The organism is Zhongshania borealis (genome assembly GCF_039539625.1).
GTDB lineage: Bacteria > Pseudomonadota > Gammaproteobacteria > Pseudomonadales > Spongiibacteraceae > Spongiibacter > Spongiibacter borealis.
On record NZ_BAABDM010000002.1, the window covers coordinates 634092 to 685775 of the forward strand.

Here is a 51684-nt window from a genome sequence, read left to right on the forward strand (position 1 = left end):
TATTTTTCTGAGTTACGCGCTTTCTACTCGATAGCAGTTCTAAAATCCCATTTCTTCTGGCGTTGGTATCCTGCGTAGTGTCTGTCCGCCAGAGATATCGATTAGCTGCCCGGTGATGAAAGCCTCGTCTGACAGCAACCACAGTGCGGCGTTGGCGATGTCATTGGAGGTCGGAAGCCGCCCTAATGGAATCTCTTTCAAAAAGGCATTTTCTATCGTCGCGTCTTGGAAATAGCCCGCAGTCATTGCCGTAGCAGTAAAACCCGGCGCAAGTGAGTTAACTCGAATATTCCGTGGGCCATATTCCACTGCCGCAATACGCACCAGCTGGTCCGCCCCGGCTTTGCTGCCGCCGTAGGCGCCGAGACCCGGCGGTGGAATTACGCTAGCTTGACTCGAGGTAGTCACAATGGAACCGCCATTGCTCATGGCTGTGGCCATTTGCTTGATAAACAGTGCCGCGCCGACAAAATGTACGTCGCTGGCTTGTTTCAGCATGGCTTCGGTAGTATCTGCTATTGGTGCAGAAACATCGATACCGGCAAAGTTTATGGCTGCATCGAGTTGCCCGTAGTGGCTGATTGCCGCTCCGGCTAAGGCGCTTAGTTGAGTCTCGTTGGTGATATCGCATTCGACAGCGATGGCACCTAGGGATTTTGCTATAGCGTCTACTCGGCTTATTTGGCGGCCAGCGAGTATGAGGCTGGCGCCCTCTTCTTTGAGACGGCGCGCAGTGGTCGCTGCCATGCTGCGCTCGTCGGAAACGCCTAAGACGACGACAACTTTATTGGCTAATCGAGGGCTCATTATTCTGCTCCTTTATTGTTCGGCGGCTTGTTTGGCTTGTTCTTTGGCGCGCCGGGCAATGTCGTCAAAGGGTTCCATTGTCCATTTAATTCCTCTGCGAAGCAGCGTGTAAAAAACCGGGAGGTCCCAGGCGCAGCGATCGACCGTCGGCCAGTAATCGAGTAGTGGTTGCATATCGTGGTGGTGGCGACAGTGACCGAGGGTTAAGTAGAGTACTTCGCCTTTGCCGACCTCGTGGGTGTAGAGCACGGGATGACGCGCGTGCTCCCATTCGTCTTCTACAAACCCCTCTGCCTTGCCACCGTACTCGGCGTCCAATAGGACATTGAGCTTTCCGTAGGTTTTCATTAGGTAAAGCTCGTCGGTGCTTTCAAAGGGGCTAATGCCTTCAACGAGCGGGTGATCTGGGTTGGCAACCGACACAGTATACGGCGCAATAGGTGGATGCGAGCGGAACATGCTGCCGAGGGTCTCTACAAATAGCGGCGCCCAGTCTGGTGTGCCGTACAACCCGTTGTTCATAAGTCGAATGATGGAATTGGTACCGTGTAAAGCATACCATCGACCGCCATCGGCCACCCATTTATAAAGTGCTTCCTGTGCTGTCAGGGAGGGCACCACATTGCAGGTATAGGTGACAATGATATCGGCATTATTGATGGCGTCGATGTTTTCATAATCTTCAAACACCCGAACACGAATACGATCATCTTCGGCAAGGAGTTTTAACAGTTCGAGCCGTGCAAAATCGATGTCGTGCCAGACACCGCCCGCAATCAGAACACAGTTAATTCTGCCTGCTGTATATTTTTTATCCGTCATGAAGTGCTCCGGTATTTTACAGGGTCGGCTTTGGCAGCGTCGGGTCGTTGGCTAGGCAGTAGTCCACCCATTTGTGGAAGAACTGGTTGCCTTTTTCGTTGCGACCAAACATCACGTGGGAGTGCGCGCCGGATTCAATGCCTTTTTGTATTCGTAAGCCCATGTAATAGTCTTCGGTATCTACTACGTTGCGAAGCCATTCCATCATTTCCTCTAAGGCTTGTGTCTCGTCGTCGGTCTTTGGCGCTGTGTGGTGAATAAAATATAAATGAGTGGTATTTTCCGCCGGTGTTGGACCGGGAATAATTTGGGCTATTTGGGTGATCTCCGGGGCAACGAATATGGATACATTGGGGAAAATAGTGCGAATGAAGTCAAATCCGTCATTCTCGTGTTGCCAGTATTCGTCGGGATCAACGTCTTTAAGGGTGTGAATGCTGCGTTGAGGGAAGCCCAGTAGTATATGCGGGCCGTAGTTTTCAAAATGCATAACGTTTGAATATGTACGCGGCGCCACTGTTTCTGGATGGGCAATGGCAAAGTGGTAGCCTTCGAGGTAGCCGTCGTAGGCAATTTTCCAATTTGCGCCATAAATAGTGCGTTTCCCGCAGTAGTGCCATTTGTCGAAACCCAGCTGCTCGATGTCTTCGATCATGCCCCCGAGGTGTTCTTCAAAATCTACTGAGGTGTCGCCGTTCAATACCGCGAAGATCATACCACCACGCTCATATGTTGGCAGCTGCGTTAAGCCGTGGCAGCTTTTGTCGACTTCGCCAAATTTGTCGCGGTCAGCGACCGCAATCAGATCGCCGTTATTGCGAAATGACCAGCCGTGATACTGACAGGTAAAGCGTGAGCGACTGCCGTACTCATCAATGGCAACTTGCATGGCACGGTGCGGACAGACATTGAGCATTACTCGCGCACTGCCGTCTGCGGTGCGGGTGATCAGCAGCGGCTTGTCGAGGAACTGCATGGTTTTGTAGTCCCCCGGCTTAGGTAGCTCCTGGCTTAAAGCGATAAAAATGGGCCTATTTTTAAAAATTAAGTCCATTTCTTGGTGCCAGCCTCCCTGGTCGGTATAGGCCGTGGTTGGCACGGACATGGTGTCTTCTGCCATGTCTGTCTTTTTTTCGTCAACGTAGTCAATCATCTTTTGGACGACGTGATTATATAGCGCTTTTTTGCTCATACTGACCTCTGGAAATAAGCAGCGTTAGATGTCGAGTTGCAGTGGGCCGTATCCGCTCACTTCATACTTTGTGACTTGCATGTCTTCAATGTCGAGGGTTGCCGCTAGGGCTAAAAACTCGCCTATGTGGGGAAGTGAAAGGTGGAACATTAACGCCTCTTCAGAGGCCCAGTGCTCGAAAATACACACGATATTAGGATTCGCGATATCGACAGCAATGGAATAGGCAATACAGCCTTCCTCGGCATGTGTTGGTGCCAGTATTTTCTGCGCACCGGCAATATAGCTAGCAGTGTCTTTTGGGTTTACAGTGATTCGCGCTGAAATAGTGATCATGGTGTTTTACCTTTGTCTTTATATGCAAATGTTCACGAAGTCGCTTTGGCTAGGCCGGTAAACATCATGGCGTAGGCCGCGTTAAAAAAATCTCGTGCCTCTTGCTCTCGGCCCGGTTCAGTTTCAAATTCTCCACGGTAGCTTAGGCGACATTTACCACCATCTACGATGCTGAGTTTACCGCTAGCTATATACTTTACTACGCCTGCTGGGCGGTCGTTTACGATGGCGAGTGAGAAGCTGTAACTACTCGGGTCAATGCTAAGTAACTGCTCACTAACTGCTGATGGGAAGCCGACATTGTAAATGTGACGGATCATTCCCACGCCGTTGCCTTCGATTTCGACGTGATCGATGTCGACCGCAAGGCTAGGCGGCCACCAGCGTTGAATATTGCCGAAATCCGCAAGCAGCGACCATATAGCATCGCGCGAAGCGGAGAAGTCGTGGAAAGTATCGATTGTTTGCATAATTAGTGACTTATTGTTGACACATTATTAAGTAGTGTTCCCTAGTCTCCACCATTTGTTATTTGCCGGTGGTTTACCTTGCTTGGGTGTATTCCAAGTTAATCAATCACAATAAAAAAGTCAAACATGATTGATTTTATTTTGGTCTACCACTACTCTTTTCGAATGCACCCTCAACACCATAATAAATTTAGGAAGGTTTTATGAGTCCAGTCACTAATCGCCAACTCTATCTGCACCAGCGTCCTGTGGGTATTCCGACGGCAGATGACATCCGCCTGCGGACGGTTGACATGACCACTGTCGGTGATGGTGAAGTGTTGATAGAGAATCACTACTTGTCCCTAGATCCAGCTATTCGGGATTGGATGAGTGGTAACGACACCTATATGGAACCTATTGGGATTGGTGAATGTATTCGCAGTACCACGTTAGGCAAGGTGCTTGAGAGTCGTCATCCTGATTTTGTGGCCGGCGACTACGTTCAAGGGCTAGCCGTCAATGGTTGGGAAGAATACACCATTAATCCCGGTGAGTTACTAAGTAAAGTGCCTAACGATGGGAAGTACCCGCCGCGCTATTACTTAAGTATTTTTAGTGGTGCCATGGGCCTAACACCGTATTTTGGCATGTTGGAATTGGGTTGCCCGGTCGCCGGTGACACCGTATTGATTAGCGCGGCGGCGGGGGCAGTTGGCTCTATTGCTGGACAAATTGCCAAGTTAAAGGGGTGCCGTGTTGTCGGCCTAACTGGCACCAATGAGAAAGCGGAATGGCTCGTTAATGAACTTGGCTTTGACGCGGCTATTAATTATAAAGAATGCGAAAACTTGTCAGAAGAAATTTCCAAGGTGTGCCCTGAGCGCTTAGACATATTTTTTGACAATGTTGGTGGCAAAATTTTAGATGCGGCGCTGCTTAATCTTTCCGATCATGCCAGGATCGTATTCTGCGGTGCTATTTCAAGCTATAACGCGAGTGAGCCAGTACCCGGTCCCTACAACTATTGGCAGATACTAGCGCACAGCGCCACGGTAAAAGGTTTACTAACCACTAATTATGTTGATCAGTTCGATCGCGCAAATACTGAAATTCGTGAATGGCTTGAATCAGGAAAACTGCGTTTTAGTGAGGATATTGTCGACGGCATTGAGAATACTGTTGAAGCCTATACACGGTTGTTTTCCGGTATGAATAAAGGGAAATTATTGGTGAGATTGGCAGCGGCAGATCAGTAATTAAGAATATTCAAATAATAATTCTGGAATTCGTGAGTTCTTTCTTTTTGATAGGTATCGGCTCGCGAATATCTCGCTTCTAATGTCCTTTAATATCTCCGGCTTCAATTGCCATCATTGCCTGCTAAAATTTAAAACAATCACTATTGTTTGTATATTGATACGCTGCTAGGATTCAAAAAAAATCAGTTCATATGATCGCTGCTCGATAAAAATAATTTAGGGGATAAGTATGTCTTTTATAACTAGTGATAAAAAAATTATCAGAAAATCGCTTTCGCTAATCCTAATGACTGGCGGTGCATCTGTGGTGGCGCCGGTCTATGGTGAAACCGGAAGAACGCTAGAAGAAGTGGTGGTTACCGCTCGGAAGCGAGCTGAAAGTATTCAAGATGTACCGGTGGCAGTAAGTGCGATCGCGGGCGACGACGTTAAAAATGCGTTCACACTCGACACTACCTCGCTTTCTCAGTTCGCACCCAATGTTGTAATGGACACTATTGAAGCCGGTACTCCAGCCGGCGGCGGGTTTTCTATTCGCGGTATTAGTTATCAGGATGTTGAAAAGGCGTTCGATCCCACCGTATTAGTGGCCGTCGACGGTGTACCGCTCGCCACCGGCACAGGTCAAGTTTTTGATTTGCTCGATATTGAACGCATTGAAGTACTGCGCGGTCCCCAGGGCACCTTGTTTGGTAAAAATGTGGTTGGCGGTCTTATTAATATCCATCGCGAGAAACCAAGAACCGATGAAGTAAGCGGGAAGGCGCGTGCTCGTGTTGGTACGTATGGCAAACAGGATCTTGAGCTGCTTTATAACTACGGAGAAGAGGATTGGGCGGTGAAGCTAACAGGCGCCAGTCTCAATCAAAGCAAAGGTTACACTAAGAACGACATCGCCGGGGATATGGGTAAGAAAGATACCACTCGCGCCGGTGTGCATTGGTTGTTTGATGCGTCTGAGCGCGTCACTCTGCAGGCTCAGTATAACTACACAAATATGGAAGGAATTGCTGCGGCTACTCTCGCAACGTCTACTGATAACGCCGACGTCTTTTGTGGCATGTATCAGGCGAATGGCTATGAATGTGGTGGCGAGTTTGGTGATACTGTTCGCCCAGTAGGTGAAGGCTCAGATCGCCGACGTAGCTATGCAAATTATCGTGGCGGGGTTGGGCTTGAAACACACCAGGCAATTTGGCAGCTTGACTCGGAACTTAGCGATACCCTGATGCTGACCTATCTAGGTGGTTGGTTGACATCTAACGACGAGTACAAGGCGGATTTCGACGGTTCTGCCGCGACGCTCTACCATGTGAATCGCTACGGTGATTACAGTCAAGTGACGCATGAAATTCGTATTAGCAGTGACGCTGGTGGAAACTTGCTTTGGCAGGCAGGGGTCTTTAGTGCAAATTCAGACGCGACATCTAATCAGCTCTCGCAGGTTTTTAGTACAACGTGGACGCCCTTAGAAGAAACTGAAACTTCTTCCGAATCGCACTCTGTTTTCTTCGAGGGTGATTATTCAATGCTCGGCAGCAAATTAACGCTCACAGCTGGTACGCGTTTTATCACCGAAACGAAGCGAATGGATCGTGACGTGTCTGATCCTGCGACAAATGTCTACTCAGTTGGGCCAAATGCCGGTGGCGAACGTACTGATAACGATTGGATATATCGTTTTGGCGGGCGCTACCAATTCACCGAAGATCTGATGGCCTATGTGACCACCTCTACTGGCTTTCGCAGCGGTGGCTTTTCGCCGCGGGCCTCAACTCAGGCGTCGCTTTCTGAAGGCTTTGGTCCAGAGACCCTGACCAACTACGAGGCGGGCATTAAGTCGACCGTCTTTGAGGGCCGCTTGAAGTTAAATGCAACGATATTCCATATGGTCTATGAAGATATGCAGACAGAGGTGTCGTTACCCGCGCCGAATGTGGCTACCGGGAATGAGTTGGCGATTCGGAATATTGGGGAGGCCGAGTTTGATGGCGCTGAATTGGAGTTCGATTTGCTGTTAAACGATTGGTGGCGTTTCTCAGGTAATGTCGGTTATTTAGACGCGAATTACACTGAATTTGTCGCCGATATCTACGGCGACGGTATTGTGGCCGATGAGTCTGATTTAAATATACGTCGCGCGCCAGAGCTTACTTATTCGGTCCAGAATGTTTTGGATTGGTCTGTTGGTGGCGGTCTTGTCAGTTGGCGGTTGAGCTATTCTTGGCGTGATGATTACGAGTCGACATTGACTAACCATCCGGGTACTCAAATTGAAGCCTTTGGCTTGCTAGACTCTTCGCTTACGTTTGAGCGTGATCAGTGGCGGATATCCTTGTTTGGGCGGAATTTGACTGATGACGATAGCTACAGTCATGACTACGTTGTGACTCCGAATCGCCCGCAGCCAGGGGTTGATAACCCGGGATCATTGTGGAAATTTGCAACAACAAGATCACCGCGCGAGTTTGGCTTGGAAGTGGCGTACAGTTTTTAATCGTAATGTGTTTTCAAATAGTTAAATAAGGTAATCTTTCTGAGCAAAGATGCAGTGGATATACTCTCCTGCATCTTTTTTTATGCAAGTTAATATTTTACTGAACAGAAATTTAACCGGGTTTTGGAGGAGTATGTTATGGGTGTGCAGTCGCATTCATGGGTGATTGATCATTATTTGAAAGATCGACTCGATGGCTCGGAGCTGTGTTGGCTTCCCCGCACTTTGCCCGAAATTCAGCCGGGTCAAGTCTTGTTGAAAACCTGTCTACTCTCGCTAGACGCATCGAATCTGCTGTGGTTAAGTGAAAAACGTGACTACCTACCACAGCTGCAAATTGGCGATGTAATGCGTGGCAATATTATTGCGCGCGTTGAGACCTCGACACATCCCAGTTATACCGAAGGTGAGTACCTACTTAGCATGCAGGGCTGGTCTGAATACACCTTGGTAGACGGCGAAGAATTGTTGCGTGACCAGCTAACGGTCAAAATTAAGCCGCATCCCGATGTGCCCTTAGACGCATACGTAGGTACATTGGGTATTACGGGCTGGTCGGCCTACATCGGTATGATGGAGATCGGCAGGCTCAAAGCTGGCGAGCGCGTATTGATTAGTGGCGCCGCTGGCGCGACCGGGATAATGGCTGCGCAAATAGCGAAGGCGGCGGGTGCTATTGTCTACGGATTGGCCGGCGGTGCCGACAAATGTCAGTTTTTAGAAGAGACGATTAAACTCGACGGCACCATCGATTACAAAGCCGAGCCAAATTTAAAGCAAGCAATAGACGATTTAATACCTGATGGCGTGCAGGTATTTTTTGATAACGTGGGCGGTGAAATACTCGATGCTGTGCTTCCCAATATGTGTATCAATGGTCGAGTGGTGGCTTCTGGCAGCGTGTCCCAGTATGGGCGCGACGAACAGTATGGGGTGAAGAATTTTCCGTTAATTACAACGAAACGGCTGCGCATGGAGGGCTTTCTGATCCTGGACTATTTACAGCAAATCGATGAGGTTTTGGCGACCATGGAGGGATGGTTGTTAGCAGGTAAATTAATTAATAAGAATCATATTGTTCAGGGCCTCGAGAATGCGCAGGCTTCTCTCAGTCATTTAGTGACTGGCGGAAATATCGGTAAATTGGCAGTGTATGTGAGTTAGGAATGCGTTTAATAAGTCGCAGTCCAGTACTGCTGCCATAAAGGCCGTCGCGACATAGTCAGGCTTGTTACAGTTGATTAATAATTGTACAAAATAATGTCACGATCGAGCGGAGTGGCTGTCTCTGAACGCGTGATTTAGGGTATGGTACAGGTGTGTCGTATGACTCTTTCTTCACCTTAAGCCCACTAGGCTTTCGAGAGGCTGCCGCGCAGGAAATGCTAACAATAATGAAATCCAAGCGATGTTCGAGGAGATTTTTCACATGCGTAGTTACCAAAAATTTTACATTAATGGCGAGTGGATGCAGCCAGAAGGCGTGCGTTTGCTCGACGTGATTGACCCCAGCACAGAAGAGGTGGCTGGTGTAATTTCACTGGGTAGTCACGCTCACGTTGATCAGGCGGTTGCGGCGGCAAAGGCGGCCTTTGACGCATGGTCAAGCACCACACCCGCGTACCGGGTCAGTATTTTAGAGCGTGTTTGCGAAGTGTACGGCGCGCGTATGCAAGATATTGCTGAGGCGATTAATGAGGAAATGGGTGCGCCACTGACCAGCCTCGCCATAGATGCACAGGCGCCGTTGGGGCTTGGCCACTTTATAACGGCCACCGAAATATTAAAGAATTATGCCTTCGAAGAAAAAAGAGGGACTACGACCATCGTGCGTGAGGCAGCGGGTGTGGTGGCGATGATTACCCCTTGGAATTGGCCGATCAACCAGATCGCCTGCAAAGTAGCGCCGGCCTTGGCGGCCGGTTGTACCATGGTCTTAAAGCCCAGTGAAATCGCTCCGTTTTCGGCTTATTTACTGGCTGAAGTACTCCACGAGGCAGGCGTACCGCCCGGCGTGTTTAACCTAGTGAATGGCGATGGTGCGGGCGTTGGCGCGTATTTAACGGCTCACCCAGACGTTGATTTGGTCTCGTTTACGGGCTCAACCCGTGCGGGAAAAATGATTGTTAAAGCGGCAGCTGACACTCTTAAAGGCGTGGCGCTGGAGCTTGGCGGCAAGTCGGCAAACATCATCCTTGACGATGCAGATCTCGAAGAGGCAATGAGTAAAAGTATTGCCACAATGATGATGAATACCGGCCAGAGCTGTAATGCGCCGTCGCGGATGTTGGTGCCTGAATCAAAAATGGCGCAGGTCGAAGAGCTTGCGCGAGATGCCTGTGCGGGTGTTGTGGTTGGTGATTCGCGAGCGGCGACCACCACTATGGGGCCGCTTTCCAGTAATGTGCAATTTGAAAAGGTGCAGGGACTGATCCAGACCGGCATCGATGAAGGCGCCAAGTTGGTGTGTGGTGGTCCCGGTCGGCCAGAAGGCATATCAAAGGGCTATTTTGCCAAGCCAACGGTATTCAGTGCGGTGAATAATCAAATGGCCATCGCACGCGAAGAGATCTTTGGTCCGGTATTGTGCATTATTCCCTACAGCACCGAGGAGGAGGCAATCGCGATTGCTAACGACACACCATACGGCCTTTCTGGCTATGTGTTCTCCGGCGATAACGCTCGCGCCAGTCGTGTGGCGCGCCGTTTGCGCACGGGTAATGTTCACTTAAATGGCGCCCCAGTTGACTTAGAGGCACCTTTTGGTGGCTATAAGCAATCTGGTGTGGGTCGTGAGTGGGGTGTTCATGGCTTTGAAGAGTTCCTTGAAGTGAAAGCGGTGATGGGCGATAACGCAGCTTAAGCACAGGGTGGCTTGTTTGCTTGTCGACAGTAGCATTTAAATTATCGCTTTTGTCTACCTCAAAAAGGCGGCGCTGATTTCTTGGCGTCGTCTGTTTCCTCTTCCTCGCTCTCGATTCAAAAGATTGCCTATCAATTGGTATTTACGCCTTTGGTAAAAGGCTTGAATTACTTCCTGAATAAATTACTCCATCGCTATTCTGATTTTATTGTCTGCTAACCCCCTAGTTAAGGGGGTGTTGGCGTGGATGCCCTCGTTGTTATGCTTTTGTTATTGTCTTTTAATACGAGTTTGCACCAATGAAAAAAATTATTCCCTTGGTATTACTTTCTACATTTCTGTTTGGCTGTGCTGGTGTTGGGGCCAAAAAGCAGGCCGATCCGGTGTTGCTAAGCAATGCGGAAGTTATTGCAGGTAAACGTCAGCTTTTATTGGGTGATTTTAGGGTGAGTTTTATCACCTTCGATAAAAGCTCTGCCAAAGCAGAGAGTCCGATGTTTAGCTCAGACAGCGGTTATGCACGTAGTACGCTGCGCGCGAAATTGGCGGGTGTGCCCGATAGCGTTATGCAGGAGTTGACTGACGCGGCCTACCAAGACTTTGTTAGTAAGCTTAAGGCAAATGGTTATAGCTTAGCCGATGGCAGTGTATTAGCGGCTAACGGCGAGTGGCAGAAACTGGATATGGAAGCCAGTCCGAAGAAAATCACTTCGTCATTTAAGGCTATAACCGGTGGAAGCCAAGAGAGCGCTACGTTTGCACCGAGCGGTAACTCTTTGATTAAGATGAGCATCGGTAAGATGATGCCCTATCAAGTTTACTCAGCGGCAAATGAACTGGGAATGCCAATTGTGAATGTGAACTACACAGTCCATTTTGTGTATTTCGGCAGCGAAACGGATTATAAGGCGAATGCCTATACCGATATCAAAGGTGCTGAATACTCTGCCGAAGTCTCTGCAGGGCAGGGGATTCAGGTAGTGCCGGGTTCTGGTTTAGATTTCATCATGGGCGTAACCAGCACGTTTAGTCACCCCAACGCTGAGATTAGAATTGGTGCTCCCGTCGTCGTTCCTGGTCCTTTCGGTCGTAGCAATGACGCCACAAGTGGTTTCCAGAAAGCCGCGAATACTTTCTCGGCAGTAATGGGCATGGTGAGCGGTGGCGCGTCGTCGGCGAAAGATATTGATATCACTGCCGACCCAGATGTTTTTGCCGCCAACGCTAAGAAGGCTCTGTTTGAGGCGAACCAGCGTTTAACGAGCGCATTGGCTGCGGCAAAGTAAGCGGCTAACAGTTTGGCAGTTTCAGGTCTGGGGCTGCCCCTCGTTATTCTAGCCAGCTCGGGAAGTAGCCGAGTTGATCAAGCACTTCGGTATCGTGAGCGGGTACAATAACAACGTCAGGATACCGCCGCGAAAATTCAGCCAGTTGATTTACGCGCTCTTGGGTGGCGGCCGTATCGTCATCTACTAGCCATCGCGCGACCCATGATTTAGGCGCCGCGCTTTCTAGAGCCCGCGCTCGCCATAAAGTGTCGCCACAAAGTAAGTATTCACTGCCGCTGCGGGTGCGTAAATACAAGCCAACTGAGCCGGGGGTGTGGCCGCCTTGGTCGACCAGCACAACCGAGCCATCGCCGTAGAGGTCTAGGCTTTTTTTGTAATTTCGCCACGGAGTGTCTGTTAGGGTGTACTCGTGCCAGCGTAAATCCGGGTTGGCGAATTGGCTTTGCATAACATTTCCCTCAGCAATATAGGCATGCTCTTCTGGCAGTGCCCACACCTCTGCATTAGGGAAGTCAGTCACCCCACTGGCGTGATCCCAATGGGTATGACTGAGAATTATCTGATTTGGTAGTGTTTGGTGATTGGCTTCAAGTTGGTCACGAACTGGCTTCACCGGGTCATATTTAAAGGTGGGCCGCATCCACAAAGGCATATCTGCTTGGTACTGCTGTTTAATGTTGCGGCCTAGACCGGTATCAAATAGAAAGCGGCCTTTAGGATGATCCACCCAAAAACGCGACATAGGACATCCGCACCTTGCTAAACCAGCTCCCGCCAGAATACGACAGCGCATCAAGGGTGTTTGTCCCTGAGGTGTTGATAACCGCGAAGCGCACGGTTTGCTCGGACTCCTCAGAATGGGCAAGGGCGGAGGAGAGCAGTGCAACGGTGAGCGTAGCTGCTGTGATCAAAGTCTGCATACAGTGCATTAATAGGGCTCCCGAAAAGGCGGGGCTAATGATCGAAGCCTGATGACTGGGCCCAGATAATTGTTATTGTGTGTTAGCGATCAACGCGCGTGCCTCGTTCTCGTAAGTCCGTTTTACCGCGACCTGTAAATACTGCTTTGCTTTCACTGCGGCGAGTTTAAGTTTCCCAGCGCTTTGAGCGCTCAGTGCATAGCGATACCAAAAGGATTCTGGTTTCTCGAAATCCATATCTTCCAGTTTTTTAAACGCAGCGAGGGCGGCTGAATGATTCCCCACTTTTAAAGCTCTGGTCAATTGGTAGAAATATTTGTGTCTATTCTCTTTTGGGCTATTCCAGTTATCGGACTCCAGAGTGAGGGAGGCTATTTCTGAATCCGTAAAATCATACCTAGTGTCATAGCTTTCCCCTTTATATGCAGCATTGAATTGCACGCTTAATGTTGTCGGTTTTGCAGGCCATTCTTGCACTTTTTGTTTGACATAAATTGAATCGGCACTTGACCATAACTTCTCTGAGGGGGTCGTATAAATATCGCCTGACGGCAGTTGTCCTGATAATGCCACATTGACAGTAGTGCCGTAAGGCAGCCTTGAGTATGTTTTTTCCTGAATATTACCATTTGGCTGCTCATTTTCTCTTTTACTGTTTGAGTAGTTGCTCCAATCTGTGGTCCAACCAAAGCACTTCGTAATATCAAAAATACAGGCCATCCAGCCTATGACGGGGAATAGAATAAAGTCCCATTTTGGGCCGAAGTGCGTACGATCGTATTCCTTATAATGCTCAAAGTCGTATTCTTGCAGAATATAATCTGTCTGTGGAGAAAAGCGTAAAGATCCATTGACCACACTGAAATCGACGAACTCGATATTGCGAACATTATCCTCCTTCGCTTTAGAGTCGCTGTCCCAGCGCTGCTCTATCCCGACATACTCAGTTTTGAATTCAAGGCGGCTGGATGGACGCGTGGCACATGCTTGTAAGGTCATTAACACGGCGATGGCGATTAGAATCTTAGCGGCTTGTGTTGTAGGCTTATTCATAATTTTTTCGCGTTTCCATTGAAAGTCTGACTACTCGTTGTCACTGACCGCGTTTCGATCTGCTGTGTAAATTTACCAAGGGCTGTATTTAGCTGTGTCGTTATCAATACGGACCGTAGTATTAATTTGATCTGAGTAGACATAAATGCCTCTTACGATAGCTGTAGTGTTTTTCTTCACCGATCGGCTCACCATTGGGAGTGTAAGCTTGTGTAGATCCGCTTATTACATCGTCTTCCGAACAATTCCCTCTTTCGATATCGTATGTTTCACTGCTTATGTAATGACCATCTTCAAATTTAAAACTGATTGGGCTTCGCGCTAAAACGGTACCGCTTTCGTCAATCAGTTGGGCTCCTCGATTGCTCTTTACAATTGCACGATCTAATTCATCAAAAGACGTTGCGGCACTGTATTGGAAATCAATCACTGTCTCGCCTTTGGAATTGATATAGCCATATAGATCATCTTCGCTCGCCAGTATTAGACCTTGCGGTGAGAAATAAGATGACTCAAGCTTGATGCCATAGAGTCGATCATGCTCGTCGCCGGTGGGGGTAATTGACAGAAGGCGATCATTTTTTTCAACCAGCGCATAGCCATCTTTAAATCTAGTCGCTTCCGAGTATTGGGCCTCGATAACGACATCACCGTCTAGTTTATAGCCGTAGCGGCCATGTTGTTCAAAGCGCTCCAGCCCCTGCCATTTTGCATGACATTCTTGAGTCCGCACTAAAAGGATTTTCAGCTTTACAGGCATCTTTTCAATGCAGGCTTCGCTATTGCGTGTGGCGAGTAGGTATTGCCTGACTAAACTGCCATTTTTATTTTTAGATTGCTCGTCGCCGTTTTCTATGTCGCGACGGATTTCCGTAAGAGCCGACCGGTCATCGATCGACTTGTTAACTTGTTTTAACTGGGCATCAAATGCAGCATCGCTAAATAAGGAATCTATGTCATTAACCGCCACGACTTTTGCCGCCGCGCTGCGTTTCTCGGCAATTTTTTCGCGATCAGCTAAGCGCCGCTCTAATATAAAACGTTTCAATGGCCACAGGTTAACTTCGCCTTTTTCAACGGCGGCCCATCTCAGCCAAGATCGGTCCAATGCTGAAGCTTGTATAACGGCTTGGTGATAGGTTTTTTTTGCGGAATCGGCGTCTAAGTAACTGGGGCTGCGAACATCGCGAAGATTGAACTGTGATTGCAGGCTGTTTGTAAATGTATTCTTAATATCGTTTCGGATTAACTTCTGCCAAGCTGGGCTTCCGGTGACCGTGAAGCTCCATTCATTACTGCCCGGCGGGTCGAGATAGCCGGGATCACAGGAGATGGCCGTCCGGCCGCCTTGGCCTATCTGGAAAATAAGCTGGAGTGAAAACAGGCGGGTCTTTTTGAGTGCGTCTTTGGGGAAGTAGCTGGGAGGGTATCCTTCACCGTCAATGCGAGCGGATTGAATCGACCACTTGGCGCGACAGGCGATAAGCGGCTCCCCCATTAGCATATCAGCCGCAAACTCAGGCTCAATTTTAACGCGTAAGTAATCGTCGCTGTTGTAAGAGTAAACATCGATGACAATCGGCTCAATAGCAGCGAAGCTTGGCGCAGAAGACAAAACCAACAGAAATACAGCAAAAATCCGTAAACGCATAATCGATGTTCGTTCCTTTGAGTTACGGAGGCGTGTGTTTGCCGTCCTGAAAGCCTATTAATCTTAGAGGATACTGAGGGGGTGATCAAACGTTGTGCGGCATAAGTAAGTCGGTTTGGTGGCATATACACCGCTTGTCTATAGAGAATACCGAGTCCAGGCTAAATTGTTCTGCGGATAGAGGTCTTTGCTGAGTTCAGAATCAAGGTGCAAAGCGTGTGAATGGCGACGCAATATTCGACGGCACTTGGCAATATGCGGGCGACGGCGCGAATTGCGGTTTAGCGTAGAGATGTCTTTAGCTGAATGTTTATGTCCGCACATGACAAAAAAATTAGTCCAATATGACGATAAATGAAAATCCATTACCGCTTGGGTAGTAGCGGCGTTTCTGCGGTGAGTTACAGTCGTTATAATTGTGAATATAGCGCTCAAAGATTGTCGAATAGCAAATTTTAAGGGAAATTGTTCATGGAAATAAAAAGTAATACGCTAATGCGTTCCCCTCCAGCGGATTACTTTCCCGCAAACAGTGATAGCTGGTTTGTGTTGAAAGACGGCTATGACGCCGGAAAAACACTGTTCTACTACGACTACGTTTCAGGTCCCGGCGAACCAGTCGCGACTGTTCTGATGGTGCACGGCAACCCTGAGTGCTCCTATACCTATCGTCATATACGTGACCACTTAATTAAATCAACTAGCACATTTCGCATTATTGCGATGGACCATATCGGTTTTGGTTTGTCTGACGCGGCTGATTTTGAAATGGTTGATATGCACCACGCTGCGAATGTTCTGCAGCTGGTGCGCCATCTTGAGCTTGAAGATATCACCTTGCTTGTTCACGACTGGGGCGGGCCTATTGGTATTGGCGCTTTATTATCTGATCATTGGCGCGTTAAAAATCTGGTGGTGATGAATACTACAGTATTTCCAATGTCTTCCTCGGGATTTACCTATCAAAACTACCCGATTTCCTGGTTCCCGTGGAGCAGCGTGCCGCGTTTTATACCCGATTCCTTGTGGGGTGGTGTGGCTGGCTACGTGGTGTCCCATGCCGAGCCCCAGAGTAACGCCACGTTTTTTTGTGGCGTCATTGGGTCTATATTGAAATTCCGATTCCGACGTTTTGCTAAAGGGAGTCCAGAGTATGTCTGGTCAGAAGTCTTACGCAGCCCGAGTAACGTAAAAAGCTCTAAACGAAATGTACTGCAAACGCCGGTATGGGGGCATGGCTATACCTACAATGATCCACGGCACGGCACCCAAGATAATCATAGCTTTTATGAATTTATTCAACGTGAAATTCTGGCTCAATGGGGCGCCGCCGGACGCAATATCCCTATTTGTGGGTTTTTCGGGAAGTGGGACCCCTGTGGCAAAGACGAAGTGGTTGCGCAGTGGCAGCAAGCGCTTCCGCAAATGAAGCAGCGCACGCATGAATTCCCTGAGGTTGGTCATTTTATTGAAGAGACCAAAGGCAAAGAAATTGCCGAGGGCATTATTGCTATGGCGAAGGAAAAATAGTCATTGGCGTGAGATCGGGGCAGCGATACTTGATTGCGGCAATACGCCGCAAAGTGCTACTTTTCCTGTTCCTCACGCAGTTTCTTTCTAATGCCCATTAGCATCTTGCCGAAGGCATTGTCGCCGCGCATGTCGCGGCCGCTTCCCCAAAAGTAGTCGTACTGACTCAAGTCCTTGATCTCCCTGTCGCCGGAAGCCAATAGTAGTTGAGCAACATCGGCATGTGTGCGCGCTTTGATGTACGTGGCGCGGGTCATGTACGTCACGCTGGTTTTCTTCCAATCCTTGCGTCGTTTGTGCTTCCTGCTTTTGCCCAACTTAGCGGCATCTGCAGGGTGCGGGGCCAGTCGGATCTGTTCGCGGTACTCGGCGTCATCAAATTTCATCGCCTGATAATAATGCTCTACCGACGGCCACTCGAAGCCATCTAGCTCGAAGCCGCGTTTAGCATAAGAGGCTAATAGGTTATTGCTGTCACTCCGGGTGAGGGTCAGCAGCTTCGTTTCTTTTTCATTAAACAGCATAGGGTATGTCCAGATCGAGGGGCGGTAGTCAGGATATTATATAGGCTTCTATGCGGATGTGATTATTGTGGCCGCGCCGAGGTTATCAATACGTATTAATGGTGTTCGGTGTAATAGTCGTAGTGCTCTTTAACATATTGATTTATATCATGTAAATGTTGTAATAACTTTCTGTGGCTCGCTGTTGACTCCGCTCGCGCGTACAGGCTCTTTTGTTCTTTAAGTCAAAGCCCGGCTTAGTTTGACTGGCATGCTAGTGGCTTTTAATGCTGCCAAAGGTGGTGTCGCTGGGTAGTATTTGGCCGTTCGCTGACGCATAATTCTGGGCTGCGACCACGGTAAGTACGACGATAGGCTCAGTAGATGGGCGTTATTGCGAGGTGAGTTACTGGGCCGCTGCTGTATGAATGAGCTGTATGATTTTACTTCGCGAGTACAAGTAGGCAGATCATAGGCTAATCTTCGCGCACTAATAGGAGAACGTCCTATCGGCTTCGTGGCCTTATTTTTGGTGACAAGTAAGGAATTACATTGGATGTATGTATTTTCGTTTAAGGAAATAATAACTGCATGACGCAGAACGCTTCTCCCCTGCCAATAGTAACAGTCGACGCGATCAATCATCGTTATACCGGTGCTGCTGAAGCCGCATTGAAAAACATTAGCCTGACGATTGCGGAGGGCTCGTGTTTTGGATTGCTTGGCCCAAACGGTGCGGGTAAAACAACATTAATTTCTTTGTTAACCGGTATTATCTCGCCGCAGCAGAACACTCAGCCCGGACAGCAAGGTCGTATTCACATTTCCGGGTTTGATTATTCTCGCGATGCAAAGAAGATAAAGGCCATTTCTGGTTTGGTGCCGCAGGATTACGCGTTTTACCCGGCGCTTACTGGGCGTGAAAATTTGCAGTTCTTTGCCGGGTTGTATCAAATAGCTCCTGCCGATATAGCTGCACGAATCGATTACTGTGTGGCGGTGTGTGGTTTAGAAAAAGTCTTGAATCAGCGTGCTGCAACGTATTCCGGTGGCATTAAACGCCGGTTAAATATTGGGCTGGGCTTGCTGCATAATCCCAGAATTCTCTATTTGGATGAACCCACCGTCGGCATTGATGCGCAGTCACGTTACTTTATTTTGCAGGCGATTCAGCAATTAAAAGCCAGCGGCATGACCATTGTGTATACCTCACACTATATGGAAGAGGTTGAGCAAATATGCGATGAGGTGGCAATAATCGATCATGGCGAAGTTCTGTTGCAGGCGCCCATGGCAACTCTGTTGCTGAATGAACGTCAGTTGGTGGTTACGTCAGCGCAACTGGTGTCGGCGGCAGCGCTATCGGCATTGCAGCAAAATCTAGCTGTTGACTGGGATGGAACGGAGTTAACGTTCGAACTTGGCGATGAGCAGCGGTTGTCCGATGTGTTAGCGCTACTTGAGCGCACTGGGGTTGTGGTTAGTAAAATGCATTTTGGTAGCTGTAGTCTTGAGCAAATATACCTGCACGCCACCCATCGAAATCTGAGGCAGTAACAGTGCAGTTATTGGCGATTATCCGTAAGGAATTATTACTGTTGTGCCGCGACTTACACGGTTTGCTGCTGCTGTTTGTTATGCCCTTGGTTTTTATTTTAATTATGTCGCTGGCGATGAAAAGCGATTTTGATCGTCGCTCCGGTGTTCAGCTAGATGTACTTGTCGCTGATTTAGAACATTCAAGTATTACCCAGAAAATGTTGGATAAGTTGGCGCAGAATGAACAGTTTAAGTTAATAAAAACAGAAGATCTCGACGACGGCGTTGATGTAGAGCAGGCGATTAAGAAAGATAAATTTAGTTTTTTGATTACGGTTGCCGAGCATGCGTTTACCGAAAGGGCAGAGGGTGTCGCCGTTGCCGATGTTTTGGTCGCGCCCGCCACCAGCCCGGCAATGACGCAATTATTGCTTGCGGCATTAATGTATGCGGCGGCGGAGCAAAATATGCAGCTGTCATTGAAGGCGCTGCAGGAATACTCACCTGAGTTGGAAGGTTTGAGTATAGTGCCAGATAACGCTAAACAAAACGAAAGCCTTATTTCAACGCGTTATGCATTTAGTGCCAAGGAAGTTACCGAGGCGCCAACGTCAGTGCAGCAGAACGTGCCGGCCTGGTTGGTTTTTTCGATGTTTTTTGTAGTGATACCGCTGGCCAATACCCTAATTAATGAACGCCAATTAGGTACCTTTCGACGCATACAAACTATTCCTGTCGCGAGCTGGAAATTAATTGCGGGAAAAATTATTCCCTACTTCTTTATTAATCAAATCCAAGTGGTATTGATGCTTATCGTCGGTGTGACCTTAGTGCCCCTGTTGGGCGGTGATCGTTTAACCTTAGGAAATTCAATTCCCGGTTTGGTGCTTATTTCTACTGCGCTAAGCGTGGCGGCATTAGGTTACGCCATGTTGATTGCCGTGGTGAGCCGCACAACTGAGCAGGCGACGACCATGGGTGGCGCCGGTAATATTATTCTGGCCGCGATTGGTGGGATTATGGTCCCCGCTTTTGTTATGCCAGAGTTTATGCAGGCATTTGCCGTTGTGTCGCCGATGTCGTGGGGCTTGCAGGGCTTTTTGGATATACTGTTGCGCGGTGGCGGGATTGCCGAAGTGTACCCGGAAGCTGGATCACTGTTTTTACTCGGTGCTGCTATGTTGGGTTTGGCGTTGCTATTACTGCATCGGCACAGTGAAATTTGAAGGAACGAATATTATGACTAATGCTTTGTCGCTGGTGCAATTAAAGCAGGCACTGAAAGTAATGATCATTGAAGAGTGTGATAAGGATGTCGAGGTCGACGACATTGCCGATGACGATATACTGTTTGATGGCTCGCTCGATTTAGACTCCCTCGATGCCCTGCAGATATGCATGGCAGTTAAATCTAACTACGGTGTGCGTATTGAAGGCGGCCCAGAAGCGAGGAAGGCCTTGCAATCAATTACGACGCTAGCACAAACCATTATGGCGCACCGCGTTTGAGTACTGCGCGACCACATAAGCAAGCTGTATTTTTAGGCGCGGGTATTCACAGCAGCCTTGGTAGGGGAGTCGATGCTAATCTCGCTGCGCTTAAGTCCCTGCCGCAAGCGCCGACCTTGCTGAACAATACCGTCACGGACGACACACTGCAGATCCCCTATAAACTATTATCTGCTGTACCCCTGCAAGATCAGAAACAGCGGCTGTATCGAGTTATCGACGATGTCGTCGAGCAAGCGCTAGCAGAAGCCGGTTTATCTCAACAGCAGCGTCATCACATGAATCTGTACTTGGGTTCATCGTCTTTTGATATAGGGGTGAGCGAAGCCGACTATCAGCGTCAGCTGGCTGGGGAGAGCGAATCTTGTCGGGCGCTGGCATTGCCTGATCCGAGCATGGCAAATTTGGCAGATTATCTGGTGCGGTCACTGGGCATACGCGGCGAAGACGTCAGTTTTAATACTGCGTGTACTGCCAGTGCCAACGCCTTAATGACCGCTGTGGCGCACGTTGAGGCAGGTTTGGTTGAGCACGCTCTGGTGTTGGGTGTCGAACTTTACAATGACGTCACCGCGCTGGGTTTTTACAGCTTAGATCTACTCACTCGCTCTGTTATGCGGCCATTTGATAGCGCGCGTGACGGGCTTGTGCTCGGCGAAGGCGTGTCTGCCTTAGTGATTGGCCGGGATCCTGGTGACGGACGGCGACGGTTTTATCTGCAGGGTGGCGCCAATCTTTGCGATACCTACAGCATTACCATGTCTAACGTCGACGGCAGTGCGATTGCCGAGGTAATGACGCGGGCACTGAACAATGCGGGTGTGAGTGCGGACGTGGTTGATGTGATTAAAGTGCACGGCACGGCGAGCCTTGCTAACGATGAAGCGGAATCCGCGGGCATGCACGCAGTGTTCCCACGGTTGCCCAGCGTTTGTGCTTTAAAACCTTTTATTGGCCATACGCTGGGTGCCTGTGGTTTGAATGAACTGATTTTGTTTTATCGCGCTATCGACGCCGGCTTTTTGGTTGCTACGCCGGGTATCAGTGCCGATGCCGGTGATCTGAACGTAGCGTTAAATCAGCGTTTACGACCAGTGGAGCCAGGCTGTTTTATGCTTAATTATTTTGGCTTTGGTGGCAATAATACGTCTCTGATTATTAGCAATCAGAATGAGCCGCGCAGGGACGATAAACTATGACGGTATACATCGTTGCTGTTGGTAATTATTACGAGCAGTACAGTGGCGAACTCCCGCCCTTGAAAAACTTGGTTCAAGAGACGGTGGGTTCCAATATACGCCGAGTTGGACGGTTTATTCAGTTGGCTTTAATTGGCGCAGGTCGGGCGTCTTCGCAGTTAGCTGATGACGCCGCGGTCTATCTCACCTCCGGCTGTGGCGATGTCGATGTTACGGTGAATGTACTCAATACAATTTATCGACAGGGCGAGGCGCCTCGACCGCTCAGTTTTATTAATACGGTGAGTAATGCCGCTTGTTTTTATATTGCCCAATCACTAGGGTTAAAAGGCGCAAGTAGTTTTGTCAGCAGTCGTTATTTTGCGGTGGAGACGAGTTTGCGGGTGGCGCTATTGGCGCTGGAGCAAGGGCAGCAGCAGGCCGCGTTGATTGGCGCGGTAGATATCGTGGTCTTGCCTATTGAGGAGCATAGGCGACGCCTAGGGCTTGGCGCGCAGACCGACGTCGCCGAGGGCAGTCACTGGTTTCAGTTGGTGTCCGATGCAAGTGATCGATCTGTGTTGGCTACGCTGGACGCGGTGCAACATTTTCCTGATCGCCAGGTCTTGGCGGCATGGTTGAGTGCGTTGACGTTTAGCGCAGAAGATTGCTTGGCCTTGGGGCAGATGATTGAATCGGCAGAGGCAGATCAGTGGTTGGCTGAAACTGGATTGTCGCAGTTTAATTTTTGCGAGAGCATTGCCCACTTTAATAGCCAAGCTGGCATTGTGTTTTGCGAATTTGTCCGCCGTGGGTGCGGCCGGTTAATTTATTTGAACCGCGATCCAGTGGGCCGTTATATGGCGGTGGTGATTCGCTGCTGATTAGCGGTATTGTTTTAATAGTTGCCACGCTTTGGCTTCTTGGTCGGCGCAGTTATTCAGTAGCGCAGCGAGTTCATTGCCGTTCATGTCTTTGCGGCCCTTGCACATCTTGCTGCTGGCTAAGGCAAACTGCCGCCATTCGTCACCGGCCTCGGCCATCATCTCCGCAGCTTCAGCCAGTAATTCATTGTTGAGCGCTTTCGCGGTTTCTTTAAGAAACGAGGCATAAATAAACCGAAAGCCTGCCCCGCCTGTGCCAATTTCTTCCTGCATCCGTACGATGTGACTGAGGTAGTGTGGCAAGTAACTTTCGCGTTTGTTGGCATCGCGGTCGAGTTTGATGATGCATTTACCCATGTGCCTAATTCCCCGCAGGCCGATGACAGGCAGCGGTGCGCCGGTCATCGTGCGATGGTTTTTCTTGATCGCCTTAACTGAGGCACTGGCCAAGTCAAAGCTTTGTGGCACGTGAGTGGGGTAGTACATCATGCCTTTGGCCGCGAGAGCGCCCTTGGCGAATCGGGCTTTTTTGAGCGAGGCGGCATCGCAGCGCACTACATCTTCAAATACTGGGTCACTGACTAAGTAGTCATCGCCGTCGCGGCCGTATACCAGTAAGTTGTGCGCGTTAAAATGAAAGCGCATGGCGTCAGGAAAGTACGGTAGCCAGAAAACCGAGGTTTGCAGACCGACAATGCGCCCCTGGTCGAGTTGTCGATCAAGCTCAGCCATGCCCTGTTCGGGATTCCTGAAGGTTTGATAGCGCATCGTTAAACCCAGTTGCTTATGGACTCCCTTAATAATACTGCGTGGTGGCATGCGATAGGCGATTAGCGGCATGCCAGATATTTTAACCAGTGGAATATAAGCAAAGGCTAGGGCGCTCGCCAAGCCAAACACCATTGGCTCCGACAGGCTAAGTCCGTTGTGGCTAAGTAGGCTGGATGTCGCACCACTTTCGCAGTGGGCAGATTGCTGGTGTTTAAACATGCGCTTGGCGGCCGTGAAGTGGGTGGTCAGGAAGTTGTTTTAACGTGTCGATATCAAGCCCCAAAGCTTCACTGTAGCGAAGCAGAAGTTTCGTGCTTAGTTTTTCAAATACTGGCGGTTGAAAGTGGCGACGAATTCGCCATTGATACAAACCGCTGATTTGTGAAAGCAGTGCTAAATCCATGCGTCGGTAACACATATAATATTCAAGTGCGGCTGTTTCGCCCCTACAAGCCCGCTGCCAAGCATCATCGCATTGCTGTTCGATCAGGCTCAGCGCCGATTGAGTTGCCTCGGCTTCGACCACCCAGCCGCTGGATTTCACCCCCACAAAATTGCCGTCATCGTCGGCAGCATAAATTAATTTGCGGGCATCGCCATAAGTGCTGTTTTCGTGGTCTTGTGGAACCTCGTTAATTTTCATGTCGCGACTAGACCACAGTTAAGTGTAAAAAAGCAGTGGAAAAGCGGCCGCTTTCAGGAATGTAGCACAGCAGCTTTTGGCCGGGTTTTAGCTCGCCGGAGCGAAATAAGGCTTCCAGCATAATGTAAATAGAGGCTGCACCGGTGTTGCCTTTAGTGGCTAAGTTGGTAAACCAACGTGCCATTGGGATTTCGAAATTTACTGCTTTTAAACCGTCCAACAATTTTTCGCGAAAAAAGGCAGAGGAATAATGGGGAATAAACCAATCGATTTCGTCGGCGTGCAGTGAATGTTTTTCCTGTAATTCGGCCAGTGGCTTTTCAACGGTGTAGTGAATGATATTGTCGTTGAGCAATTTCACGTCCTGCTTTATGGCCATCACCGAGTTCTCTGCGCAATCTCGCTGGCTAAAGCTTTGCCAGCCGGTCAGCGTATTGTCGTCGTTCTTTACCGCACCGGCGTACATACACGGCGCAATTTCACCGGCGTAAGAGATAATGTCTAACCAGTCGATACGAAGGGATAAACCATCTTTGGCCGGTGTGTTGCGCAGCAGCATGGCACCGGCGCCGTCGGACAGCATCCAACGTAAAAAGTCTTTTTCAAAAGCGAGCTCGGGCTGTTTCCCAAGATTGTTAACTTTGGCTTCTATTTCGTGGCTAAAGTTATCGGCTTTCATGCTGCCCGACGCTAAGTCCGAACCGGTCGCTATGGCATTCTGATGGACACCTGACAGCACGCCCATATAAGCATACTTGAGCGCGGTTACCCCGCTAATGCAAACGCCCGATGTGGCGACGGCCTCGCAGTGGTGTAGCTCGAGTTGGCCCTGCACCATCACTGCGTGATTGGGCATTATTTGATCGGGTATTGACGTACCGCAACTCAAACAATCGAGATCAGTAAGTGACCATTGGCTGGTATTAAGACCGCGAATAGCCTCTGCGGTCATTTCGGCATTACTGAAATTGGGCCTCAGCGTGTCGGGGTCGATTGCGTAGTGTCGGCTGGTAATCCCATTTGCGCGTAACACCAAGCGCCGGGCGCGTGAGGTTCGTTCGCCAACCTGCCCAAGGATGCGCTCCATTCCATCGTTGGTGACCGGGGGGTTGGGAAGAAAGGCGGAAATATCGGTGATATAAACTGCGTTATCACTCATAGCTATTGGTCCATTAAAAGATTTATTCGCCGGAAGGTGCCGCAAAATACTGCCGCTGGGCCGCAATGCGCTTCTTCATCAGTGGCGCGAATAGCCTTTTGAGAACAGCTGACACGGGCACAACGGTGAGAATGAGAGTAAGTAAAAAAATAATATAAAGAACAAGTACTGCGCGGCGCAGCAGTGTGCCGGGCTTGCCTAGTGCGCGCAGTAAGGTACCCCATAGGCGAAAGCTACGTATGGCAATGCGTTCAGATGCAATTAGGCGCTCACTAATGTTGACTGCGCCGAGGTTGCGCAATATTGGTCTGTTGTCTTCGACTGCTCTGGTGGGGAGTTGTTGAGCGATGGCGTCGCCAAAGCGTGATGCATTTTTAATTGCAGTAGGGCTGACACCGGCCGCAGGAATCAGGCCATTTAAAAAAGGGCCCTTCTTGCCGGTTAGCATCCATAGCGGTGTCGAGATAAATGTGGCAGCGCTGTGTGTGGGATCGGTGAGCACAATGTTATCAATTAACCTAGCGCCGATTCGTTTTAGGTGTTGCTTCATTTTTTCTTGGGCCATCAGCCACATATTACGACATGCAATGACGGTGATCACGGGAGTGTTGTGCAGTAATTGTTTGGCTTCGTTCGACTGCAGAAAGGCGGTAACAGGTTGTGCAGGTGATAAAAACCACACTGTGTAGGCCAATATTACTAGGTCATAGGGCTGGTCAAGCGGGCTGGCGAGTGGCGCGATGGGCTGTGGCTGGTCGTGGACGGTTTCAGGAAAGTGATCAAAAAAAGATAAAAATGGCCAAGGGAAGGGGTAGGGTTTAAGTGGGCGTAAACACTCAAACACCAGCTCAATATCTGCAGATTGTTGCAGGGGTGCGGTGATGGATCGCACCACATCAGAAAGCTGACCCGTTTGGGAGTAATAAATAACAAGTATCCGTTTGTTCACCTTAAGTAAGATCCTTCCTGACCCTAAGTGTTAGCGCGATATTATCGCACAGGCCCTATGTCAAACTCTAGTGGGTTTGAGTTTTAGGTTGCCCTCGGCCATCAGGGTTTTAACCTTCGTGCTATCCGTAGACGCGTCACCATTGGTAATCCAGCATTTAAAGCGCAAGCCGTTGTCCTTGATATCGGCAAAACCAATAGTGAAATCTTGCTCTGGCCGCAATGGGTGCAGAAATTTCAGCTTTTTGATGCCGCAGAGCTGCTGGCTTGGGTACCTATCTGCCAGCGCATTGAGTAGCTCGTTCAGTATTACCACGCCGGGCACTATCGGATAATTGGGGAAATGCCCCGGCAGAGCTGGGTGTTCTCGACGGATGCGGTGATTCGCGGGGTCTTTATTCGCAGTCATGGCCTTGGTCCGTAAGTCAGTGTTGGCATTATAGATCGCTGCAAGAGAGTGTTTCCATTACAATTCAAGGCGAATTATTTAGGGAGTAGTGTCGCGCGGTGGTAGTACAAGACGTGATAGAAGCGCAAGAACTTGCAACACTGTTGCCGCACAGCGGCGCAATGTGCTTATTGGACAGCGTGCGCAGCTGGGATGAGCGGACGATAAGCTGCCGAGCTGTGTCTCACCAAGATCCCAATAACCCCTTGCGAGATCGTGGAATACTGCCCGCACATGCTGGAATTGAATATGCTGGGCAAGCGATGGCCGTGCATGGTGGCTTATGTGAGCGCCGCGACACGAAGCCAAAGCTAGGCTATTTGGCCGTGTTAACCAATGTCGATTGGTATTGTTCCCGGTTAGACGACCTGCCTGAGGCATTAACCGTGATGGCAGAGAGATTGGTAGCGGCCGGTAATGGCTATAGCTACCATTTTGGCCTTTATCACCTAGACACCTTATTACTGGAAGGGCAGGCCGTGGTCGCACTGCAAGATGCTTAAAATAAAGTTTGGGATCGCTACGAGCATGAGTCGGCCACTTTGGTGTCCGGGGCAAATAACGAAGTCGTTAGCATAGCGACTCCACGGAAACAATAAACGCTAGGGAGACAGACCTTGCTTAAATGTGAAGTAATAGAGCCGCAAGGCGTAGCAGACGCAACTGTAATTTGGCTGCACGGATTGGGTGCCAGCGGCCACGACTTTGTTCCGATAGTGCCTCACCTGGTATTGCCAGATAAGCACCGTGTTCGTTTTGTGTTCCCTCATGCCCCAGAAATACCCGTTACAATAAACGGCGGTATGATAATGCCCGCGTGGTACGACATACTTGCTATGTCAATCGAGCGCGAGATTGACATAGTGCAGATAGAAGCGTCTTCTGCAGCGGTGAGCGAGCTAATTCAGCGTGAATTGGATTGCGGTATTGCGTCGGAGCGTATCGTATTGGCAGGCTTTAGTCAGGGGGGGGCTGTGGTTTACCACACAGCGCTTTCTTACCCCAAGCCCTTGGCGGGTTTAATGACTATGTCCACCTACTTCGCCACCGCCAAGGAAGTGAAACTCTCGGAAGCGAATAAAGCGCTGCCAATACATATATTTCATGGCAGCCAAGATCCCATGGTGCCAGAAAGCATGGGGCATACCGCCAATCAAATATTGCAAAGCATGGGCTATAAGCCTAAATATCGCAGTTATCCCATGCAGCACGAAGTTTGTGGGGAGGAAATAGTTGATATCGGAAACAGCCTAAAAGCGTGGTTGCAGTTGGTTTAGGCGGCTCGAGAAGTGAATTGCTCACGATAGAGGTGTGATGCCGCTAAATAGCTAGGGAATTGGTCTCTGAGGGCAGCACTCATTTCGTCTGTTTAAAAATACACCAGTAAAACCTGTTGGTCTCAAAATGGTCTCAAAATGGTCTCAATTTGGTCTCAAAGCGGATTTTGGCCAATATTGATAAGTAAATAGGCGAGGCTGATTGAGGCGGGAAACCCTCTCTGTTATAGTGTCGCGCTTCGTGAAGTACCCATTTCGCGCCCGTAGCTCAGCTGGATAGAGCGCTGCCCTCCGGAGGCAAAAATAAACGCCTCCTTTATTCCCTCTAGATCTACCTCAATAGCTATATTTTCCACTCGATATAGTAACTTATTGTTTTTAAAGAAAAAGAATAACCTACATTAGTTAACCCTATCTCGGCCACGAATCCCGAAAAATCAAATGGTTAAATAAACTCCCTTCATCTTGGTCGCAAATGCTACTCTAATTATGAGCGCTGCTCCAAAGTAGCGTTACAACCAAGAGTTGTTTCTTTCGATACAAATAGGGTGTGAGGATGACTGGTGGTCTATCTGAGTCTCATTTAAAAACTCTTCAGTCACTTCAAGTGGCACTTTCTTTTGAATACTCAATATTAATCGATGGTCGCTATCTTATAGCGAACCTCTGCAAGCTCGCCGCCATTTACGGGACTATGGATGATGAGGCTATTTTAGGCGTATCTATGCCAGTTGGATGGCTGGCAGTGTCAGGCGATTTGGTCGAGCTTGGTTTAGTAGTAGATCTAATACCGCAGGAAAAATCTCTTCATCTGGAGGGGGATAAGCTTCATCAGCTCTTTATTAAATACGAGAAACGGCAGCTCTCGGAAACTCCGGCGAGCTACTTGTTTGGGTACTTGGTGTGGAGACTGTTCATTGAGGCGCTTGATGCGGATGGCCGAGCGAAATCCACATTGAAGAGGCATGCTACAGATCTTTGGCTAGCATTAGAAAGGTTTAATAATATGAAGGACGATGCTAGAAGCGCAGTGATCCGCGCTTTGTCGAAAGAGGTAGGCAATAAAGGGCCAGGTTACGTAGACAGTATTATTACTGCCCTAAACTCATATGTGGTGAAAAAGTCACCTTATTATGAGAAGGAGCTCGAATTCGCTAATTCGATTAAAAGGACGATATTCTTTAAATCCCCTTCAGCTAAGGGCGGGGTAGGTCCGCTCAAAAAACGTGGGCATGGCGGCCAACTCCCATCTCCAGAAATAGTTAAGAAAAAATCAAAGAATAAGTCGCGACACAAAGAGGGACGGTCATCAAGCCGGAGGCTAACTAATCGATCTTTGAGGGTCACTGTTAATTCATATGGCATGTGGAATGTCATTGAAAAAGATCGGTTTATTAAAGCCCTCGGAAATGCCGTAGATGAAGCCGGTTGCTTCAGTGAGCTTGACCTCCATTGCTGGGCATTAATAGCGGCAAGTTTTTACTATGGAAAGCCGATCAGTCATTGGTTTGATAGACCCTTTGGCGTAGTTGACTCAATGGATTTACAAGGTAACTACATGTGTGCAGTTTATTTGCCGCCTGATAGACAGGAAATCACCGATAATGAAAATTGGAAGGAACCAATTAAACACTTCAAGCTTGAGCCAGATGAGAAGCTACGCAGCATTATTTCACGTGTAAATGTTGGCGATGGTAGCTCAATTGGTGAGGTCCTGAATTTATCGATTGAAATGGTTAGATCAAGGGCGCGAACTTTACTTAGCTCTTGCAGGGATGAAGGGCGTTACGACATAAACCTTGGGGCTATTGCTAGGCAGCGTGAATTACACATAAATATAATCACAGAAAGCGCACTGCTGACATATTTGCTCATAAGCGACAAAGATGTAGTACCTCCTGTTGGTATTTACTATCAGTCTATTTCGGTAGGGTATTTGAAAGAAGTTTGGGGTTTGTCGACAAAGTATCTACTTGACGCAAGTTGTGCAGGTGACCCTCTGGTATATCGCGAAGAATTTCGTGATCTCGACCAGCGCGGTGGCTCGGTCTGTCAAGGATATACAGGTTACCATCTTGATGAATTAACTCTGAATAAATTGGTCGGATCGTTAACAAAAAAAACGATTTCAGTGTTGCAAAGTTCTGCTACATATATTGAAAAACATAATGCCTACGCAGATTATATAGTAGTTATTTTGCATTTTGGTCTGGGCGCAAGACCAGTTTTAGATCCATTTCCTTTGCGGCGCTGGTTTAATTGTAGAGACAAAATTGCGTTACTTCAGGATAAGTATAATGGTGGTGACCCCAGTTACAGGGCCTCGTCGTTGGCAGATATTCTGTGTGAGCAGCTTGGATACTATGACCGGCACTTGGAGGCGTTCGCTGCAAAGTTATTTAATTCAGGTAGGGGGCTCCGCAATTTAGCCAAATGTATCTTTGGATTGGCGAACAGCGACACCCCGCCGCAAAACATACCATACCTGTTTCGACTGGATAGTGATGGATTAAATGTTATCAAGTATGGTAAGGGGGATTTTTCAAGGATTATCGGGGCGGTGGTTGATATGCCTGATAACTATCCAAGGAAATTCTTCTATATGGAATGTTTTCGAGCGGGTGTACCCGATACGGTAATTCGATCATTAGTTGGCCATGCAACCTCTAAGGCCAATTTACTTGGTTCTGATAGCATCCACTCATTGAGCAGTGAAATTTCAAAAGTAGGACATGTCATTGATTGCGCCTTAAAGCGAGTTGGTTTTGAGGCAATCAAGGGGCTGCGATCCTACGCGATGCCAGATTTTCAAAAAGTATGTCCTAGCGAGATCACCGATTTTATTCCTAAAAGAGAACTACTGGGATATGAAATTCGGAATCGGGAGAGCTACAAGATAAAATTAAAAGCTAAAGAGTACCTTAATGTTGTAGAAAGAATAATTGAGGTTCGTTATGGCCTTAGTGTTGAGGCGCTTGATAGCTATAAAAATTATGATAAGAAAACATTTAGACTAGTAAAATTTATATTAAAAACCGAAATTAAATCATCTGTTGGAAGCCGAAATAAGCGTATAGCATCGCGTGCATACAAAATATTCCAGCAGAAAATAAAGTCTGCGTCTAAAGTAAATCCTGTTCTACGAAAGTATGCTGATAAGGTAAACAACTACAATGAACGAATACCTCTCTCGGAGAAGAAGTTCATAGGTTACTGTGAGGCGTCGTCATTAAGATGCGGCCTCATAAATTATTTTAACACTGAAGACTTGCATAAAAGTACAGAGATGCATAGGGCAGAACTCGTTTTAGCAGCTGCACTCTTCTCTTACATTGCTGATGCAGAAGTGCTTCAGGCAATATCTACAGTAGATTTGTCAGATTCATATTACTTAGATGGGGCTCTTTTTGTCGATTTAGCGTCTTTGGACCCAAATAGACCGCGATTTAGATGGGGATGCGATAAGCTGTCAAGTTTAATTATTGCAAGAAATATTAAAACTGATGTGAGTGACGGCAGCGCGACTTACCATGAAGGTGATCTTCGAGTTTTGATGGATCACTTGGGCGTGAGTTATGGAAAGAGCTCCGGTATATATAAGAAGTTGAGTGAATTAGCTTCATCGCTTGCGTTGTTCGATTTAGGAGGGGCGTGGTATCGCGGGCAAGTAAACAGTGCTGCAGTACAGTCATTAAGTAAAAAGTCATTCTTTTCATACATGCAAAATGCTATACCTCATAATTTAGAGAGTATTCGCGAAACATCAGATGTTGCAGAATTTATTGTTGAGAGTGATAAAGATCGGAATAGAATGTTTGACGGCCTTAAGGTTATTGAAGGTTGTTTTTCCACTATCGAATACACCGGCCCCACAAATAACAGACGTGAGAAGGCGGTGGCACGTGATAATTTAGGGTACGCATTAAGTGCTGCTTTTGATGCTAGGAACGGGTGGGATTCGGCAACTGAGCTACTATGTCTATGGCTCCAAAATATAACGAAGTTCGGGACTGTTGATCAAACTAACCCAGCAATATCCACCTTGAAGACTTATTTTTCATTAATATCAAAGTCAATCGTTCAGGCTGCGGACGGAGCTGATTTCCGAAATATTTCATCAGCTGAATGTAGTAGAATTTATCATGCAGCGTATGGCAAAAGACGTGTTAAGCGAATGAATGATTTTTGGTCTCAAGTAGAACAATTTCATATTTTTATTAATAAAAATTTTGGTGCTGAGCCAGTCGTCTTTGAATCATACAAAAATTACAATTCAGAGTTGAGCTGTCGCGCTAACTATGTATCGATACCGTCCTACCGTTATGCGATATCTTATATTTTAAAAATCGATCAGTCTTCAGTCGATAAGAAGTTTTGCATAGCTGGCCTCCTATTCTTTGGGCGTCGATTTGGGATGCGTATTTCTGAGATTTTAAAACTACGTTTTAAGGATATACTGTTTGATCCATTGAGAAGGGTGCTTTTTGTTCGACTTAGGGATGGCGTAAAAAGTAAGAGTAGTCGGCGTCATATTCCGTTGGCTGGAGATTTGATGGAGGATGAGGTCGAGATAATAATGGCGTTGCTAGATCGTTGTGAACTGAGAGTTAGACCAAATGAGCCTAATCCGATTTTACTTGCTGATCTTGATAGGAATTTAGTCAATGATTGTACGGATGACTGCCAAGAACTCATTAAAAAAACCACGGATGATGAAAGTTCTAGTCATCATGATCTTAGACATTCGTGGGCAACCGATGTTGTTAATATGGCGGTATCGGATGTATTACAGGCAGGTGTCGCCCAAGAAAATAGCAAGTTTAAATCAGGATTTTCAGGTTCAAGTTATCGATCTCTTATCAATATTTCAAACCTAATTGGCCATTCTGATTGCAGTACTATTGTTGGGACTTATTATAATACAAGAGAGCTGTTTCTTAAGAGATGGTATTGTTTTGATGATTATCCACTCCTGAGCTTAAAAGGTGTTGGTAATTTATCTGGCTTGAAATATCACGCGCTAGCAAAGCGTATGCGTAGGGCAAATTCAGGATCCAAAAATGCTTTATCTATAGTTGGCCCTGAGGATTGGAGTTTTATTCCCCCTGTTACTGTTATTCCGCTCAATATAGTGTTGGAAGAGGCTATTGATCAGGCGCCCATTAAGCCAGATATGTTGACGATGGTAGAGTGGGTGATCGAGACTGATTTTAGTGGTATGAAAGCAGTTGCTAATCGGTTGTCGGCTAACGAATGTTCGGAGTACGAAAAAGTCATCTCTCGTTGTAATTTCATTCAAAATTGTGTTGGTCATGAATTTTTCACATTAATAGATAGCCGTCCCGACAGGCCGACGCAAAACTCCAAGAGCCGGTTATGGTTACGTAAAGCAATGGACAGTTTGGTCAGGGACAATGATGTGACTTCTGAAATGAATCAATGTCTGATAAGGAGGGGGGCCGAGATTTGGTTTGCAGGGTTCCACGCTAACAAACCGAAAGTCATTCTTTTTAATGATATTAATGAATGCCGTGAATTTTCTGAAGCATGGAAACTCCTTCGGCCCGCAAGTATATTTCTAAAAGTTTGCTATTCGGAGCACTACACAGATCGTGCTGAGGATTTTCGGGGTTATGAATTCCAAAGAATTTCTGAATCTAGTGAAATAGCGCAGAAAAAGGGTGTTATGAAGAAGCTAGTTTGGGTGACGTTTGAGGGGTACGATAGGCGGCCGTTCAATGCGCTCTGTATGAATTCATATTTTGCAATGATACATACCTTATTCCGTTGAAATTGGAAATAAAAGTTTTGAAAAAATGGTTAATTATTTGCACTTGTCAAGTAACTAGTTGATTTTGAAGAGATTTATATCTTGCATTCTTTCTGTTTAGTGTTAGTGTTTTGTGAGGGTTGGAAATTGGGGCGATAAAAAATACCCCGATATCATTGTCATAATACAAGAAGCAGGGAGTTTTCTATGTTGACATCAACGGGTTCTCCACAAATTTTACTTCGAATAGCAACCAATCATGTAGTCACAATTTTTGAGTCGGAAATTAACGGTGGCCCACAGAATTTGTTGATTAATTTTGGCTCTGATAGTGGAAGTACATCTAAGCGTGATCCTGATAAAGATTTGATGGAGTTTCTTAATACAATTAGAAATTCTTGCGTGCGTAGTTTGCCGAATAGAATTAGAGACAGAAAATTTAAGGATTTAATTAGCATCTCAGTGCAAGGTCTCGCTATTACTTCTGAAGATAGGTTTTATTATGCTGTAACATTTACTGTTAATGATGAAATGGTAAGTAGAGCGGGTCTGGATGTGGCTGAAAGTGTTGAAGCGTTGCGCGCTACTATTCGTACATATATTCGCGACGCGGCGGAAATACTGAGCATCCTGAAGAGTGTTGAGAATAAAAATTTCGGCGCCTTTTCAATAGAAAATGCTTTGGAAGTGAGCGGTGTCAAGAAGTTTTTCTCCGCTGAATCAATCGCCATAGCAAAACAAAGCAGGAAATTTTTAGGATTAGATTTTGAGGATAATTCATTCGAAATAGCTATTCCTATAACTCCTGAGGAAATCGATCAAACAAAAACAACTAAGGATGTTGATTTTGAGGTGGCATCGATAGAGTTGACTAAGCAGAAATCGGTAGATCAAAGAGTACAAGCGAGAGATTTAGAAGTAGATATGCTTCTAAGAAACTGTCGGCCGAAGTCCGGCAGCAGCTTGAAAGCTACGTCAGGCGATGACGACTGTAAAAAAGATATTGAAGTCAAAGGGGCCCCGAGCGAAATATTAATATTATCAGTCTTGAGTCGTCTCAAAATTGAAACTGAGATTAAATTGAACATAGATGCGATCCGTAATCGCGGGAACGTGGATAAAAAATACACTATTGCGTCCATGCCGCGGATTTCAAATCTTGGTCTTAATGAAATTAATAAATTCAAAGAGGCGGTTAGCAAGCTAGATACTTCTAGTGCTGAGTCAGCTATTACTGGGCTATATAAAATATTTAGGTTTGATGCATTGTAGTTCGATTTACAAGTGCCCGTATTCTTTCCAGCCGCAGAAGTAGTAGGTTCTCGCGGAAAGAGTTTTCCATTTCCGTAAAGCGGCTTGAGGCGGGTTCTGGCAAGTTATCCGCAATTTGAATTGGTAGAGGTAGAGTTTGGGTGCTTGCTCTGACTAAGGGGTAAATAACCTGGCTCATTTAGTGTAATCAGATCGGTATGGATCAACTTGCTGGCTAGTTGTTTCAGTTTCTCCAGCTCAAGGGCGTTAACCTATTTAATGGTAGGTAGCAAACGAACTCGCGAATGGTGACGCTGTATGGTCTGGACACCAACGGCGTTAACAAGTGTGTATTTCCGTTTCCGCGGCCGCCAACCAATAATACATTCCGGGCTTCCTATAGGAAGAGGCCGCGATAAGTGATTTCACCGGCACTTAATCAATCATACTCAGCATCAAGTCAAAGCCCTTCCTAGAGAATACTTGACTGGGGTCAACATCGGTAATATATTCTTACCACTGGTAAGATTTTGGGGAGTGCTATGGAAATAATAGACATCGAAAAGGCAATCATAAGCTGTATTAAAAAAAATCTGGACAGCTCCGAAGAGGACGTCCCGGAAATTACGTCTAGAACGGAAGTTTTCAATGCTATCCCTAATTTTGACAGTTTGAGGGCGCTTGAGGTTTTGGTCGATCTTGAGGAGATTGTACATAAAGACTTAACTATCGAAAGTGTGTTTGTAAAGCAACCTCCCGGAACCGATCGGGTTTGTGATATTGCGGTTGAAATAAAAAAGTTAGTGGATAAATCATGAGCGAAAAATCAGAAATTGCGCGACGGTTGCGAACCGCGAGAGAGCTTTCGGGCCTTTCGCAAGGGCAGGCGGCCAAGCGGCTTAATATGCACCGGCCGACTATTAGCGAGATAGAAGCTGGGCGCCGCAATGTAAGAGCTAGTGAAATAGCGCTATTTGGTGATTTATACGGCGTAGATGTTGCTTGGATAATGGATGGGGAGTCTGAAAGGCCAAATACTAGTGATAGTATCTTGGCGGCAGCGCGAGAGCTTAGTTCGATGAGTGATTCTGATCTCGAGACGCTGCTAAATACCATTCGCATGATAAAAAGCAAAGGAAATACAGTTGAATAGGGTCAGGGCAAATCAAATCGCTAAATTCGCTTTGCAGACGAGGAAGACATTTCTCAATGTTGAGGCCTCAAATCCCGTTTGCCCATACAACCTCGCTGAAGCAATGGGATTAGATGTGAGGTTTATCGATATTCCCTCATTTGAGGGTATGTATCTCGCCGATGATGGTGTGATCCTCATTGCAGCAGATAGGCCTGAGGGTCGAAAGTCTTTTACTTGTGCTCATGAAATTGGCCACCATGTTTTAAAGCATGGAACAGTGATAGATGAAATTATTGAGTCAGGTTCGGATAAGGCAATAGAGAATGAAGCTGATTTTTTTGCTTCTATGCTTTTGATGCCGCAATCTGCCGTCACACGGGTCGGCAAAGCAATTGGGTTGGATTTTAAAAATCCTGACCCTGAAAAAGTTTATATTCTTTCTAGTTACCTCGGGGTTTCCTACAAAGCAATGATTGTGCAGCTACGGTTCAATCTTAAGCTCATCGATTATTCGGCATACCAAACACTTGGATTTAAAAGTGTCAATAGTATCAAAGAAAGCTTGCGCTCTGAACGTGGCGGAGGCGACGTGTTTGTGTTGGGAGCTTGGTGGCGAGAAAAAAGCATAGATATTATTTCGGGAGATTTGATACGTTGCCATGTCCCTGTAAAAGTAGAAGGAGCGGCAATATCTCTGCTAAATGGTGGTTGTGAAGGGACTTTGGTACAAGCGATAGAGCCCGGAATCGCAAAAATAAGCGCTTACGATGGATGGAGTGCTTTTGTGCGGGTAAGCAGAAAAGCCTTTGCGGGACTAAATCAATTTCGCCACGAAGAGGAGGTCGAATGATAGTAGAAGGTAATAGCCCCGCGGAGTGCTGGCTAAAAATATTGCAGAAAATACTAAGTCGCAGCGGGAGGGAGATATCCCCTTTGGAGGTAAGGATAAACAACGTTTCCATTGTTCCGCCGTACCAAAAGGAGCTCGAAGAAGATATTAATAATTTCCTGTCAAAAATTAGGCAACCTTCGATTGAAAAAACAGCAGGTACAATTTTTCCTCAAAGTCTTATCGGAGGTAAGCAATCAGTATATCAGCGGTACGAAAAAATATGGTCGCATATCCAGAAGGATCATAAGAATAAAAGGGGAACCTACTTTCAGAGAATGACGTCATGGGGACGAATGAGCGGTGACAATATAAATCAGCTTCAACTCATCGTGGATACCTACAAAGGTGTTGATGGTGTTAGAAAGGGTGTGCATCGCAGAAGCGCTCTTATAGCTACGATATTCGATCCTCGCATCGATCATACGCATCAACCAATGCTCGGTTTTCCCTGTCTACAACAAGTTTGTATCGTTCCGCACGATGATGAAGTAATGGAAATGAATGCGATCTATGCCATGCAATATTTGTCGACTAGAGCATATGGAAATTATGCGGGACTAATGCGGTTGGGAGAATTCATGGCTAGAGAAATGGGGCTAAAATTTACACATTTAAATTGCATGATTAGTACAATTTCGCTGGGAGATAAGATGAATAAGAGTGAAGCCGAAGTGCTATTGAAGAAATATGTACAATATGTCAAATAAAGTTAAATCGTATAAGTTTAAATCACTTTATCCGATCAAACCTTCTGTTGTTTACGATACATATTGGAAGTTCGCATACGAGCGACATCAAGTATTTCTCAATCGCCTGAGGGGAGACGATTTAGAGTTATCGGAAGATGAAATTATAAGAAAGTACAAGTTTACTAATAGCTTTCGTGCGTGTGATCGTGTAAGTCAGTACCTTATAAAGGAGGTAATTTACTCCGATAAATTTGATGCGCGAGATTTGTTTGTTCGAATTTTATTATTCAAGCTGTTCAATAAAATAGAAACCTTTCAGCTCTTGGAGGAAAGATTCGGTGTTATAGCTTATGACATGTTTGACGTGAAGGGGCTTGTGTCATTTCTAAATGAAGAAATGAACCGAGGTCGTGTTTTATATTCAAATGCTTATATGATGGCGTCGGGATGTAAAGATTTCAATGTAACTAGAAAGCATCATGCGCACATACTGCTGCTTGAAAAAATGCTGCGGGATGATTTACCGCTAAGGATTCAGGATTGTGCCTCGATGAAAGACGGCTATAGTTTGCTGTTGAGCTACCCGCTTATAGGTAACTTCCTAGCTTATCAGTATATAACTGACATAAATTATAGCGAGTTGACAGATTTCTCCGAAATGGAATTTACCGTTCCAGGGCCTGGGGCTAGAGATGGAATCAGGAAATGCTTTCTCTCTCTAGGCGGCGTTACAGAAACTGAGTTAATTAAGATTTTGGCGGAAAGGCAAGAGTCTGAATTCGAACGGCTTGGCCTAAAGGCACCTACTTTAGGTGGAAGGCCGCTTCAGTATATCGACATCCAGAATGTATTTTGTGAGACAGATAAATACGCGCGTATTGCGCATCCGGATATAAAAGGTATTTCAGGAAGAACGCGAATAAAACAGCAGTTCAAGAGAAATGATAAGGCTATAGATTATTTTTTTCCGCCGAAATGGAAAGTAAATATGGAGAAATTATATGGAGATTGATGAGTATCAAGCGGCAGCGGCTGATACTATACAATTTGATATAGGGAATGAGCAGGCAAAACTGATCACACTTTTAGGTCTATCTGGCGAAGTTGGAGAGCTTTCTACAGAATATAAGAAGCAGGTTCGTGACGGGGCTAGTTACAAGATTTTCAAAGAAAAACTGACGGAAGAGATCGGTGATGTTTTATGGTATTTGTCATCTCTTGCGACAATGGAAGACATTTTGCTCAGCGATGTAGTGAAGGAAAATCTGAGGAAAACCCAGGAACGCTGGCACGATTTGCACCCTAGGGGACTGCTGCTGTTTGAGAAGGATTTTCTTGATGATGATTGTAGAGAAGATGAACAGTTTCCAAGATCGTTTGTTGCAGAATTTGAAGAGCGTAAAACAGATATCGGAACGGTGTATGTAGATGTTACCGTCAATGGAAAGAAATTTGGCAATAATGTCACGGACAATGCTTATGATGATGACTACTACCGATATCATGATATTTTCCACTTATCATATGTTGTCGTTTTAGGTTGGTCTCCTGTATGCAGGAAGTTTTTTAATTGTAAGAGACGTTCAAATCCTGCGCGAGATGAGGTTGAAGATGGCGGTAGGGGGGCCGTAATTGATGAGGCAATTTCTATACTTGTGTTTGAGTATGCTCAAGAACATAGTTACTTCGATGGTGCTGGAGGTGTAGATTATTCTTTACTTAGAACAGTTAAAAATTTAACCAAAAATTTAGAGGTTAAGGCTTGTACGCCAAGAGATTGGGAGCAAGCTATTCTTTTAGGCTTTGAGATGTGGCGTATGCTTTGTGAATATCGAGGCGGTAGAGTTGTTTGCGATATGACTGAGAGAACTATGTATTTTGAAAATCTGTAGGTCTAGGCGATAATGGATTGCAAGATATAGTTAGATAGTAGTGCTCTGGCCTATCTCTGCTTTATGAGCTAGGGCGTATTGAGGGGGTTAAGTCAGGTAAGTAATAGCTTTCCGCGTGTTCTGGAATAGCCCATGACAAGGGGGAGAGGCTACTGGTTTCTGATAGCAGTCCCTCTGCTTTTAATTGCTGCACTGTTGCTCTGATTGTGCGCTCTGATCGTCCATGGAACATCTCGTAAAGTTCTCGCCGCTCAATAGTGCCGGTAACGAAAGCGCGTTCAAGGATTGTGCTGGCCTCAGGCGGCAGTTTTCCGTATCGAGGTATTCTGTCTTCGTTACGGGCCAGCACGTAGCTCTTGATTCGCCGGATCATGCCATCAAATTGAAGTAATTCAGTAATGTAATCCACCTGATTCAAAGCAGTATCTAGCATGTAAACGCAGAACGCGATTAATTCCTTTTCTGATAAATTACCGCGGCCATCGTAATCGCCTTGGCGTGGTATGTCGGCTCGATGCAGTCGCAGCTTATATTGAGCGTGAGAGACCGCTAGGCCGCGACTCATGATCCACAGTCTGGCACCGCCAACACCAATTTGTCTAAGGTATTCGTCGGTGAAAAGTCGTGCCACTCGTCCATTTCCATCTAGGAAGGGGTGTACCCATACTAGTCGGTGATGGGCAGCCATTGCCGCAATGATAGGAACTATTCCCTCTCGCCTAGAACCATAGGCGTCTTGGAATCGAGATATGAATGCGCCTAAATAGTTAGGGTCAGGTGGTACGTGCCGACCTACGATAACAGCGCGATCTCGAAACGCACCAGGCACTAGTATGGACTCGGTTTTTCTTGTGTCATTTTTTATCACAAGCATGCTGTCAGGCATAGCTGCGTAAAAGACGCGATGCAGCTCGCAGATGAAGTCGCGAGCGCATAAGGTTTTCAAGTCGATGCTCTGTTCTCTTAGCCAGTCCTGTGCGCGCATATGTGCTACGGCCTCAAGCTGCAGGTTCTTTGTTACAGGGTCGGCGTTATAGTCACCAGCGGCGGCGCGACGTATTGCCCAAGGTTTTGTGTTATTCCCTTCAATCAGGTTGGAGCAATAGGAGTTAACCGCTCGCATGTGTTTTTCTAGGATGAGTTTAGCTGGAGCAGCCATACTACAATCAAGTGCGTGGGATTTTTGCTCTAGCTCAATTGCCTTCTCTGGTAATACCGATCGAGCAATGCTTTGCTCTGATGGTATGTAGGGCTCTGCGAAGGATGGGGTCATAGTTTTATCATATATTTGTCACTAGAATGATCTACGGGTCTCGTATTCTGGGTTGAGGGCTCATATCTCAACGATCAAGCTCTCATCAAAATCTGGATTCAACCAGTCAGGGCTATAGCCCCTCGGATTACATACAATGCGAGTATTTCCAACGTTGTAATCACAGCTGTTATGCACGTGCCCATGAACCCATACATCAATGTTATGGTTATTAATCATTGCGTCAAGATGGGAGGCGTATGCCGCGCTCGTGAGCTCCTCTGAAAGTTTCGGCGCAATTGATCTTGCTGATGGCGCATGGTGGGTAACTACGACATTTTGCTTGGTGGTGCTCGCCGAAAGTTCATCATTGAGCCAGTCTAAGGAACGATTGTGAATAGCTGTCATGCTCACTGGGTTAAGTTTGGAGTAACCCGGTTCAACTCGTATCTTCTTGAAATCTGACATTTCCTGCTGACAGAAATAGCCAGCCAAACGCGCATCGCCAAATAACTTCAGGTCGGTCCAGAGTGTGCAGCCGAAGAATGAGATACCGTCGATCTCGACGCGGTCGTTTTCCAACAGATGAACATGTGTTCCCTCTACCAACTGCTTTCCTTTTGTAACAAGACCAGGGTACTTCTCACCGTAGTATTCGTGATTTCCCATCACCGCAATAACGGGCTTGTCGTGGAATGTCTTAATCGCCCATTCCAGGCCACGGGTTTTCAGGTTGATATCGCCGGCAAGAATGACCACGTCTGCATCGGTATCAGGAATGGATAAAGGCGCAAATTCAAGATGAAGATCACTTAACACTAATAACTTCATGGTCGTACCTCCGGTGTAGCATGACTTTCTCCTGATACTTCTATGTTTCTGGCTTCTGTTTCTGTGGTTTTGAATTTAGTTTGCTTGCTGTATCAAGCAACTAATTTACCCGCGATGTCATTTAACTGAATCTCAACTGTACATCCCGCATTAAACGTTAAAAAGTCACTCTCAATTCCGTCTGAAAATATGACCCCATTCTCCGGCATAAATGACTCTATCCGCAGTGGACTTAGTTCATTGACCTGGCCACGTGTTAACGTCGTGCCGGTTTGCTTGCTGGGGAAGGGCTCTCTTACCGTGAACATCAGCATCTTGGCATCCCAGTCAAAACCGCTGCCGACATGTGGGTCTGTCATTGTGCCAGTAATGCCCTGCGCCATGGCGAGTAGGCTTTGGTACCAGCCGGTGGAGCCTAAGCCAGTAGATATGATGATGCCTGATGAACTCTGTACTTCGCTGTGCGCTCCCCAGTGGAGTGCATAGCGGGCAGAGGTATGGCTTTTAGGGCCAATAAATAAATCGTTCACCGCCAGCATGGTTTGGCCGTCGTTGGTGCTCGCCCTGGCGAGGGTGATCTCCTTGTGGCTTCGCTTTCTGCGAAGCACTTCGTCGATAACTAGCGGTAGATCTGCGGGTAAAAAGGGCAGCAAAACACCGTCCCAACGTTGTGGGTCAGGGTTGATCGCGATCACAGGATTTCCATTCAGGTACTTCAACGTATTGGCGACTAAGCCGTCTTGGCCAATCACAACAACCGTATCATCAGTATTAAACCTGTAGCTCGGCAGCATTGCGCGTTCAAGCACCTGAACTCGACCGCGCGCTTCTAGAGTGCGACGGGCTTGTTCCAAAATGTGCCGGTAGTCTTGGTCTTCTTGCTGATAGTCCGCAAAGTCGGCCCCCGATTGTTCAAGGTAGAAGCGGGCTTGTTGGACGGTGTTAAACCGTTCAACAAGTTCTGCCAGCCGCGTTTTCCGATGGATGAGAATAATCCGAGTGCTTTGTTCCATCATTGCTGCTCCTTTACCCGTTATAGTCTTTGAGTAAGCTGTTTAGGGTATCTGGGCCGATATGCAGGCTGCCAATCTTGTTTGCATTGACGGCGAAGTTGTCCATGGCTACCGCAAACAGTTGCTGCGGATCCATACTGGCCATGGCCATCGCTTTGACGTACTCAACAGGTACCGAGCTGGCGGCTTTGGCCCGAATCTCAATGGCGTATGCCTCAGCATCGGCTTCAATTTTCTTGTTGGTTTGCGCCAGCTCTACTAGTGCCTTACGAGTCTCCTCTGCGCTGATATCCGCAGTCATCTGCTCCGCACGTGTTTCGGCGCGCTTGCGGGTCAGGGTGCGCTGATTATCTAACTCTGCCTCGGCGATTTCCTGCTGCTTATTGTTAATCGTCATTTCCGTTTGCAGCTCGGCTTCTTTGATAGTCCGCTCCTGCTCAACGGCGGATTTCCGGCGATCGTAAATAGCGTCATCAGCATCTTTAAGAATAGATTCGCGGGCTTCAGCCTCAAGTGCCTTGGCTGTTTCTGGTGTGGGGGTGAGTGCGACCAGCATGGCGTCTATCACGGTAATCCCCAGTTGCTGCAAAGGTGTGCTGCTTATAAGTGCGGTCTTAAGGCGTGTATCTAACTCCTTGAGACGTGTTAAGGCTTGACGCAGTGTGGTGGTTTGAATCTCTTCTTGTATCACCCCTTGCGCCACACGAACTACTCGATCACCTAAGGTGGTAGGATCCTCAGAGATGTATTCCTTGCCGTTTTCGTTCAAGGTGAAGTTCAACATGTCGGCCAGCTTTTGGGGATCCGCTGCTCTGTAGCTGAGCTGGCCCTGCACACGTAAATGTTGGAAGTCGGCCGTTTGCAAATTGAAGATGAAAGGCACGTCCTTCGCGCTCATTGGTATCGCGGTGAGCGAGGTCTTGGGTGCGTAGTAGAAAAAGCTTAAGCCTTTTCCTTGGCGTTTGATTTGTCCGCTGCTCGTTTGAATAACATGAACAGTGGGGTCTGCTTTGAAGTATTGAAAACCTAGCATGGTAACGCTCCTTTTGTGGCGATAAGACACTATGTGATTTAAATAGTGTCTTATCGCCACTTATGCGTCAAGCATTTTTAGTGGCTTTTGGACAATTAATTGTTAGAATTTAGCTAAGAGATTGAAGCTAGTGCAAAAACATTCGAGCTGAGGTGTGTCATGGCCAAATCACCGGCCCCGTACAATATCCATGATTATGATGTGCCGCTAACCACGGTAGACAGTGTGCTATTCACGGTTCACGACGAGAAGCTTAAGGTTCTCCTCGTACAGCGTGGCAATGCGCCCTTCGCCGGCAAGTGGGGGTTGCCTGGTGGGTTTATCGAGCAGGGCACTGATACGGATTTGGAAATGTGTGCTATCCGCAAGCTGAAAGAAAAGACGGGAATTGCGCCACTTTATATTGAGCAATTGCTCTCGCAGGGCGGGGCCAGCCGGGACCCTCGTGGCTGGAGCGTTACCATTGTTTTCTATGCATTAGTGGCCCATGTGAACTGTGAGCCACACATCGATTCGGTGACCGACGTACAGTGGCGGGAGGTCAGTGCGTTGAGTGCTAAAGAGCTAGCTTTTGATCACGGTCAAATCATTCAGCTTGCACATGAGCGGCTCCAGCAAAAGGCCCTGTATTCGATTGTGCCAGCCTATGCGTTGCCAAATGAGTTTACTTTTACCGAGTTACAGGCCCTTCATGAAGTCATTATCGGGACGACTCTTGAGAAAAAATCATTCAGGCGCCGCATCGAAAAAGCAGAGCTATTGATCGATACCGGAAAGTCCACGGTCGCCCGAGGCAGGCCAGCCAAGTTATATAAGGTGAAACCTGAGGGGCGGGCTTACCGCTTTGTGCGAAATTTAGAATCGTAGTACACCTGAAGGACAGTTCTTAGAAAGGCGGGGCGTGTAATGACCGAGAAAAAAGCCATTGTGTACGTAGATATGGATCACGTTCTCTGTGACTACGCTGCCGGCTTTGCGCGTCATAAAGCCAAGTATCCGGGGCGTGCGTTTCCTCAAAGCAAACCAGGGCTATATGAAAGTCTTGATCCCATGCCCGATGCTATCGATTCGTATATGTGGTTGCACGAGCACCCAAAGTTGGATGTATATATCTTGACGGCACCGTCGATAAAGAACCCTCATTGTTATGCAGAGAAGCGGATTTGGGTAGAAAACCATTTGGGGATGGCGGTTGTAGAAAATCTGATAATCAGTCCGCATAAACATCTTAGCAAAGGCGACTATCTCATCGACGATATGCCGTCGGGAAAAGGACAGGATCTTTTCGATGGGGAGTTAATGTTATTTGGTTCTGACGAGTTTCCAAATTGGACGAGTGTGACTAGGTACTTCAAAACATTAGTAGGTAGATAATTTGTACTTATAGTAATTTTTAAACTTCGTGTTAGTGAGGTTTTCTAAATAGGGGTATATCCATTTACTACGATTGTGATGTGTATGCGGCATCATGCTTAGAAGATTCTTTAGCGCATAAAGAGCTGTCACTATCTCGGCGGGGACTCACGGAGTAATTCCATCAATGTATTCCGGGATATACCGCTACCCTCTCCAATAAAAGATGCAAGGGTATTTACGTCCTCATTTGAGGGGGTTAGATCGTTCTGTATATATTCTGTTGGCGTCTCGCTCCCTGACCAAATTGTAACAACGTCAAATACTATTTTTTCGTATACCCCTTGATTGCGGATTGCGACCTGATCTGGGCGGATCTCGAGTAATTCGAGTCCAGGTTGGATTTCTGTTCCGCTGCGATAGTATTTAGCTGGTTGCCCATTAATGCTGATCATCGCAGCTGACCGACCTTGAGCAGAGCTGAAAAGTACGCCCGCTAAAGAAAGCGAGAGTCCTGTTTCTGGTAGGGAGTCGAGTGCGGGGGGCGTTTGAGAAGTAGCTCTTTCACCCATCATTGCTAGTTGATTGAGGAGGTTTAACGATATGGATGGATTAGTATTTTCGTGCCCGAAGTTCGCACTTCTTTCGAGCATTGGCTGGATGTTAGATGACGAATCGACGATGTCGAATAATTGTGTATCATGCAGAATGCTTTGAAGGTGGTGATGGCTGACGATGCTAAGTAGCGTAAAGCCAGCACCAATGACCACTATAGTGAGTATTATCAGGCGGCGATAGTAAGTTTCTACTGCATTCATAGTGTTTTTTCTTTCGCCTAGCTACTGGTCGTTGGGTGGGTGTGGTTTTTAACGGTACAGCAGTGCTGGGTGACATCTCAATGTTTGGAATACTCTTGTAAGGTAACGAAACAAAGCTATACGGCTGAGGTCATCAAGTATCGTGTCACTGTGGTCGCCGCTGCTTAGATCGTCGTTATTCTGCAAAGTAACGTAAACTTGTTTATAGGCCAAGCACTGGCCCAGCACCTACATCCGTCATTTCGCGACCAGTTTTTGGTTTGGTCTGTGGTTTCGGTGTCAGATCTTTGCTAGTCGGTGATACTACGAGAGTGTTTGCGTAGTCAGACTTCTTGTTAGTTTTCTTAGCATCTTTCCCAGATAAATAGATATTGGTTTCTTTTTCAAAGAGATCATCAAGTGTGTCAACGAATTGATCTGCCGTTCGCTTGCTAAGCTCTTTGCGCTCGTTCTGGCAGTGACGAGTTAAATTCTGCATTTTTATCTTATTTGTAGTTTCTTTTTGTGAAAGATTTGCCCTATTTACTGAAGTGCTCAAACTCAACTCTATTGCCGCATCTTCTTCTATGCGTAGAGCTGAATGCAGGCACGCGTTATATATGTCTACTAATGCTTGGGTGGGAAGCGTTTCAATTCCCCTTGCCTTTAGTTTATTTTCTTGCCGGTTTATGTCCTTTTTGTCCGCGTATGCGGAAATACTCGAGATTGAGAAAAGGAGTGCAGCTATTATTGCTGGGAGAGCTAGATTGTTGAGACGTACTACATTCATTTTCCGAGTCCTTCCAGATGGGGCTTATTTCTCGAAGAAGGGTCGCATTGACTAACTATTCTCGTCAAGTAGGTAAAAATAACTATAGCTGTCAAATCATGGATTAGGCAATCATGCCGTTATCAAAAATATCACGAAATATTTTTACATCATAAAAATCGAACTTCAACCTGGCAAAGGACTGCTGATATGTCCCGACTATTATATCAATTTTTTATCTCCAATATCCTTGCGTTTATTCTTCTGGTCTCGGCTGAGTCTTACGCGGCTACCATTGCGGCGAGTGCTGTAGCAGCTCAGCACGACGTAGGTAATGACGGTAGTGCCCAGTATACAATTCCCGTTAATCTGCCGGCGGGCGTACAGGGCATGAACCCAAATATTGCCATCACCTATAACAGTAATGGTGGAAATGGTGTGGTCGGGATGGGATTTGATATATCAGGCCTATCTTCCATGCATCGTTGCTCAACAACCATTTTTCGTGATGGATATCATGATGGTATTAACTTCGACGACGATGATCAGTTTTGTATAGACGGACAGCGTTTAATCGCAGTTAACGGTGAATACGGTGCGGCGGGCACTGAATACCGTACAGAGTACGATAATATTTCCAAAATAGTTTCATACGGGTCCGAAGGGACTTTGATGGAGGGTGAGACAAACATTCAAGCCACTAATGGAGCTCATAATCCCATATGGTTTAAGGTGTGGACTGCAGATGGCCGCGTACATATCTATGGCGATGAATCAAATGTATCAAGTAATGCAAGAGCGTCAGTTGAGAGAACTTTTTATACTTGCCCAAGCGCCGGAAGCGTAATACTTGGTGGGCCGAGTGACTCCTATTTTGTGTGTTACAGCCCCACGGGGCAATTGGAAAATCCGGTCGTAAATGTGGAGAGTCGATCGTACGAGTGGCGTGTCGCGGAATCAGTTGATCGATTTGATAACAAGATTCAGTATTATTACCACGACGATGATGAAAACGGCGAGTATTTGATTGGTCACATTAATTATAATTTTGTTGGTGCGGAGCCGCAAAACAAAGTTAAATTTTTATATGAGACACGGCCTGATACGTCATACAGCTTTTTTGCGGGTCAACGTAATCGGCATACAATGCGTCTAAAATCTGTTGCTGGTCTCACGACAGTGACTACTTCGGGGGTAAAGCAGCGTGAGATGAAGCTTACTTATACTACGAATGCCGCTACCGGTGAATCACGAGTCGCTTCAGTACAAGAGTGCGTCTCCTATTGGTGCGCTCCGGCCACCTATTTTACGTGGGATGACGGACAGCCTGGGTTTTCTGCGCAAGCAGTTAATAGTGGAAGTTCTGAAGATGGTGGTAACCAAAACCCGCATGTAATGGATGTAAATGGTGATGGTCGTGATGATTTAGTGCAGTCTTATGGTGGTTATTGGCGCATTCTTTTAAGTAATGGTGGCGGGCTAATTACTCAAACTACGGCAATTGCTTCAAGTAACCCCGCAACATCTCATAGTTTTAGATATAACGATGATCTGAAGGAAGATTTACTGGTGGATTACGGTGGTGTTTGGCATGTGCTACAAGCTACCACCACCACGCCACAGACATATACGTTTCAGTGGGGTGGCCAGCCGGTCACAGTAACCATACCGGGTGGTCCTAATTTCACTAAAATTAGCACGGGTATAAATGTATCGAATGCCAGTACTACGCGTCTTATGGATGTCGATGGTGATGGCCGCAAAGATCTTGTTTATTACGATAATAGTCAAGGCTTCACTTGGGTGCGCTTTTTAGGTAAAGGGGCCAACGGGGGATTTGGTGACCCACAGATTACCAATTTGTATTATAACTTTGTAAATGGAAAAGTCTGGATCGCAGATTTTAATGGCGATGGCTTGGATGATGTGCTGCAGCAAATCACTAGCTCATCTTGGGGGGTTTACTATTCTCAAGGTGGGCCGGTATTTAAATATCGCTCAGGTTTCGGTAGCCCCGAAGGTTTTTCCGGTATGAAAGTCGCCGATGTGAATGGCGACAGTTTGCCAGATCTTGTTACTCGTTATGATTCTAAAATTTGGTTTCGAATCAATACTGGGGACGGGTTTACAGAACCCACAATTGCATATCCTTCAAATATAGTTGGAAGTTCGCAATGGGACAATGCTTTAGTTTATGACTACAACGCCGACGGCCAGGCAGACATCCTTTTCAATTATGGGAATCAGTGGGGGGTATTAACGTCCAATGGCACAACAATGAGTTATACCGCTACAGGTATTCCCAGCACAGGGTGGGATTGGGGGCCGCAAGTGGCTGATATTACCGGCAATGGAATGTCTGATCTCATATTAGCAATTAATAATACTTGGCAAGTGCGGCTACATAACAATGAGCGTCCAGATTACCTTGCTAAGGTTTCTAATGGTATGGGCGTGGAAACCGAGTTTGAGTATCGCTTCCTGAATGACCCTACTGACCCTGATTTTTACGATCGCGGTAGCGATGCGACATATCCGCTAGTCAACGTTCAAAATGCTAGTTACCTTGTGTCAAAAGTAAGCCAAAGTAACGGAATAGGCGGCAAAAACAGTAACTCATATCGCTATAAGCAATTATTAATTCACCAGGAAGGGCTTGGCAACCTCGGCTTTGAGCAAGTTAAGATCATTAACAATGACACGGGGATTGAGACCGTCTCAACCTTTAGTCAAGACTATGAAAACCTGCTACAAGGCACCTTGAAAGAAGTGACTACCACGTCTCCTTTAACTGGTTCTACATTAAGTAAGACTGAAAATCAGTGGTCAGTGAATTACATGTGTGCTGGGGGCGATGGTAGCGACTGCACTGATGGCCCTACTGACATTGATACCGTAAGGTACTTTCGTTCTATATTAAAAACGACGGTAACTAAAAAGGATCTTAATGGCGATTTCTTGCACAAAGAAGTTGTCACCAATCCAGCTGTAACCGATATCTATTATGAGGTAGATAATTCGTCAAGGGTCATGGTCAGTAAGGTGTACAGCTCGGCGAGCGCTACAACACCGATTCGTACGACGACGACGACGTCGAAATATAAAAACGACACGACTAATTGGTTAATGGGGATGCTAACCAGCAGCTCTGTGACAACGGTGGTACCAAATAAACCTGCACTAACACGTACCTCTGAATTTGATTATGACACTGTCGGCTCAAATCCTACGGGCAGAAAAATGGCTGAGCGGATCATGAAGCCCGGCACTAGTACAGCTTTGCACACTACTCGGTACGGGATTAATGAAGCTGGTCAAACATCGGTAGATAGCTTTGGTCACAATCTGGCCGTCACTGTGTCTGGGCCAGATTTTGCCAGTCGGACTAGTAAGGTAGCTTACGACAGCACCGGTCGTTATGTTATGACCGAAACTAGTGCGCTGGGCCACAGTATAAGTCATGAATACTTGGATGACAGTTCTGCCGGCGCAGGGTTAAGAACACGCACTACGGATGCAAATGGATTGGTAAGTGCGTTTGCATACGATTATTTTCGCCGGTTACGACAGTCGGTTGTACTATACGGCACTGCTAATCAAGTTATTGCTGAGACTTTCTATCTCAACTGCAGCAGTTCAACCGAGTTTTGCCCAAGTGATCCTAACTGGACGGCGGAATACTATATTCAGTCGCTCGGCGCTGATGGTAGCGAAAGCCACGAGTACTTCGACAAACTTGGCCGAACGTTGAGAAAGGCGGTACTAGGATTTGCTAGTGGAAGCGAAGAATGGATTCTGATGGATTACGAATACGACGCTAAAGGTCATAACGTTAAAGTCAGCGAACCGTATAAAGCGGGAACGGGTAGCCCAAGCTGGAATACGATTGTGTATGACCAATTGGGTCGGCCCGTAACTACCGTTAATGCAGATGGCCGCTATGACACGGTAAATTACAATGGGCTCACTGTTATATCGACCATGGATACATTTGGTAAAGCTCAGCAAAAAACCGAAACGCGCGATTCCTTGGGCAATCTGATTCAGGTAAAGGACAACCAGAACAACCTGTTACAGTATGAATATGACGCCGTTGGTCAGATGACCGCGATCACGCCGCCAAGTACATTATCACCTGCCACTACGATCAGTTACGACGTACTCGGACGGAAATCCAGTATGGATGACCCTGATAAAGGCGTGTGGAGTTATACCTACAATGGTTTGGGGCAACTGATTACCCAAACCAATGCACTTGGGAAAACTACTTGTTCAGCGTACGATAAATTAGGCCGTAAAGTTAAGCGCATCGATGCATATACCGGAACTAAGCCCAGTATCGGAAATGTTGGCCAAATGGCCCAATCGACGAACCAATGTGCTGGTAATACTGCGAATGTGGAGACCACGACGTGGCAGTTTGATACTGCCAGCGGCGCGGGTATTGGAAAGTTGCACTGGGTGAAAAGCCCAAATGGTTATCAGCAAACTGCGACCTACGACAGCTTTGGTCGCGGCACTCAACTTGCGGAAAAAATCTCCGGTGTAACTTATTACAACAATACGACCTACGACAGCCTCAACCGAGTGGCCACGGTGCAATACCCTGGGCCAAGTAATCGCTTGACCATCGAGAATGTATACAATAATCGCGGTTATCTCAGTGCACTTAAAAATGCGGCAAACAATGAGGTCTATTACACCGTCAACGCACAGGATGCGCGTGGCAATATAGTCAATGCCTTGCTGGGCAATGGCTTGACCACTCAACATCAGTATGACGCCGCTACCGGCTATCTTGAGCAAGTTGTTACCCAGAACGCTCTTTTAGATTATCGTCAGAATCAGGAGTTTAGTTTCGATAAGCTCGGAAACCTCGACTGGCGTAAAGATCATGTTAAAGGCTTTGAGGAGGACTTTGTTTACGACACCCTCAATCGCCTTTATACGACCAAAGCAGATTTTGGAAACGCGCAAGAACAGGTAGTAAACATCCGCTATGACGCCCTTGGGAATATTAAAAGTAAGACCGGTGTTGGTAATTATAAATACGGCAGTACTTGTACCAATGGCGGGTTTGGACCACATGCTGTATGCCAAATCACGGGAGGTGGCATCGGTAGTAAAAACACCAATTACAGTTATGATCTCAATGGCAATATGCTCAGTGGCGATGGTCGTAGTATTACGTGGAATCTGTTTGATAAACCGACTTTTATCAGTCAAGGCACGACCAATAAAACAACCATGGGCTATGGTGCTGACAGACAACTAATCACGCGAATGGACGAAACCGCTGCGGGCATTAGCAATACAGTGTTCGTAGGTGGTCTATATGAAAAGGTCACATTGCCTAATGGTGATATCAAAGAACGCCACTATGTTGGTGGCAATACCATTGTTACCTATAAGAATCGTACCGCCAACAGTGCCGGAATAGTAGAAACGCGCTATTTACACAAAGACCATATTGGCAG

General features: G+C 46.9%; 45 protein-coding genes. 24 read left to right on the top strand and 21 right to left on the bottom strand.

The features are described from left to right. Window positions 1–39 precede the first annotated feature (39 nt). From ABD836_RS09195 to ABD836_RS09215, 5 genes are read right to left on the bottom strand one after another with little or no spacing between them, the layout of a single operon-like run. Window positions 40–807, bottom strand: coding sequence for an SDR family oxidoreductase (locus ABD836_RS09195; protein ID WP_344934910.1), 768 nt, complete (start codon window positions 805–807; stop codon window positions 40–42). A 12-nt stretch (window positions 808–819) separates the two neighbouring features. Continuing rightward, window positions 820–1629 (bottom strand): ThuA domain-containing protein, encoded by an 810-nt coding sequence (locus tag ABD836_RS09200; protein WP_344934912.1) that lies wholly within the window; start codon window positions 1627–1629, stop codon window positions 820–822. Between the two features lie 16 nt (window positions 1630–1645). Beyond that, window positions 1646–2821, bottom strand: a complete 1176-nt coding sequence (locus ABD836_RS09205; protein ID WP_344934914.1) for an aromatic ring-hydroxylating oxygenase subunit alpha — start codon at window positions 2819–2821, stop codon at window positions 1646–1648. Window positions 2822–2845: 24 nt separating this feature from the next. Next, window positions 2846–3157: a putative quinol monooxygenase gene (locus ABD836_RS09210; protein WP_344934916.1), complete on the bottom strand. Its 312-nt coding sequence runs from the start codon at window positions 3155–3157 to the stop codon at window positions 2846–2848. Between the two features lie 32 nt (window positions 3158–3189). Next, window positions 3190–3627 carry an SRPBCC family protein gene (locus ABD836_RS09215; RefSeq protein WP_344934918.1) on the bottom strand — a complete coding sequence of 146 codons (438 nt, stop codon included), beginning with the start codon at window positions 3625–3627 and terminating at the stop codon, window positions 3190–3192. A 203-nt stretch (window positions 3628–3830) separates the two neighbouring features. Here ABD836_RS09215 and ABD836_RS09220 point away from each other — a divergent pair, with 203 nt between their 5' ends. The 5 genes from ABD836_RS09220 to ABD836_RS09240 all read left to right on the top strand — a co-directional run bounded on the left by ABD836_RS09220 (window position 3831) and on the right by ABD836_RS09240 (window position 11514). Further along, a complete protein-coding gene (locus ABD836_RS09220; RefSeq protein ID WP_344934920.1) occupies window positions 3831–4865 on the top strand; it encodes an NADP-dependent oxidoreductase in 1035 nt (344 codons plus the stop codon). A 232-nt stretch (window positions 4866–5097) separates the two neighbouring features. Next, entirely contained in the window at window positions 5098–7365 is a 2268-nt protein-coding gene (locus tag ABD836_RS09225) for a TonB-dependent receptor (protein WP_344934922.1), read from the top strand. Window positions 7366–7503: 138 nt separating this feature from the next. Beyond that, window positions 7504–8529 (top strand): MDR family NADP-dependent oxidoreductase, encoded by a 1026-nt coding sequence (locus ABD836_RS09230; protein ID WP_344934924.1) that lies wholly within the window; start codon window positions 7504–7506, stop codon window positions 8527–8529. A 265-nt stretch (window positions 8530–8794) separates the two neighbouring features. Continuing rightward, window positions 8795–10228 carry an aldehyde dehydrogenase family protein gene (locus ABD836_RS09235; protein ID WP_344934926.1) on the top strand — a complete coding sequence of 478 codons (1434 nt, stop codon included), beginning with the start codon at window positions 8795–8797 and terminating at the stop codon, window positions 10226–10228. A gap of 299 nt (window positions 10229–10527) precedes the next feature. Next, a complete protein-coding gene (locus ABD836_RS09240) occupies window positions 10528–11514 on the top strand; it encodes a hypothetical protein (protein WP_344934928.1) in 987 nt (328 codons plus the stop codon). A 43-nt stretch (window positions 11515–11557) separates the two neighbouring features. Here ABD836_RS09240 and ABD836_RS09245 read toward each other — a convergent pair whose 3' ends face one another. From ABD836_RS09245 to ABD836_RS09260, 4 genes are all read right to left on the bottom strand, one after another. Beyond that, window positions 11558–12259, bottom strand: coding sequence for an MBL fold metallo-hydrolase (locus ABD836_RS09245; protein ID WP_344934930.1), 702 nt, complete (start codon window positions 12257–12259; stop codon window positions 11558–11560). After that, window positions 12231–12446 (bottom strand): hypothetical protein, encoded by a 216-nt coding sequence (locus ABD836_RS09250; protein WP_344934933.1) that lies wholly within the window; start codon window positions 12444–12446, stop codon window positions 12231–12233. Before ABD836_RS09250 ends, ABD836_RS09245 begins: the two co-directional genes overlap by 29 nt. 63 nt (window positions 12447–12509) lie before the next feature. Then, window positions 12510–13490 (bottom strand): hypothetical protein, encoded by a 981-nt coding sequence (locus ABD836_RS09255; protein ID WP_344934935.1) that lies wholly within the window; start codon window positions 13488–13490, stop codon window positions 12510–12512. Window positions 13491–13611: 121 nt separating this feature from the next. Then, window positions 13612–15141 carry a WG repeat-containing protein gene (locus tag ABD836_RS09260; RefSeq protein WP_344934936.1) on the bottom strand — a complete coding sequence of 510 codons (1530 nt, stop codon included), beginning with the start codon at window positions 15139–15141 and terminating at the stop codon, window positions 13612–13614. Between the two features lie 471 nt (window positions 15142–15612). Here ABD836_RS09260 and ABD836_RS09265 point away from each other — a divergent pair, with 471 nt between their 5' ends. After that, window positions 15613–16671, top strand: a complete 1059-nt coding sequence (locus tag ABD836_RS09265) for an alpha/beta fold hydrolase (protein ID WP_344934938.1) — start codon at window positions 15613–15615, stop codon at window positions 16669–16671. Window positions 16672–16727: 56 nt separating this feature from the next. On the opposite strand, the gene ybiA is transcribed toward ABD836_RS09265, so the two are convergent. Then, window positions 16728–17195 carry a riboflavin biosynthesis intermediates N-glycosidase gene (ybiA, locus tag ABD836_RS09270; protein WP_344934940.1) on the bottom strand — a complete coding sequence of 156 codons (468 nt, stop codon included), beginning with the start codon at window positions 17193–17195 and terminating at the stop codon, window positions 16728–16730. 570 nt (window positions 17196–17765) lie between these two features. Between ybiA and ABD836_RS09275 the strand changes: the two genes are divergently transcribed. Genes ABD836_RS09275 through ABD836_RS09295 form a run of 5 tightly spaced genes read left to right on the top strand, consistent with a single transcriptional unit; the run spans window position 17766 to window position 22284 of the window. Further along, window positions 17766–18731 carry an ABC transporter ATP-binding protein gene (locus tag ABD836_RS09275; RefSeq protein WP_344934942.1) on the top strand — a complete coding sequence of 322 codons (966 nt, stop codon included), beginning with the start codon at window positions 17766–17768 and terminating at the stop codon, window positions 18729–18731. Between the two features lie 2 nt (window positions 18732–18733). Continuing rightward, complete coding sequence (locus tag ABD836_RS09280) at window positions 18734–19939, top strand: ABC transporter permease (RefSeq protein ID WP_344934944.1); 1206 nt, start codon at window positions 18734–18736, stop codon at window positions 19937–19939. 13 nt (window positions 19940–19952) lie between these two features. Continuing rightward, complete coding sequence (locus tag ABD836_RS09285) at window positions 19953–20222, top strand: phosphopantetheine-binding protein (RefSeq protein ID WP_344934947.1); 270 nt, start codon at window positions 19953–19955, stop codon at window positions 20220–20222. Beyond that, window positions 20219–21421: a beta-ketoacyl synthase N-terminal-like domain-containing protein gene (locus ABD836_RS09290; RefSeq protein WP_344934949.1), complete on the top strand. Its 1203-nt coding sequence runs from the start codon at window positions 20219–20221 to the stop codon at window positions 21419–21421. The genes ABD836_RS09285 and ABD836_RS09290 overlap by 4 nt, the downstream gene beginning before the upstream one ends. Beyond that, window positions 21418–22284 carry a beta-ketoacyl synthase N-terminal-like domain-containing protein gene (locus tag ABD836_RS09295; protein WP_344934951.1) on the top strand — a complete coding sequence of 289 codons (867 nt, stop codon included), beginning with the start codon at window positions 21418–21420 and terminating at the stop codon, window positions 22282–22284. The genes ABD836_RS09290 and ABD836_RS09295 overlap by 4 nt, the downstream gene beginning before the upstream one ends. Here ABD836_RS09295 and darH read toward each other — a convergent pair whose 3' ends face one another. From darH to ABD836_RS09320, 5 genes are read right to left on the bottom strand one after another with little or no spacing between them, the layout of a single operon-like run. Further along, complete coding sequence (gene darH, locus ABD836_RS09300) at window positions 22285–23274, bottom strand: BtrH-related acyltransferase DarH (protein ID WP_344934953.1); 990 nt, start codon at window positions 23272–23274, stop codon at window positions 22285–22287. Continuing rightward, window positions 23267–23698 carry a DarG family dialkylresorcinol biosynthesis protein gene (locus tag ABD836_RS09305; RefSeq protein WP_344934955.1) on the bottom strand — a complete coding sequence of 144 codons (432 nt, stop codon included), beginning with the start codon at window positions 23696–23698 and terminating at the stop codon, window positions 23267–23269. Before ABD836_RS09305 ends, darH begins: the two co-directional genes overlap by 8 nt. 7 nt (window positions 23699–23705) lie before the next feature. Continuing rightward, window positions 23706–24857 (bottom strand): beta-ketoacyl-ACP synthase III, encoded by a 1152-nt coding sequence (locus tag ABD836_RS09310; protein ID WP_344934958.1) that lies wholly within the window; start codon window positions 24855–24857, stop codon window positions 23706–23708. A 22-nt stretch (window positions 24858–24879) separates the two neighbouring features. Next, the gene (locus ABD836_RS09315) at window positions 24880–25806 is read right to left on the bottom strand and encodes a dialkylrecorsinol condensing enzyme (protein ID WP_344934961.1); all 927 of its coding nucleotides are present in this window, start codon (window positions 25804–25806) and stop codon (window positions 24880–24882) included. Window positions 25807–25866: 60 nt separating this feature from the next. Beyond that, on the bottom strand, window positions 25867–26214 hold the full coding sequence (locus ABD836_RS09320; RefSeq protein ID WP_344934963.1) for an ApeI family dehydratase: 348 nt from the start codon (window positions 26212–26214) through the stop codon (window positions 25867–25869). A 98-nt stretch (window positions 26215–26312) separates the two neighbouring features. Between ABD836_RS09320 and ABD836_RS09325 the strand changes: the two genes are divergently transcribed. From ABD836_RS09325 to ABD836_RS09370, 10 genes are all read left to right on the top strand, one after another. Further along, a complete protein-coding gene (locus tag ABD836_RS09325; protein WP_344934966.1) occupies window positions 26313–26756 on the top strand; it encodes an ApeP family dehydratase in 444 nt (147 codons plus the stop codon). 114 nt (window positions 26757–26870) lie between these two features. Further along, complete coding sequence (locus tag ABD836_RS09330; RefSeq protein WP_344934968.1) at window positions 26871–27530, top strand: alpha/beta hydrolase; 660 nt, start codon at window positions 26871–26873, stop codon at window positions 27528–27530. Window positions 27531–28086: 556 nt separating this feature from the next. Further along, window positions 28087–33321: a site-specific integrase gene (locus ABD836_RS09335; RefSeq protein ID WP_344934970.1), complete on the top strand. Its 5235-nt coding sequence runs from the start codon at window positions 28087–28089 to the stop codon at window positions 33319–33321. A 186-nt stretch (window positions 33322–33507) separates the two neighbouring features. Beyond that, complete coding sequence (locus ABD836_RS09340) at window positions 33508–34572, top strand: hypothetical protein (protein ID WP_344934972.1); 1065 nt, start codon at window positions 33508–33510, stop codon at window positions 34570–34572. Between the two features lie 521 nt (window positions 34573–35093). Beyond that, a complete protein-coding gene (locus tag ABD836_RS09345; RefSeq protein WP_344934974.1) occupies window positions 35094–35369 on the top strand; it encodes a hypothetical protein in 276 nt (91 codons plus the stop codon). Beyond that, the gene (locus ABD836_RS09350) at window positions 35366–35704 is read left to right on the top strand and encodes a helix-turn-helix domain-containing protein (protein ID WP_344934977.1); all 339 of its coding nucleotides are present in this window, start codon (window positions 35366–35368) and stop codon (window positions 35702–35704) included. The genes ABD836_RS09345 and ABD836_RS09350 overlap by 4 nt, the downstream gene beginning before the upstream one ends. Further along, on the top strand, window positions 35697–36536 hold the full coding sequence (locus tag ABD836_RS09355) for an ImmA/IrrE family metallo-endopeptidase (protein ID WP_344934979.1): 840 nt from the start codon (window positions 35697–35699) through the stop codon (window positions 36534–36536). The genes ABD836_RS09350 and ABD836_RS09355 overlap by 8 nt, the downstream gene beginning before the upstream one ends. Next, window positions 36533–37285 carry a hypothetical protein gene (locus tag ABD836_RS09360; protein WP_344934981.1) on the top strand — a complete coding sequence of 251 codons (753 nt, stop codon included), beginning with the start codon at window positions 36533–36535 and terminating at the stop codon, window positions 37283–37285. Before ABD836_RS09355 ends, ABD836_RS09360 begins: the two co-directional genes overlap by 4 nt. After that, complete coding sequence (locus ABD836_RS09365) at window positions 37275–38279, top strand: nucleotide kinase domain-containing protein (protein WP_344934983.1); 1005 nt, start codon at window positions 37275–37277, stop codon at window positions 38277–38279. Before ABD836_RS09360 ends, ABD836_RS09365 begins: the two co-directional genes overlap by 11 nt. Then, a complete protein-coding gene (locus ABD836_RS09370) occupies window positions 38269–39159 on the top strand; it encodes a nucleoside triphosphate pyrophosphohydrolase family protein (protein WP_344934986.1) in 891 nt (296 codons plus the stop codon). Before ABD836_RS09365 ends, ABD836_RS09370 begins: the two co-directional genes overlap by 11 nt. Window positions 39160–39220: 61 nt before the next feature. On the opposite strand, the gene ABD836_RS09375 is transcribed toward ABD836_RS09370, so the two are convergent. From ABD836_RS09375 to ABD836_RS09390, 4 genes are all read right to left on the bottom strand, one after another. Continuing rightward, window positions 39221–40432, bottom strand: coding sequence for a Fic family protein (locus ABD836_RS09375; RefSeq protein ID WP_344934988.1), 1212 nt, complete (start codon window positions 40430–40432; stop codon window positions 39221–39223). A 60-nt stretch (window positions 40433–40492) separates the two neighbouring features. Next, on the bottom strand, window positions 40493–41242 hold the full coding sequence (locus tag ABD836_RS09380) for a metallophosphoesterase (RefSeq protein WP_344934991.1): 750 nt from the start codon (window positions 41240–41242) through the stop codon (window positions 40493–40495). Between the two features lie 92 nt (window positions 41243–41334). Beyond that, window positions 41335–42258: a diacylglycerol kinase catalytic domain-containing protein gene (locus ABD836_RS09385; RefSeq protein WP_344934993.1), complete on the bottom strand. Its 924-nt coding sequence runs from the start codon at window positions 42256–42258 to the stop codon at window positions 41335–41337. Between the two features lie 10 nt (window positions 42259–42268). Next, window positions 42269–43288 carry an SPFH domain-containing protein gene (locus ABD836_RS09390; RefSeq protein ID WP_344934995.1) on the bottom strand — a complete coding sequence of 340 codons (1020 nt, stop codon included), beginning with the start codon at window positions 43286–43288 and terminating at the stop codon, window positions 42269–42271. Window positions 43289–43447: 159 nt separating this feature from the next. Here ABD836_RS09390 and ABD836_RS09395 point away from each other — a divergent pair, with 159 nt between their 5' ends. Both ABD836_RS09395 and ABD836_RS09400 read left to right on the top strand, forming a co-directional pair. Continuing rightward, entirely contained in the window at window positions 43448–44155 is a 708-nt protein-coding gene (locus ABD836_RS09395; RefSeq protein WP_344934997.1) for an NUDIX hydrolase, read from the top strand. A gap of 39 nt (window positions 44156–44194) precedes the next feature. Further along, window positions 44195–44662, top strand: coding sequence for a 5' nucleotidase, NT5C type (locus tag ABD836_RS09400; protein WP_344935000.1), 468 nt, complete (start codon window positions 44195–44197; stop codon window positions 44660–44662). Window positions 44663–44793: 131 nt separating this feature from the next. On the opposite strand, the gene ABD836_RS09405 is transcribed toward ABD836_RS09400, so the two are convergent. Beyond that, on the bottom strand, window positions 44794–45459 hold the full coding sequence (locus tag ABD836_RS09405; protein WP_344935002.1) for a type II secretion system protein N: 666 nt from the start codon (window positions 45457–45459) through the stop codon (window positions 44794–44796). A 202-nt stretch (window positions 45460–45661) separates the two neighbouring features. Further along, the gene (locus ABD836_RS09410; protein WP_344935004.1) at window positions 45662–46228 is read right to left on the bottom strand and encodes a hypothetical protein; all 567 of its coding nucleotides are present in this window, start codon (window positions 46226–46228) and stop codon (window positions 45662–45664) included. A 189-nt stretch (window positions 46229–46417) separates the two neighbouring features. On the opposite strand from ABD836_RS09410, the gene ABD836_RS09415 reads away from it, so the two are divergent. Continuing rightward, window positions 46418–51684 (top strand): FG-GAP-like repeat-containing protein (locus ABD836_RS09415; RefSeq protein WP_344935006.1); only part of this gene is annotated, 5267 nt, incomplete at its 3' end.

Excerpts from the sequence above, each read along its gene's own strand:
- ABD836_RS09230 (WP_344934924.1), top strand. The coding sequence starts at position 7,504 with ATGGGTGTGCAGTCGCATTCATGGGTGATTGATCATTATTTGAAAGAT.
- ABD836_RS09405 (WP_344935002.1), bottom strand. The coding sequence starts at position 45,459 with ATGAATGCAGTAGAAACTTACTATCGCCGCCTGATAATACTCACTATA.
- ABD836_RS09395 (WP_344934997.1), top strand. The coding sequence starts at position 43,448 with ATGGCCAAATCACCGGCCCCGTACAATATCCATGATTATGATGTGCCG.
- ABD836_RS09370 (WP_344934986.1), top strand. The coding sequence starts at position 38,269 with ATGGAGATTGATGAGTATCAAGCGGCAGCGGCTGATACTATACAATTT.
- ABD836_RS09250 (WP_344934933.1), bottom strand. The coding sequence starts at position 12,446 with ATGCACTGTATGCAGACTTTGATCACAGCAGCTACGCTCACCGTTGCA.
- ABD836_RS09390 (WP_344934995.1), bottom strand. The coding sequence starts at position 43,288 with ATGCTAGGTTTTCAATACTTCAAAGCAGACCCCACTGTTCATGTTATT.
- ABD836_RS09245 (WP_344934930.1), bottom strand. The coding sequence starts at position 12,259 with ATGTCGCGTTTTTGGGTGGATCATCCTAAAGGCCGCTTTCTATTTGAT.
- ABD836_RS09255 (WP_344934935.1), bottom strand. The coding sequence starts at position 13,490 with ATGAATAAGCCTACAACACAAGCCGCTAAGATTCTAATCGCCATCGCC.
- ABD836_RS09285 (WP_344934947.1), top strand. The coding sequence starts at position 19,953 with ATGACTAATGCTTTGTCGCTGGTGCAATTAAAGCAGGCACTGAAAGTA.
- ABD836_RS09380 (WP_344934991.1), bottom strand. The coding sequence starts at position 41,242 with ATGAAGTTATTAGTGTTAAGTGATCTTCATCTTGAATTTGCGCCTTTA.
- ABD836_RS09225 (WP_344934922.1), top strand. The coding sequence starts at position 5,098 with ATGTCTTTTATAACTAGTGATAAAAAAATTATCAGAAAATCGCTTTCG.
- ABD836_RS09210 (WP_344934916.1), bottom strand. The coding sequence starts at position 3,157 with ATGATCACTATTTCAGCGCGAATCACTGTAAACCCAAAAGACACTGCT.
- ABD836_RS09360 (WP_344934981.1), top strand. The coding sequence starts at position 36,533 with ATGATAGTAGAAGGTAATAGCCCCGCGGAGTGCTGGCTAAAAATATTG.
- ABD836_RS09345 (WP_344934974.1), top strand. The coding sequence starts at position 35,094 with ATGGAAATAATAGACATCGAAAAGGCAATCATAAGCTGTATTAAAAAA.
- ABD836_RS09240 (WP_344934928.1), top strand. The coding sequence starts at position 10,528 with ATGAAAAAAATTATTCCCTTGGTATTACTTTCTACATTTCTGTTTGGC.
- ABD836_RS09350 (WP_344934977.1), top strand. The coding sequence starts at position 35,366 with ATGAGCGAAAAATCAGAAATTGCGCGACGGTTGCGAACCGCGAGAGAG.
- ABD836_RS09195 (WP_344934910.1), bottom strand. The coding sequence starts at position 807 with ATGAGCCCTCGATTAGCCAATAAAGTTGTCGTCGTCTTAGGCGTTTCC.
- ABD836_RS09265 (WP_344934938.1), top strand. The coding sequence starts at position 15,613 with ATGGAAATAAAAAGTAATACGCTAATGCGTTCCCCTCCAGCGGATTAC.
- ABD836_RS09385 (WP_344934993.1), bottom strand. The coding sequence starts at position 42,258 with ATGATGGAACAAAGCACTCGGATTATTCTCATCCATCGGAAAACGCGG.
- ABD836_RS09275 (WP_344934942.1), top strand. The coding sequence starts at position 17,766 with ATGACGCAGAACGCTTCTCCCCTGCCAATAGTAACAGTCGACGCGATC.
- ABD836_RS09335 (WP_344934970.1), top strand. The coding sequence starts at position 28,087 with ATGACTGGTGGTCTATCTGAGTCTCATTTAAAAACTCTTCAGTCACTT.
- ABD836_RS09340 (WP_344934972.1), top strand. The coding sequence starts at position 33,508 with ATGTTGACATCAACGGGTTCTCCACAAATTTTACTTCGAATAGCAACC.
- ABD836_RS09305 (WP_344934955.1), bottom strand. The coding sequence starts at position 23,698 with ATGAAAATTAACGAGGTTCCACAAGACCACGAAAACAGCACTTATGGC.
- ABD836_RS09200 (WP_344934912.1), bottom strand. The coding sequence starts at position 1,629 with ATGACGGATAAAAAATATACAGCAGGCAGAATTAACTGTGTTCTGATT.
- ABD836_RS09400 (WP_344935000.1), top strand. The coding sequence starts at position 44,195 with ATGACCGAGAAAAAAGCCATTGTGTACGTAGATATGGATCACGTTCTC.
- ABD836_RS09310 (WP_344934958.1), bottom strand. The coding sequence starts at position 24,857 with ATGAGTGATAACGCAGTTTATATCACCGATATTTCCGCCTTTCTTCCC.
- darH (WP_344934953.1), bottom strand. The coding sequence starts at position 23,274 with ATGTTTAAACACCAGCAATCTGCCCACTGCGAAAGTGGTGCGACATCC.
- ABD836_RS09295 (WP_344934951.1), top strand. The coding sequence starts at position 21,418 with ATGACGGTATACATCGTTGCTGTTGGTAATTATTACGAGCAGTACAGT.
- ABD836_RS09235 (WP_344934926.1), top strand. The coding sequence starts at position 8,795 with ATGCGTAGTTACCAAAAATTTTACATTAATGGCGAGTGGATGCAGCCA.
- ABD836_RS09410 (WP_344935004.1), bottom strand. The coding sequence starts at position 46,228 with ATGAATGTAGTACGTCTCAACAATCTAGCTCTCCCAGCAATAATAGCT.
- ABD836_RS09375 (WP_344934988.1), bottom strand. The coding sequence starts at position 40,432 with ATGACCCCATCCTTCGCAGAGCCCTACATACCATCAGAGCAAAGCATT.
- ABD836_RS09220 (WP_344934920.1), top strand. The coding sequence starts at position 3,831 with ATGAGTCCAGTCACTAATCGCCAACTCTATCTGCACCAGCGTCCTGTG.
- ABD836_RS09260 (WP_344934936.1), bottom strand. The coding sequence starts at position 15,141 with ATGCGTTTACGGATTTTTGCTGTATTTCTGTTGGTTTTGTCTTCTGCG.
- ABD836_RS09215 (WP_344934918.1), bottom strand. The coding sequence starts at position 3,627 with ATGCAAACAATCGATACTTTCCACGACTTCTCCGCTTCGCGCGATGCT.
- ABD836_RS09205 (WP_344934914.1), bottom strand. The coding sequence starts at position 2,821 with ATGAGCAAAAAAGCGCTATATAATCACGTCGTCCAAAAGATGATTGAC.
- ABD836_RS09365 (WP_344934983.1), top strand. The coding sequence starts at position 37,275 with ATGTCAAATAAAGTTAAATCGTATAAGTTTAAATCACTTTATCCGATC.
- ABD836_RS09320 (WP_344934963.1), bottom strand. The coding sequence starts at position 26,214 with ATGACTGCGAATAAAGACCCCGCGAATCACCGCATCCGTCGAGAACAC.
- ybiA (WP_344934940.1), bottom strand. The coding sequence starts at position 17,195 with ATGCTGTTTAATGAAAAAGAAACGAAGCTGCTGACCCTCACCCGGAGT.